Source organism: Blautia sp. ZXY-1-C6 (assembly GCF_056339875.1).
The window spans coordinates 1-57298 of record NZ_JBWJVQ010000175.1; the positions used below are offsets into that span (position 1 = coordinate 1).

Annotated in this window: 48 protein-coding genes and 4 pseudogenes; 45 read left to right on the forward strand and 7 right to left on the reverse strand. The window is 40.1% G+C overall.

The features are described from left to right. The 5 genes from AC075J_RS09295 to AC075J_RS09315 form a co-directional block, all read left to right on the forward strand. The coding region (locus tag AC075J_RS09295) for a metallophosphoesterase (protein ID WP_476390256.1) at positions 1-2194 on the forward strand (2194 nt) is incomplete at its 5' end. After that, a complete protein-coding gene (locus AC075J_RS09300; protein WP_055199586.1) occupies positions 2194-3321 on the forward strand; it encodes a YibE/F family protein in 1128 nt (375 codons plus the stop codon). The genes AC075J_RS09295 and AC075J_RS09300, both read left to right, overlap by 1 nt. Before the next feature lie 25 nt (positions 3322-3346). Further along, on the forward strand, positions 3347-4159 hold the full coding sequence (locus AC075J_RS09305) for an EAL domain-containing protein (RefSeq protein ID WP_055199587.1): 813 nt from the start codon (positions 3347-3349) through the stop codon (positions 4157-4159). A 276-nt stretch (positions 4160-4435) separates the two neighbouring features. After that, complete coding sequence (locus AC075J_RS09310) at positions 4436-4636, forward strand: glycoside hydrolase N-terminal domain-containing protein (RefSeq protein ID WP_476390257.1); 201 nt, start codon at positions 4436-4438, stop codon at positions 4634-4636. Then, positions 4614-6692, forward strand: coding sequence for a glycosyl hydrolase family 95 catalytic domain-containing protein (locus AC075J_RS09315; protein WP_476390258.1), 2079 nt, complete (start codon positions 4614-4616; stop codon positions 6690-6692). The genes AC075J_RS09310 and AC075J_RS09315 overlap by 23 nt, the downstream gene beginning before the upstream one ends. Before the next feature lie 78 nt (positions 6693-6770). Here AC075J_RS09315 and AC075J_RS09320 read toward each other — a convergent pair whose 3' ends face one another. Together AC075J_RS09320 and AC075J_RS09325 are read right to left on the reverse strand one after the other, a co-directional pair. Beyond that, complete coding sequence (locus AC075J_RS09320) at positions 6771-7949, reverse strand: response regulator transcription factor (RefSeq protein ID WP_025580036.1); 1179 nt, start codon at positions 7947-7949, stop codon at positions 6771-6773. A 36-nt stretch (positions 7950-7985) separates the two neighbouring features. Then, on the reverse strand, positions 7986-9770 hold the full coding sequence (locus tag AC075J_RS09325; protein ID WP_055150789.1) for a cache domain-containing sensor histidine kinase: 1785 nt from the start codon (positions 9768-9770) through the stop codon (positions 7986-7988). Between the two features lie 312 nt (positions 9771-10082). Between AC075J_RS09325 and AC075J_RS09330 the strand changes: the two genes are divergently transcribed. The 7 genes and pseudogenes from AC075J_RS09330 (at position 10083) to AC075J_RS09360 (ending at position 15864) form a co-directional block, all read left to right on the forward strand. Continuing rightward, entirely contained in the window at positions 10083-11429 is a 1347-nt protein-coding gene (locus tag AC075J_RS09330) for a carbohydrate ABC transporter substrate-binding protein (protein WP_055199588.1), read from the forward strand. Between the two features lie 158 nt (positions 11430-11587). Further along, complete coding sequence (locus tag AC075J_RS09335; RefSeq protein WP_055199589.1) at positions 11588-12469, forward strand: carbohydrate ABC transporter permease; 882 nt, start codon at positions 11588-11590, stop codon at positions 12467-12469. Between the two features lie 11 nt (positions 12470-12480). Next, positions 12481-13308: a carbohydrate ABC transporter permease gene (locus AC075J_RS09340; protein WP_022380663.1), complete on the forward strand. Its 828-nt coding sequence runs from the start codon at positions 12481-12483 to the stop codon at positions 13306-13308. An 18-nt stretch (positions 13309-13326) separates the two neighbouring features. Next, positions 13327-14751: an alpha-L-fucosidase gene (locus AC075J_RS09345; protein WP_008706707.1), complete on the forward strand. Its 1425-nt coding sequence runs from the start codon at positions 13327-13329 to the stop codon at positions 14749-14751. Positions 14752-14788: 37 nt separating this feature from the next. Continuing rightward, positions 14789-14887 (forward strand): annotated as a pseudogene (locus AC075J_RS09350) (LysR family transcriptional regulator); the annotation flags it as partial. Between the two features lie 558 nt (positions 14888-15445). Then, positions 15446-15553, forward strand: coding sequence for a maltose acetyltransferase domain-containing protein (locus AC075J_RS09355; RefSeq protein WP_020993554.1), 108 nt, complete (start codon positions 15446-15448; stop codon positions 15551-15553). A gap of 161 nt (positions 15554-15714) precedes the next feature. Then, positions 15715-15864 (forward strand): LbetaH domain-containing protein, encoded by a 150-nt coding sequence (locus AC075J_RS09360; protein ID WP_330380683.1) that lies wholly within the window; start codon positions 15715-15717, stop codon positions 15862-15864. Between the two features lie 145 nt (positions 15865-16009). Here the strand turns inward: AC075J_RS09360 and AC075J_RS09365 are convergent, their stop codons facing one another. Continuing rightward, positions 16010-17035: a LacI family DNA-binding transcriptional regulator gene (locus AC075J_RS09365; RefSeq protein WP_022380667.1), complete on the reverse strand. Its 1026-nt coding sequence runs from the start codon at positions 17033-17035 to the stop codon at positions 16010-16012. Between the two features lie 218 nt (positions 17036-17253). On the opposite strand from AC075J_RS09365, the gene AC075J_RS09370 reads away from it, so the two are divergent. The 5 genes and pseudogenes from AC075J_RS09370 to AC075J_RS09390 all read left to right on the forward strand — a co-directional run. Then, the gene (locus AC075J_RS09370) at positions 17254-18192 is read left to right on the forward strand and encodes an ABC transporter permease (RefSeq protein ID WP_008706704.1); all 939 of its coding nucleotides are present in this window, start codon (positions 17254-17256) and stop codon (positions 18190-18192) included. A gap of 12 nt (positions 18193-18204) precedes the next feature. Then, a complete protein-coding gene (locus AC075J_RS09375; RefSeq protein WP_022380668.1) occupies positions 18205-19098 on the forward strand; it encodes a carbohydrate ABC transporter permease in 894 nt (297 codons plus the stop codon). Between the two features lie 19 nt (positions 19099-19117). Next, the gene (locus AC075J_RS09380) at positions 19118-20797 is read left to right on the forward strand and encodes a type 2 periplasmic-binding domain-containing protein (RefSeq protein WP_022380669.1); all 1680 of its coding nucleotides are present in this window, start codon (positions 19118-19120) and stop codon (positions 20795-20797) included. A 31-nt stretch (positions 20798-20828) separates the two neighbouring features. Then, a pseudogene (locus AC075J_RS09385) lies at positions 20829-22314 on the forward strand (glycoside hydrolase family 32 protein). Positions 22315-22325: 11 nt separating this feature from the next. Beyond that, positions 22326-22580: pseudogene (locus AC075J_RS09390) on the forward strand (PfkB family carbohydrate kinase); the annotation flags it as partial. 100 nt (positions 22581-22680) lie between these two features. Here the strand turns inward: AC075J_RS09390 and AC075J_RS09395 are convergent. Continuing rightward, positions 22681-25197 (reverse strand): winged helix-turn-helix domain-containing protein, encoded by a 2517-nt coding sequence (locus AC075J_RS09395; protein ID WP_055060373.1) that lies wholly within the window; start codon positions 25195-25197, stop codon positions 22681-22683. A 414-nt stretch (positions 25198-25611) separates the two neighbouring features. Here AC075J_RS09395 and AC075J_RS09400 point away from each other — a divergent pair, with 414 nt between their 5' ends. The 9 genes from AC075J_RS09400 to AC075J_RS09440 all read left to right on the forward strand — a co-directional run bounded on the left by AC075J_RS09400 (position 25612) and on the right by AC075J_RS09440 (position 33453). Further along, positions 25612-25833, forward strand: coding sequence for a hypothetical protein (locus AC075J_RS09400; protein WP_025579122.1), 222 nt, complete (start codon positions 25612-25614; stop codon positions 25831-25833). Positions 25834-25861: 28 nt separating this feature from the next. Continuing rightward, positions 25862-26377, forward strand: a complete 516-nt coding sequence (locus AC075J_RS09405; RefSeq protein ID WP_055199592.1) for a CarD family transcriptional regulator — start codon at positions 25862-25864, stop codon at positions 26375-26377. Between the two features lie 223 nt (positions 26378-26600). Then, positions 26601-27968: an MATE family efflux transporter gene (locus AC075J_RS09410; RefSeq protein WP_055199593.1), complete on the forward strand. Its 1368-nt coding sequence runs from the start codon at positions 26601-26603 to the stop codon at positions 27966-27968. 12 nt (positions 27969-27980) lie between these two features. Beyond that, positions 27981-28568 (forward strand): cytidylate kinase-like family protein, encoded by a 588-nt coding sequence (locus tag AC075J_RS09415; protein ID WP_055199594.1) that lies wholly within the window; start codon positions 27981-27983, stop codon positions 28566-28568. Between the two features lie 310 nt (positions 28569-28878). Beyond that, a complete protein-coding gene (locus AC075J_RS09420; protein WP_055199595.1) occupies positions 28879-30579 on the forward strand; it encodes a glycogen synthase in 1701 nt (566 codons plus the stop codon). Positions 30580-30877: 298 nt separating this feature from the next. Next, positions 30878-31519, forward strand: a complete 642-nt coding sequence (locus AC075J_RS09425) for a class I SAM-dependent methyltransferase (RefSeq protein WP_055060378.1) — start codon at positions 30878-30880, stop codon at positions 31517-31519. Positions 31520-31531: 12 nt separating this feature from the next. Continuing rightward, positions 31532-32314, forward strand: a complete 783-nt coding sequence (locus AC075J_RS09430) for an alpha/beta fold hydrolase (RefSeq protein ID WP_025579132.1) — start codon at positions 31532-31534, stop codon at positions 32312-32314. Beyond that, positions 32311-33012: a class I SAM-dependent methyltransferase gene (locus AC075J_RS09435; protein ID WP_476390259.1), complete on the forward strand. Its 702-nt coding sequence runs from the start codon at positions 32311-32313 to the stop codon at positions 33010-33012. The genes AC075J_RS09430 and AC075J_RS09435 overlap by 4 nt, the downstream gene beginning before the upstream one ends. 117 nt (positions 33013-33129) lie before the next feature. Next, positions 33130-33453: a hypothetical protein gene (locus AC075J_RS09440; RefSeq protein ID WP_008706678.1), complete on the forward strand. Its 324-nt coding sequence runs from the start codon at positions 33130-33132 to the stop codon at positions 33451-33453. Positions 33454-33806: 353 nt separating this feature from the next. Here AC075J_RS09440 and AC075J_RS09445 read toward each other — a convergent pair whose 3' ends face one another. Further along, entirely contained in the window at positions 33807-35138 is a 1332-nt protein-coding gene (locus tag AC075J_RS09445; RefSeq protein WP_008706674.1) for an MATE family efflux transporter, read from the reverse strand. Further along, positions 35138-36148: a LacI family DNA-binding transcriptional regulator gene (locus AC075J_RS09450; protein ID WP_044951935.1), complete on the reverse strand. Its 1011-nt coding sequence runs from the start codon at positions 36146-36148 to the stop codon at positions 35138-35140. The genes AC075J_RS09445 and AC075J_RS09450 overlap by 1 nt, the downstream gene beginning before the upstream one ends. A gap of 284 nt (positions 36149-36432) precedes the next feature. Here AC075J_RS09450 and AC075J_RS09455 point away from each other — a divergent pair, with 284 nt between their 5' ends. The 12 genes and pseudogenes from AC075J_RS09455 (at position 36433) to AC075J_RS09510 (ending at position 45473) form a co-directional block, all read left to right on the forward strand. Continuing rightward, the gene (locus tag AC075J_RS09455; RefSeq protein ID WP_179961367.1) at positions 36433-36687 is read left to right on the forward strand and encodes a helix-turn-helix transcriptional regulator; all 255 of its coding nucleotides are present in this window, start codon (positions 36433-36435) and stop codon (positions 36685-36687) included. After that, positions 36677-37135 (forward strand): DUF6773 family protein, encoded by a 459-nt coding sequence (locus AC075J_RS09460; protein ID WP_020993551.1) that lies wholly within the window; start codon positions 36677-36679, stop codon positions 37133-37135. Before AC075J_RS09455 ends, AC075J_RS09460 begins: the two co-directional genes overlap by 11 nt. A 77-nt stretch (positions 37136-37212) precedes the next feature. Continuing rightward, positions 37213-38046, forward strand: a complete 834-nt coding sequence (locus AC075J_RS09465; RefSeq protein WP_476390260.1) for an alpha/beta fold hydrolase — start codon at positions 37213-37215, stop codon at positions 38044-38046. Then, positions 38043-38237, forward strand: coding sequence for a hypothetical protein (locus AC075J_RS09470; RefSeq protein ID WP_008706664.1), 195 nt, complete (start codon positions 38043-38045; stop codon positions 38235-38237). Before AC075J_RS09465 ends, AC075J_RS09470 begins: the two co-directional genes overlap by 4 nt. Positions 38238-38415: 178 nt before the next feature. Next, on the forward strand, positions 38416-38655 hold the full coding sequence (locus tag AC075J_RS09475; protein ID WP_044951932.1) for a DUF3791 domain-containing protein: 240 nt from the start codon (positions 38416-38418) through the stop codon (positions 38653-38655). Beyond that, on the forward strand, positions 38652-39122 hold the full coding sequence (locus AC075J_RS09480; protein ID WP_008706660.1) for a DUF3990 domain-containing protein: 471 nt from the start codon (positions 38652-38654) through the stop codon (positions 39120-39122). The genes AC075J_RS09475 and AC075J_RS09480 overlap by 4 nt, the downstream gene beginning before the upstream one ends. Further along, positions 39119-39361, forward strand: coding sequence for a DUF3791 domain-containing protein (locus tag AC075J_RS09485; protein ID WP_008706659.1), 243 nt, complete (start codon positions 39119-39121; stop codon positions 39359-39361). The genes AC075J_RS09480 and AC075J_RS09485 overlap by 4 nt, the downstream gene beginning before the upstream one ends. A gap of 68 nt (positions 39362-39429) precedes the next feature. Then, positions 39430-39726, forward strand: a complete 297-nt coding sequence (locus tag AC075J_RS09490; RefSeq protein WP_020993550.1) for a hypothetical protein — start codon at positions 39430-39432, stop codon at positions 39724-39726. A 98-nt stretch (positions 39727-39824) separates the two neighbouring features. Then, positions 39825-42417 (forward strand): annotated as a pseudogene (gene clpB, locus AC075J_RS09495) (ATP-dependent chaperone ClpB). Continuing rightward, positions 42418-42591, forward strand: coding sequence for a DUF4250 domain-containing protein (locus tag AC075J_RS09500; RefSeq protein WP_008706656.1), 174 nt, complete (start codon positions 42418-42420; stop codon positions 42589-42591). Positions 42592-43016: 425 nt separating this feature from the next. After that, a complete protein-coding gene (locus tag AC075J_RS09505) occupies positions 43017-44456 on the forward strand; it encodes a sodium:proton antiporter (protein WP_055052588.1) in 1440 nt (479 codons plus the stop codon). A gap of 15 nt (positions 44457-44471) precedes the next feature. Continuing rightward, on the forward strand, positions 44472-45473 hold the full coding sequence (locus AC075J_RS09510; RefSeq protein ID WP_055052587.1) for a cytidylate kinase-like family protein: 1002 nt from the start codon (positions 44472-44474) through the stop codon (positions 45471-45473). A 202-nt stretch (positions 45474-45675) separates the two neighbouring features. Here AC075J_RS09510 and AC075J_RS09515 read toward each other — a convergent pair whose 3' ends face one another. Next, positions 45676-47010, reverse strand: a complete 1335-nt coding sequence (locus tag AC075J_RS09515; protein WP_118341582.1) for a sodium-dependent transporter — start codon at positions 47008-47010, stop codon at positions 45676-45678. A 167-nt stretch (positions 47011-47177) separates the two neighbouring features. On the opposite strand from AC075J_RS09515, the gene AC075J_RS09520 reads away from it, so the two are divergent. The 7 genes from AC075J_RS09520 to AC075J_RS09550 form a co-directional block, all read left to right on the forward strand. Next, positions 47178-48062, forward strand: a complete 885-nt coding sequence (locus AC075J_RS09520; protein WP_022381258.1) for a LysR family transcriptional regulator — start codon at positions 47178-47180, stop codon at positions 48060-48062. Positions 48063-48295: 233 nt separating this feature from the next. Beyond that, the gene (locus AC075J_RS09525) at positions 48296-48763 is read left to right on the forward strand and encodes a MarR family winged helix-turn-helix transcriptional regulator (protein WP_055052585.1); all 468 of its coding nucleotides are present in this window, start codon (positions 48296-48298) and stop codon (positions 48761-48763) included. A 141-nt stretch (positions 48764-48904) separates the two neighbouring features. Continuing rightward, complete coding sequence (locus tag AC075J_RS09530) at positions 48905-51067, forward strand: ABC transporter ATP-binding protein (protein WP_062807959.1); 2163 nt, start codon at positions 48905-48907, stop codon at positions 51065-51067. After that, positions 51064-52902, forward strand: coding sequence for an ABC transporter ATP-binding protein (locus AC075J_RS09535; protein WP_119251429.1), 1839 nt, complete (start codon positions 51064-51066; stop codon positions 52900-52902). The genes AC075J_RS09530 and AC075J_RS09535 overlap by 4 nt, the downstream gene beginning before the upstream one ends. Positions 52903-53202: 300 nt before the next feature. Then, a complete protein-coding gene (locus AC075J_RS09540; protein WP_476390261.1) occupies positions 53203-55260 on the forward strand; it encodes a HelD family protein in 2058 nt (685 codons plus the stop codon). A 436-nt stretch (positions 55261-55696) separates the two neighbouring features. Next, complete coding sequence (locus AC075J_RS09545) at positions 55697-56845, forward strand: hypothetical protein (protein ID WP_476390262.1); 1149 nt, start codon at positions 55697-55699, stop codon at positions 56843-56845. 164 nt (positions 56846-57009) lie between these two features. Beyond that, on the forward strand, positions 57010-57298 hold a 289-nt coding region (locus AC075J_RS09550; protein WP_476390263.1), incomplete at its 3' end, for a class I SAM-dependent DNA methyltransferase.

Sequence of the window (57298 nt, forward strand, 5' to 3'; positions counted from 1 at the left end):
TGAATCTGTCTTTGCAGGAACAGAAGTCGATACTTCAGCAGCAGGTGAAACAGTGGAAGCAGCACAGGCTGAAGAGACAGAATCAAATGCAGCAACAGAAGTAAATATAGCAGAGAAAACTGCAATAGCTGAAGAGGATATAGCATCAGAAGAAAGTATAGCAGCATTTAATGCGGAAGAAGGAGAAAACGTAGCAGCATTTAGTACTTCTGAGAATGACGCAGAGGAATTCGCAGCAGAAGCAAACACAGATGAGAACCTTCCTGATTTTGATACAGAAAGTGATGAAAGTCGTGCAATTGCTGCAATGGTAGCGGATATCCTTGGAGCACAGGCTGATACAGCTGCGCCGAAACTGATCATCGGTGAAGGCAGAAATATGAAAAATGCAAAAGTGTATGTTGCAGAGCAGACAGATGCAACTACAAATACAAAGACAAATGAGGCATATGTTTCCAATAAAGTAACTGCCACAGGTCTGAGTGCAAATACTGTGTACTATTACAGCTATGAAAAAGAGGATGGAACCTACACAGAACCTGCAGAATATGTTACAAAATCAACAAATAATTACAGCTTTATTTTCGTAGGTGATCCGCAGATCGGATCTTCCAATGAACTGAAAGGCTCTGATACAGCAGAATTTTATCAGGCACAGTCCGATGCGGTCAGAAATGATTCCTTTAACTGGAACACCACATTAAATGAAGCTATGGATAAAACAGGCGGAAATGCAAGCTTCGTGGTATCAGCAGGTGACCAGATCCAGACAACAAAGAAGAAATCTCCGGGAAAAAGTGAAATGACCAGCGAGATTGAGTATACCGGATATTTAAGCCCAGATGTGCTGAAATCCCTTCCTGTTGCAACAACTGTTGGAAACCATGACGCAGATAATGCAAACTACACATATCATTTTAATACACCAAACAGCAGCGACCTGGGTTCTAACGGAGTTGTTGGTGGAGATTATTATTTCACATATGGAAACACTCTGTTTATGATGCTCAATACACAGGATACCAATGCTGCTGAACATAAACAGTTTATGGAACAGGCGATTGCTGCAAATCCAAACTGTACCTGGAGAGTCGTAACTTTACATCAGGATATTTATGGTTCTGCAGAGCATTCCAATGAACCGGAGATTACAAACCTCAGATATACACTGGTACCCTATTTTGAAGCAAATGATGTAGATGTTGTTCTTACAGGACACGATCATGCATATTCCCGTACCCATATTCTTGAGGGCGGACATAAAACTGTAGAATATACGGATGATGAGTTTGATGCAGAACTGGATAAGGATATGGATGCGGGAGAAAATCCGGCTACAAGATATGAAGCACCGGCAAATATTTCCGCAGATTCCAAGGAACCGGCTGATGTGGCTTATCTGAATTATCTGAATGCAGTCATGGATAAGGATGCGGTAGAGGATACAGAAAAGGGTGAGACAGTTGTAAATCCGGATGGTATTCTCTATATGACAGCAAACTCTTCATCAGGAAGCAAGTATTATGATCTTGTACCAAGAATGCAGAGCTATATTGCAAACAGATGGCAGGAAGACGTTCCGACTTATTCTGTTATTGATGTAACAGATAATACATTTACAATCAATACTTATCGTACAGATAATGACCAGAAAATTGATGAAACCTTTACGATTAAAAAAGGTGTGACAGAAGATATTAAATCTGCATCTGTAGGGAATGTGAAGAATCAGATTTATACAGGAAAACAGATCCAGCCGGCTATTAAAGTAACTCTGAATGGAAAGACCTTAAAGGCAGGAAAAGACTACACAGTTACCTATACAGATAACAAAAATACAGGTCTGGCAAAAGCAACCATCAATGGAATCGGAAAGTATACAGGAACACAGACAGTAACATTTAAGATTGTGCCAAAGAAAGCAGTGTTAAAAACTGTGAAAGCCGGAAAATCCGGAACAGCCACTGTTACGATCGGAAAAGCAGGTGGAAAAGTTTCCGGCTATGCAATTCAGGTTTCCACAGATTCTTCATTCAAAAAGGTAACTACTTACCGTACAGCAAAAACTACATATACTCTTAAAAATCTGTCCAAAGGAAAAACTTACTATGTAAGAGTAAAAGCATTTACCAAAGTTTCAGACAAGAACGTGTATGGTGCAGCAAGCAAAACAATTAAGGTGAAAGCAAAATAATGTTAAACAAAAATTTCCTTCGGAGAGGGTGCCTGGTGATCGCAGGCATCCTTTTCCTCATTTTTCTGATGCAATATAATAAGATCGAAAAAACAGAACTTCTTTCTACAGAGGGCAGAACCTTTGAGAAAGCAGTAGTAACAGAGGTTATTTCAGATAACCTTACAGAAAACGGAAACAGAGTAGGTAATCAGACCGTCAGGCTGCGACTCTGTTCCGGCAAATTTAAGAACGAAAAAGTGGAAGCAATCAGTTCTTCCAGCTATCTGTTTGGTGCAACCTGTAAAAAGGGTATGAAAGTCATTGCACTGGTCAGTGAATCACAGGGTGAAGTCATTGCATCTGTATATAGTGCTGACCGTGAATTTTCCTTATATTTTATGATTGCAGTGTTTCTTCTGGCAATTATCCTGATCGGTGGAAAAAAAGGTGCGGCATCTGTAATGGGGCTGGGCTTTACCATTGTATGTGTGCTGTTTCTGTTTCTTCCGATGATATACAGAGGTGTTTCGCCAATCTTTTCAGCGGTAGTTGTTGCCGTTATAACCACTGTAGTAACAATTTATCTGATTTCCGGAATTTCTGTTAAATCATTAACTGCAATTTCAGGAACTGTAACCGGTGTTGTAATGGCTGTTATATTTGCAGGAATATTTGGAAAAGTAACTCAGATCACAGGTTATAATGTAAGTGATATTGAAGAGTTGATTTACCTGGAAGAGAAAACAGCTATAAAAATAAATGAACTTCTGTTTGCAGGGATCCTGATCGCATCACTGGGAGCAGTAATGGATGTAGGAATGTCTATTGCCTCTACTTTACAGGAAATATACAGCAGACGCCCGGATCTTGGAATGTGGGACTTGTTTAAAAGCGGCATGAATGTTGGAAAAGATATGATGGGAACTATGTCAAACACGCTGATCCTTGCTTTTGCAGGTGGCTCTCTCAACACACTGGTATTTATTTTTGCATATAACTATTCTTATCATCAGATCATCAATATGTATTCTATTGGGATTGAACTGATGCAGGGGATTTCCGCAAGTATGGGAGTAATCCTGACGGTTCCCTTTACCTCACTGGCAGGAGCCTTCTTTATTTCAGGAAAAGTATTGAAAAAGTGATTCTCGCAGGAGGGATCATAAAACGATGAAAGTAAACAAAGCAAATGAATTCTATAAGATATTAGAGAGAAAAGCCATATATCCGGTGTTTCAGCCAATCGTCAATTTACAGACAGGCAGGGTGTCCGGCTATGAGGCACTCAGCCGTATAGACAGGAGCAGCACAACACTTACAATCTCAGATTTGTTTGTGATAGCTGAACAGGTGGGATGCGTATGGAAATTAGAGAAACTATGCAGAAACAAAGCCTTGAAGGCAGCAGTTGAAAAACCGGAAAATGTAAAATTATTTCTTAATGTTGATGGAAATATTATTCAGGATAAAGCGTTTATACAGGGATTTACAAACCGTAGGGCTATGAAGGCAGGGGTTCCTGCTTCTGATATTGTATTCGAAATAACAGAGAGATCAGACATAGAAAACTATCAGATATTGCAGCAGATCATGAAACATTATGCAGATCAGGGATATGAGATAGCATTGGATGATGTGGGAGCTGGACATTTAGGCCTAAATCGTGTAGTGAATACCACACCTGACTATCTGAAAGCGGATATAGAACTGGTAAGGGATATTCACAAGTATAAGAAAAAAGAGATCATGATGAAACTCCTGTTAGATTACTGTAATGCAACAGGAGCAATTCTGATCGCAGAAGGGATAGAAACAGTACAGGAGCTGGAATGTCTGCACAGCCTGGGAGTGCATTACGGCCAGGGATTTTTCCTCGGAAAACCAGAACGTGCATTTGGAAATATCAGTGCTGAATCGGAAGAAATATTAGAGCGATTAAATGGGAGAAAGAATATTTTATTTTTGGATATATCAGGCAAATAAGTCATTCATTTTTCTACATTTTTCAACAATAAATCCGAAATTACACCAGTTGATTAATCCCTGAGAGTTGTGTATAATTATAAAAATAAAGTTTTCTAGTACATCGTTTCGTAAATAACTATACCAATCGCGTAGGATGCGGATTCGAGTGTGCTGGTATAAAAACGCAGGCGTAGCGGGCTACGCTGAGGCTTTTAGACCTGTGCAATCGGATTCGCAGACAAGTGAGTGGTATAGTTATTTCGAAAACGATGTACTAGAATTGAGGAGTGGGTTATGGATCGCTTAGCACTTATTTTTGATAAACCAGCAGAAGCCTGGAATGAAGCGCTGCCCCTTGGAAATGGAACCATGGGAGCAATGTCCTATGGAAGATTTCAAAATGAAAGAATAGAATTGAATCTGGATTCGCTTTGGTCTGGAAATGGAAGAAACAAGGAAAATCCCAACAAAAATGTCGACTGGGATTCTTTTTAGAAAACACATTTTTGCAGGGGATTACCAGGGAGCAGAGAATTATTGCAAAGAAAATGTGTTAGGAGACTGGACAGAAAGCTATCTGCCTGCAGGAACGCTTTCCATTAATGTGAAAGAACCCATTCAAAATGGAAACAGCTTTTATAGAAGAGAACTGTGCCTGACGAATGCAACTGAAAAAATAGAATTCTGCCAGGATGATTTGATTTATCAAAGAGAATTTTTTGTGAGTATGTCAGAACCAGTGATGGCAATTCATTATCATACTTCTCCAAATTGCAATCTTGAAATGTCAATAACACTGGAAAGTGAAATAAAGCACAAATCTGCTTTTTTTGCAGAAAATGGAATTATATTAGAAGGGCAGGCACCCATTTATGTTGCACCACCTTATTATTCCTGCGAAGTTCCTGTCGTTTATGAAGAGGGGCAGGGAATCCGTTTTGCAATTGGATTATATGTACAAACGAACGGTGGAAATGTATATCAGCAAGCGGATAAGCTTTTTATAAATACTCCAAATGATGTGTATATTTACGTGTCCGGAGTAACTGATTTTAAACAAAAAGAACTCTTTTTTTCAAAAAGAAACTGTATGATGGAAAACATCCAGCACATTCAATATGAAAAGCAAAAAAAGGCGCATATGGATGTATACGCAAATTATTTTGATAGGATGCATCTTGACATTAATTATACACCCGATAATGAACTTGCATTAAAAATGTTTCATTATGCCCGCTATCTGATGATCTGTTCATCTGTACCCGGTTCACAATGTACAAATCTTCAGGGAATCTGGAATCACCATATGCGTGCTCCCTGGAGCAGTAATTATACTGTAAATATTAATACGGAAATGAATTACTGGATAGCAGAAAAAGCAAATTTAAGTGACTGTCATATGCCTTTGCTTGAACTTATAGAACGTACCTCAAAAAAAGGTGAAAAAACAGCTCAGGATGTTTATCATCTGGCTGGCTGGGTAAGCCACCATAATCTGGATATTTGGGGACACTCAAGCCCGGTTGGACAATTTGGACAGGACGAAAATCCCTGTACATATTCCATGTGGCCGATGAGTTCTGGATGGTTATGCTGTCATTTATGGGAACATTACTGCTATACATTGGATGAAGCTTTTTTAAAAAAGAAGGCATTTCCGATTATACAAGGGGCCGTAGAATTTTACCTGGGCTATCTGGTACCTTATAAGGGATATTATGTAACTGCTCCCTCTACTTCACCTGAAAATACATTCCTTGCACCAGATATGACGACACATAGTGTTACGTTTGCGTCAACAATGGATATCAGCATATTGAGAGAACTGTTTGGATTATATTTAAAAGCATGTGAAATTCTGGGAGTAGAAGATTTTACAAATGCAGTCAAAAATGTACTTCAGAAACTTCCTGCCTATAAAATTGGGAAAGAAGGGCAGCTTCAGGAATGGTTTTATGATTACCCGGAAGCAGATATCAATCACAGACATATTTCTCACCTGTTTGGATTATATCCTGGGAACCAGATTCATAAAGAGAATGAACCTCTTATAGAAGCCTGCAGAACTTCTTTGGAAAGGCGTGGGGATAAGGGAACCGGCTGGTGTATGGCGTGGAAAGCCTGCCTGTGGGCAAAACTTGGAGATGGAAATCATGCCCTGACTTTATTAAAAAATCAGCTTCGCTTAACAAGAGAAGAAGCATGCAGTCTGGTAGGTGGCGGGATATATCCGAATATGCTTTGTGCCCATCCTCCGTTTCAGATTGATGGTAATTTTGGATTTGCTGCTGCTGTGCTGGAAATGCTAGTTCAGTATGAAGAGCAGAAAATTGTTTTTCTTCCGGCATTACCAGATGAATGGAAAGATGGGATGGCAGAAGGCGTGAAAGCGCCTGGTAATATCACACTTAATTTCAAGTGGAAAGAAAAACGGGTTACGGAAATAAATCTGAAATCTCCAATTGATGCGAAACTGGTAATCTTATATAATGGTATGGAAGAAGAAATCGTCCTGAATGCTGGAAGCAGTTATCAGAAGACGCTGATATAAAGAATATATTATGATATATGAAAGGCAGGATATCTTGTGATTATAAGACATCCTGCTGTTTTATATCAGATTACCTGCTTATAGATGAAATCGTTTCCCATATTCAGAAGGTGAAATTCCCATACACTTTTTGAATAATCGACTAAAATAAAGTTGATCGTCAATTCCTACCATAACGGAGATCTCCTTCAGGGAAAAGGTATTCTCCTTTATCAGTGTAGCAGCTTTTCTTATCCGCAGATTGTTTAAGTAACTGGTAATACTTGTTCCTACTTCGGACTTGAAAACACGGCATAAATAGCTAGTGCTGAGATTGACATTTGCCGAAATGGAGGATAATGTGAGACGGTGCATGTAATTATTTTCTATGTATGTAAGGGTTTTGGCAACATCATTTTTATAATGCCCCTCACTATGAAGAAAGTCCTGATATGTGGTCCTGGCCTCTTCATAATTTTTCAGATTTTCTTTATATGGCATATCTGGTGCAAAGGCTTGGTACATGGTAAAACGGTTATACAGCTTTTTTATCAGCTGTTCCACTTTTACTTGACTGCACATTAATTCTTTTTGGGAAAATACTACGAGCGCATTATGGGCACTGAGAACAAGAATGTATGGCTGTAGCACTCCCTGAACAGCATCCAGTATCATATCTCGCAGCAGATTAGCTGATATAGAAAATGCATCATTTGATAAAAATTTTTCAAACGTTACATAGCATACAGCACAGGAATGTTTCATAAATCCAAATTTTTCTGCTCCATATCTTTCAATGAACGAATCGAGAGACTCTTCTCCCTGAAAAAAGGAGAGAAGATGATCGGTTATGGGTTCAGTGATGTCTGTTTTCAGAATGGAATCTTTTCGGTCAGCTGTATTTTGCATTTTTTTTGTGGTTTTGTTCAGACAGGCAAGGAGTGTATCTGGTTGAATTTTGATTTTTAACAGATAGTCCGCAGCACCTAAAAGCAATGCACTTCTTACTGAATCGAAGTCTTCGTAGTTGCTTAGTACCAGTATTTCTCCGGGATATTCTTTTTCCTTCAGAAAACGAATTAGTTCCAGTCCGTCCATTTCAGGCATTTTCAGGTCAGTGATAATGATATCCGGATGATGTTTTTCAATCAGTGGAACAGCCTCAAGACCATTTGATGCTGTTCCACAAATGAAAAAACCATGCTCTTCCCAGGGAAGAATGGAGCGAAGCGCAATTTTTACGATTGGTTCATCGTCAATAATTAATATACTGTACATAAAAGTCCTTTCTGTGGGCAAAAGTGGTTGTGATTTTTAGCTGTTATAATCTTTTGACAGTTCTTGTACATATAGTAAGGGAAGAGTCAGCGTACATGTGGTTCCTTCTCCAGGGTGACTATTGACCTTAAGTCCATATTCCTTTCCAAAATTCAGCTGTATTCGGTCATTTACATTGGTAATTCCAATCTTTTTCCGGTTTGTATGAGGTTCCAGCGCTGCAGGTGTCACTTCAAATCCTTTTCCATTGTCACAGAGTTCTATGATAAGATGATTGTTTTCTTCCCAACAGGTGATTAGAATTTCCATAACGGAGCCGTCATCAGAAGAACCATGCATAACAGAATTTTCTGCAAGGGGCTGCAGGATTAGTTTAGGAACAAGGCAGGAGAGCAGTTCTTCCTCTTCTACGTCAAAAGAGTACTCAAAGCTTCCGGCATACCGGATTCTTAAAATCGCGAAGTAGTTTTCCAGGTTCTCAAGCTCTTCCTGAATGGTTATATACTCGTTTTTATTAGTCAGTGTATTTTGCAAAAGACTGCTGAGGGCCTGGATTCCATCACTTACAATCTGGTCTTTATGCATGGCGGCTACAAAGCGCAGACTGTTTAAAGTGTTGAAAAGAAAATGAGGATTTAACTGATATTGAAGCATCTGTAGCTCCAATTCTCTTTTTTTCTTTTCCTGGCTTTTCTGTTGTTTCATCAGGCTCTCAATGGTATCTGCCATATGATTCATGCTTCCGGAAAGATCGGAAAGTTCGTCTTTGTGGTCATCCTGGATCCGTACGGAAAGATTTCCCTTTGATAATTCCCTGCAAAAATCCAGCATGCTTCTGATGGGGGAGGTAATTCCAGGATACACCATAGCTACAATTCCAATGCAGAGTAGAACAAGGAAGAATGCCACAGCCAGGATTTTCCAAAACATAGTGTTAACTTCAGAATTAATATAATGATATGGCATGGTATATACAAACAGCTGGTTCAGGTTTTTATTGAAAATATAAGTAACCAGCTGTTCTTCGCCATCTTTGTAAATGCTGAAAAAATCTGTTCTGTTTGGAAGTCTTGCTTGAATATTTTTCAGCAGCTTTTTTTCGGTTTTTTGCCCCAGTTGAATACTACGATCCCAGGAAGAAAGGATTGTTCCATCCATATTCAGATACATAATATTGGAAGAGTCAGCCAGACCTACTGGTTCCAGTACTGTTTTGGAAAAAATTTTTTCATCAATGGAAATCAGGGTATAACCAATTACACGACTCTGACTGTATTGTTCATAAATTCTTCTTCCAAGAATCAGGATGTCCCGGTTACGGTAAGTATGTGCGTATGCCCATACATCCTGATTTTCTTCTTCAAGACGACTCAGGATCCTGCTTACATCATCCGAATATAACCCATCATATCCCAAATCATAAAAAATATTCCCATCTGTATCATATACTGTAATGTTTTTTGCCTGTGCAGGATAGATGATTTTACTTCGAATCATATGTTGGATTTCATTGATGGCTTGATTCTTTTCCGTATCTGTCATACCCTTTTTCAGAAGACCGTCCTTGATTTCCTGACTGATGCAGATGGAGCCGCAGAGATACTGATACTTTTCAATCTCACTTACCATATTCAGATTGATCATGGATAAAGTCTGTGAGATGGAAGTGGAAAGTTTTTCCCGAAGCGCTTCTGAAAAAATATGAAACGAATAGAAGCTGATTCCTGTTAATGGTACAATAGAGATCAGGAAAAGCGCTATGATCAGCCTGGTTCTAATACTGAATTTTCGAAATCCCTGATATCGTTGTCTTTTTTCCATGCCGCTGTCCCTCATTTCTAAAAAATAATTCGTACATGGTCCGGTAAAGATGGAAAAAATCGTTCTGATTTTCATGACTGTATCGGATTGTGACAGATTTATTATACAGGAAAAAAACAAGATAATCCATTTAAAATACAAATAGAAAAAGATTGTACATATATGTCGCAAGAAAATCCATATTATATAAAAATAACAGAAAAATGTTCCATATAAAGAATTGTTTTGTGAATTTACCACAAGAAGATTTTCCATTATACTAATATCATCAGGCAAACATAATAAAAGCCAACAAGAAGGAGGAAACAACCTATGAAGAAAAGATTTGCAGCTTCTGCTATGATCCTTGCTATGAGCGCAGCAACAGTACTTTCCCCGCTTACTGCATTTGCAGAGGCAGAAGAACAGGAATTGAACATTGCCATTTTCCAGGGGGGATATGGGGATGCTTACTGGAATCAGATGGTGGAGCTTTTTGAAGAAAGCCATGAGGGCGTGAAAGTAAACATGACTATCAGCCCTACAATTGGAGATATCATCCGTCCACAGATTGTAGCTGGAAATGCACCTGATTTTATCTGTCTTAACGATGGTGGTGAGGATGGTGTAATCCTTTCCCTGATCAAAGATCATGCACTTCTCAACCTGGATGATGTTTTTGACGGAGAAAATTATGCTGGAACCGGTACCCTTCGCGATGATATTACAGATGGGATCCTTTCCAGTACAAAGTGTGCACCATACGGAGATGATGAGATCTATCTGGCACCATTCAACAGTGGTCCGCAGGGTCTGATTTACAACAAAACATTCTTTGATGAGAATAATCTGGAAGTGCCGAAGACCTGGGATGAGTTCTTTGCACTTGGTGATAAGGTAAAAGATATTGACGGACGTGCACTTTTCACATATCAGGGAATTTATCCGGGATACATGGAAGAAATGCTCTGGCCGGCAATTGCAAATGAGTGCGGCGAAGAAGCACTTACTAAGATTGCCAATTACGAAGAAGGTTCCTTTAATAATGAGGGTGTGTTAAAGGCTTTAAGTCATATTAAAGAGATTGCAGATAAAGGCTATCTGTTAGAGGGCACTGTTGGTATGAACCATACAGAGTCTCAGACAGAGATGATGCTTGGAAAAGCTGCATTTATCACAAACGGAACCTGGATGGAAAATGAGATGCAGGATGCGCCAAGAGAAGATGGATTTGAATTTGCAATGGCTACGATCCCGACCGAGAACGCAGACGATGTGCACTATGTATTTGACAGCTGCGAGCAGTTTTCCATTCCGGCAGCTGCCAAGAATCCAGAACTTGCAAAAGAATTTCTTCGTTTCCTGTATAGTGATGAATCTGTATCTGCTTTTGCAGAAGCTTCCGGTGCCCTCTATGCTACCAAGAGTGCCCGTGAAGTAGCAAAAGATAAGCTGTCTACTGCAATCTACAACATGTACGGAATCTACGAAGAGGCAAATGCCTCCTCCCTGATTATGAGCTTCGCAGCAGTTCCGGCTGACTGCAAGGTTAACCCGAAAGATGAGATATTTAATCCGATTACATCTGTTATGAATGATGAAATGACAGTGGAAGAGTGGGCACAGAATGTGGAAGATGCTTTTGCACAGGTTCGTGCTGATATGGAAGCTGCCAACTAAACTTCATATACCAGCCGGATAAAAACGGTAAAGCATGGAAAGGCTGCTACACAGTGTATGCTATGCAGCAGCCTTTTGTAACCCTGAACAGATATATCGCCAATCGGTGATGTCATCCACATTTATTAAATACTTTAAATTTAAAGAGGTGAACAAGCGTGGTAAAGAAGCCCAGATTATTTATAGCCCTGTGTACGCTTCCTGCATTGATTTTAACCATTGTTTTTATGATTGTGCCTATGGTAAATGCCATTTATCTGTCTTTTACCAGTTCCACTGCACTTAGCGTAGGCTTTAACAGCAAATTTGTATTTTTGGATAATTACAAGTATATGTTCCAGGATAAGGATTTTCTTCAGGCACTGTTTAATACTCTTAAGCTGATGCTGGTAATCCCGGCTGTGACCATATTTCTAAGTCTTGTATTTGCATTTATCCTTACTCAGGGACAGCTCAAGGAAAAGTCATTTTACCGGACCGTATTCTTTTTCCCAAGTATTGTTTCCATGACTGTAGTTGGTATTGTGTGGTCTTTTGTGTTTAATCCCACAAGAGGAATTCTGAATCATATGCTGGATCTGTTCCATTTCTCCACTTGGAAACACGCATGGCTTGGAGAGGGAAAAACGGCTCTCTGGTGTATCGGTGCAGCCCTGGTGTGGCAGGCTATTGGTTATTATATGGTTATGCATGTGGCTTCCATTGACGGGATTTCCCAGGAGGTTTATGAAGCTGCTTCCATTGACGGTGCAACAGGAGTGCAGAAGTTCTTTAGGATTACCATTCCGCTGCTTCGCAGATCCATTGGAACGACCTATATACTTTCCCTGTCTGGTACTATCAATTTAAGTTTTACTCTGTCCAACGTTATGACAGGCGGTGGACCAAACGGTGCTTCCAGTGTGCTTTTACAGTATATGTATACGCAGGGTATGCGAAACGCTAATTTTGGATATGCCATGGCAATCGCCATGTTTACCCTGATTCTTGCAATTGTGCTTGCAATGATTTCTAAAAAAGTATCATCTGAAAAAGAATAGGAGGGAGACTGATGAAAACTGTAAGAACCTGGTGTATCAGAATCCTGATGATTCTGTTTACCGTTATCTTTTTGTACCCGCTTTTCTGGAACCTGATGTCTGCGTTTAAGACAAATGCAGAATATTTGACAGATCCCTATGCATTGCCCACAGCTTTGAATTTGGATAATTTTGTGGCAGCATGGCAGAAAGCAAATATCGCCGCTTATTTTGGAAATTCCATATTTGTGACTGTGTTTTCCACTGTATTGCTATTGCTTCTGGTTATTCCCATTTCTTATGTACTGGCAAGATACCGTTTTGCGGGCAGCAAACTGATCTCTGCCATTTATATGGCATGTATTTTTCTGCAGGCTACCTACATTATGATTCCTTTGTTTCTGGAATTACAGGCTGTGAATGGATTAAATAACCTGCCGGTACTATGCCTTGTTTATGCAGTTATGCAGTTTCCTTTTTGTATCTTTACTTTACAGGGCTTTATGTCTGCAGTACCCAGAGATTACGAGGAATCTGCAAGAATTGACGGTGCTACTAATATCCAACTGCTATCAAGAGTTATGGTGCCTCTTGCAAAACCCGGAATTGCGACCATTACGATGTTAAGTGCCATGGGCTTCTGGAATGAATATCCATTGGCACTTGTTCTTCTCACGGAAGATGCAAAGAAAACTCTTCCCATCGGAATGGCAAACTTGTTTGAAGTGCAGAAATATGCCACGGACTGGGGTGCACTGTTTGCAGGACTTGTAATTATTATGATTCCAACAATCATTATTTATCTGATTGGACAAAGATATCTGCTTCAGGGAATTGGTGCAGGCGGGTTAAAAGGGTAAAATGAAAGGGGAAATAAAATGCCAACTGATCAGGAATTAATAAAAATAGTTCCCTCCAGCCGCCAGCTTGCCTATCAGGCAACAGAGTTTTATGCGTTCTTTCATTTTGGAATGAATACATATACCAATCGTGAGTGGGGAGATGGAACAGAAACACCACAAATTTTTAATCCTACAGAGTTTGTTGCAGACCAGTGGGTGTCTGCAGCACAAAATGCAGGTATGAAAGGGGTAATCCTTACCTGTAAACACCATGATGGTTTCTGCCTGTGGCCGACCAGATATACCAGCCATAGCGTTGTCTCCAGTCCATGGAAAAATGGAAGGGGAGATGTGGTCTGGGAAGTGTCTGAAGCATGCCGTCGTTATGGGATGAAATTTGGAATTTATCTTTCACCATGGGATCGCAACAAGCCTTGTTACGGAAGCGGAAAAGAATATGATGATTACTATCTGGCACAGCTGACTGAGCTTCTCACCGGTTATGGAGATATTTTTAGTGTCTGGCTAGATGGTGCCTGCGGAGAAGGACCAAATGGAAAAAAACAGATATATGACTGGAAACGCTATTATGAATGTGTCAGAAAATATCAGCCAGACGCATGTATCTGTGTGTGTGGGCCGGATATCAGGTGGTGCGGAAATGAAGCTGGCGATGTAAGAAAATCTGAGTGGAGTGTTGTTCCTGCACGTACAGCACTTGCAGAGAGTGTACAGGAAAGAAGCCAGCAGACCGATGATAAGGAATTTAGAATGCGCCGGATCACCAGCGACATGGAAGATCTTGGAAGCAGAAGAGCGCTTGAAGGTGAAACGAATCTGATCTGGTATCCGGCAGAAGTAAATACTTCTATAAGACCTGGATGGTTTTATCATCCAGAAGAAGATGATCAGGTGAAAAGTCTGGAGGAGCTGATCTATATCTATATTGGGGCTGTTGGAGGAAATGCAACCTTTTTGTTAAATATTCCACCTATGCCAAACGGGCTTCTTCATGAAAATGATGTTAAACGTCTGGAAGAATTTGGAAGTTGGAAAAAGAAATCTTTTACTCATAATTTAATGAGTACAGCACATATTTTTTCAGAAAATGAAGATCCGACGCATCCGGTTTCTGATTTGACAGATGATACTTCAGAAACCTGGTTTCAGCCTGAAAGCAGCGAACTGCCAGTAGAAATAACCATTTGTCTGGACGGTTCATACAACTTAGGGTATCTGGTATTAAAAGAGGCTGTCTGCTATAGTCAGAGAGTGGAAAAATTTGAGATATTTGTTAAAGAGGGGGAAATATGGAACAGTATTTACACAGGAACAGTAATTGGTTATAAGAAGATCATTTCTGTTAAGGGGCAAAAAGCCCAGAAAGTGAAAATTGTTTTACATGATTTCCGTGTACTTCCGCTGCTCTCATTTGTTGGAATTTATCCTGAAAGTCTTTAATAGGGAAAGCATTCTTTCTCATAATATCTTAAGGTAGAAGCAAGAAGATATTATTAGAAAACCATTGAACCTGCTTGAAAGAGAGAACATTCAAAGCAAAATTGCCAATTGGTTTGGAATAGATTTTTCCAAACTGTAGATTGTTTTTATAAGTAATCTTGGAACTAATGCAGGAGTCATGGTGCAAATGGACAATGTTCGCAGAAAGCACTTGTCTTTTAGAAAGACTCGTATTAAAATGCTTGTCAGTGATCAGGTTGCAGAAACTTGCGATGCCTGCGACCGGACGGAGGACCTAAGGGTCCTCCATTTTTCTATATACGCAGATTTTTATAGCGATAGAAAAAGCATTAAAACCGATAAAACTATTTTTGAACTATGAAGAATAGATTAGAAATCTCATTGCGCGAAAAGGGATGATTATTGTTGACCGTGAGTTCACTGCGTCTAAATTAAAAGATATCAGTTATTTTGCCCTGATAGATGGGTACAAAAATCTGTTTTACAATCCCATGAGTTAGAAACGATTTTTGACCATAACACAGTTAAAATTAATCAAAAAATCAATCGCAAATTTTTACGATTGCATTGACAGTGATTCTCCTTATCTATATATTATTGCAGTAGGAACAACTTATCAAGTACTCGGAAATAACTAACTTGGTAATAAAATTTTTACTGGAGGTTATCAGAAATGACAGAAAGAGAAAAAATGGTAAGTGGAGAGTTATATGATCCAACGGATAAAGAATTGGAACAATTTTTAATTTCACCTGCTTGGATGTATGTGAAGTACATATAGGAGATAATGTGATGATTGGTCCAAATGTCACATTGGCAACTCCCATGCACCCATTTTTACTTGAAGAACGTAATAGCAGAAAAAGAGAAGATGGAAGCTTTTATAATCTTGAATAGGAGAAACCAATTACTATAAAAGATAATTGCTGGCTGGCATCCAATGTGGTTGTTTGTGGCGGTGTTACCATAGGAGAGGGATGTGTAATAGGAGCAGGAAGTGTTGTGACAAGGGATATTCCTCCATATAGTCTGGCTGCTGGAAATCCATGCCGGGTTATTCGCAAAATAACTGAAAAAGATCATATGAAATAAGATAATACAATCAATAAAGGGGATGCCGGTTAATACCACTTTTCGGCATCCCCTTTTTGCCCAAATAATTAAGTATTCCAATATCCGATATGGCAGAAATATTTCTGGGACAGATTGTATTCCGGAGAAAAATGAAAGGTTAGTTTTAACTGGTTGTATTACGGCGAATCAATATTGGAGTAATCTGTTTATGGACAGGCTTTTCCAGTGGTTTAGGGGAACGTTTTTTTTGTTCTTCCATCTGTTGAACCAGAAGCTCCATGGCAGTTTGTGCAATAATATCAATCTGCTGACCAACGGTTGTGATTGGGAGAATTGCCTCACTGGCAATGGGAGAATTATCAAATCCTATGATTTCATAGAAAGAGGGTAATTCTCGGTATTTCTGGAAAATCAGGTTAAGAAACATGTTTGCATAAGTATCGTTGGAAAGGAAAATACCTTTTTTTTGATTGGGATATTTCTCTTCTATTCTTGTAAAAATGCGTCTTATTTCATTTAAAATTTCCTGATAAGAATTACCGCTTACACTTAGATCAATATCATAAGGAACCTGATATTCTTCACAGGTTTCCTTAAATGCGCGAATACGGTCGTAAGCAGGAACTGTTTTCTCAACATTGACATTGATGTGGATCAGTATATCACATTTATCACGGATCAGCAGAGTGGTAGCCTGAAGCGCACCCATATAGTTGTCAGTGGTAACACTGCTGATATATTCCGCTTCACGTTCAATGGCAACGATGGGAATCTGATAGGAGGATAATTGTTTTGATGACAGCGTATGACTTAAAACAATGAGACCTTCAATCTGATAGGATAGGAGCTCTTCAATATATTGCTGTTCTTCTTCAGCCCCATGTTCACTGCTAAAGACGAGAAATTTGTAGTGATAATCACTGTAGCTGGACAGCAGTTGTGTCAGCATTTCAGAATAATAATGCAGATAAAGATTCGGAATAATGATTCCGATAAATTCACTTTTTCCATTCGCCAGAACTTTTGCAAGTTTATTTTTTTTATAGCCAAGGATATCAAGGGCCTGAGAAATTTTTTCCTGATTTTCAAGTGTAAGGGAATCAGGATGATTGAAATATCTTGATATTGTAGTTTTTGAAAAATGGGTATATGCTGCAATATCTGCAAATGTCACCTGTTTTTTTGACATGAAACTTATTCTCCTTATAAATAAATGCAAATATTTTTTTTAGTATAGCAATTATTATACAAAAAGGCAATATTAAAATAACCGATTACGTAACCGGTTATTTTAATGAAGAAAAGTGTTGACAGAGAGTGTGTGATGTAGTAACATCAGATTATAAAGTAACCGGTTACTTAACCGGTTTCATGAACAATGTATGAAAGGAATGGAGGAAAAAGTGCATGAAAACAGTGCAGAACCAAGCAAAGCCCGTAAGCAAGCAGACGTGGAGAAATAAGGTTACGTATGTGAAGAAAAACTGGCAGTTATATCTTTTTTTCTTAATGCCGGGACTTTTACTGACAATCATTTTTAAGTATCTTCCGATGGGAGGGCTTTTGATTGCGTTTGAAGATTATAATGTAATCAAGGGAGTACTTGGAAGTCCATGGGTTGGACTTGAATATTTCAGACGTTTTTTATCATCACCGGATTTTATGAACTATCTGATGAATACATTAAAGCTGAGTATCTATGGATTATTATGGGGATTTCCGGTTCCGATTATTCTGGCATTACTTATGAATCGTATTCAAAAAACAGGGATCAAGAAAAAAGTACAGCTTCTGATCTATATGCCGAATTTTATATCTGTAATAGTACTTTGTGGTATGGTTCGTATGCTGTTATCACCGGTAGGACCTTTGAACAGGCTGCTTGGGATTAGCACAAACTGGATGACAATGCCATCTGCTTTCCGTACTATTTATATAGCAAGTGGAATCTGGCAGACTGCAGGCTGGGCATCTATTATGTATACTGCAGCATTATCTAATGCGAGCAAAGAGTTGGAAGAAGCGGCAGTTATGGATGGAGCAAACCTTTTGCAGCAGATCTGGTACGTGGAGCTTCCGGCGATTAAGAACATTATTGTAATTCAGTTTATCCTGCAGGCAGGAAATATTATGAGCATTGGATTTGAGAAGGCATATGCATTGCAGACAGATATGAACCTGCCGGCATCAGAAATTTTATCTACATATGTATATCGCATCGGTCTTTTGAACGGTGATTATGGTTATTCTACGGCAGTAGGTCTGTTTAATTCAGTTGTAAATGTAATTCTGTTGATTTTTGTAAACTGGGTTGTAAAGAAGCTGAATGATGGAGAGGGATTATAGGAGGAAGAGAAGATGGAGAAAAAGAAGAGAAAATATTCAAGGACAGATCGTCTGATCCTTGGAATTGGATTCACGATTCTTGGACTGTTTGTACTTTCTATTGCGATTCCAATTATATATGTAGTGCTTGCATCTTTTATGGATCCTACTGTTTTGAATAATCAGGGACTGAGCTCTGATATTAAGGACTGGACTTTGGATGCTTATAGAAGAGTACTGGAGAATGAGATGATCTGGCGCGGATTTTTGAATTCTTTTCTGTATTCATTTGTATTTACAGTGATCTCAGTTTTTGTAACATTACTGGCAGCCTTTCCTCTGTCTAAAAAAGAATTTGTGGGAAGAAAATTTTTTAATCTGATTTTTCTGATCACAATGTTTTTTGGGGGAGGAATGATTCCAACATTTATTTTGATCAATCAGCTGCATATGGTAAATACAGTATGGGCGGTTTTGATTCCGGGAGCATTTAACGTTTGGAATATGATTCTTGCAAGAACTTATTATCAGTCAATTCCGGCAGAATTAAGAGAAGCATCTGCAATTGACGGTGCTAATGAAATTCAGCATTTTTTCAAAATTATGATGCCGGTATGTAAACCGATCATTGCAGTACTGGCACTGTGGTCATTTGTCGGAATGTGGAATAGCTACTTTGATGCGATGATTTATCTGAACGATGCAAATCTTCAGCCACTGCAGCTGGTACTGCGTTCAATCCTGGTGCAGAATACTCCACAGCCGGGAATGATTGCAGATATCCAAAGCACAGCAGAGATGGCAAAGGTAGCAGAACAGTTGAAATATGCAACAATTGTAGTATCAAGTTTACCACTTTTAGTGATGTATCCATTTTTCCAGAAATATTTTGATAAAGGAATTATGGTTGGATCGGTAAAAGGCTAAAGAAAGGAATGATACAGATATGAAGAAAAACAGAGTAAGAAGTTTGCTTGCACTTGGACTTTCTTTAACAATGATGGTAAGTATAATGGGGTGTGGAAAACAGCAGAGGCTTGATGCTGAGATTAATCCGGATACACCGGTATCGGATGTACAGTTTCCATTGAAAGAAACAGAGGAGCTTTCTTTTATTACCAGTGCACCGGCCACTTCAACACAGGATCCAAATAAAAGAGTGATTTTCCAGAGAATGGAAGAACAGACCAATGTTCATATTGACTGGACCTGCTTTGTATCAGATCAGTTTTCAGATAAAAAGAATCTGGCGTTGGCTCAGTTTGGAAATCTGCCGGATGGGCTGTTTAATGCAGGCATGAGTGATTATGATCTGTTGCGTTATGCAAAGCAGGGAATAATTATTCCGCTGGAAAATCTGATTGACAAATATATGCCAAACCTTCAGGCTGTGTTTGAAAAATACCCGGAATACAGAACCATGTGTACAGCACCGGATGGACATATTTACTCTTTTCCGTGGATTGAACAGCTTGGTTCCGGAAAAGAAGCAATTCAGGCCATTGGAGATATTCCTTATATTAATAAGAAATGGCTTGATTATCTTGGTCTTGAGATTCCAACCACAACAGACGAACTGGAGCAGGTACTGATTCAATTTCGAGATCATGCAGATGATCTGAAACAAGAGTTTTCCATTGAAGGTGATGTAATACCAATGTCATTTATTATCAATAACGGAGATCAGGATCCTTCAATCTTAATAAATGGATTCGGAGATGGTTATGGGGACACAGGAGATCATTTTGCTGTAACAGATGAAGGTAAGGTGATTTATACAACGGTTCAGGAAGGATACAAAGAAGGTATCAAATGGCTGCATAAACTTGTGACAGAGAATCTGATCGATCCGGAAGCATTTACACAGGAATGGTCTACTTATGTTGCAAAAGGAAAGAATCACCGTTATGGACTTTGCTTCACATGGGATATTGCTAATATAGACAACAATACGGATTATGTGATGCTTCCGGCACTGACCGGACCGGATGGAATGAGAAATATCACCAGACAGAACAACAGTGAGACCAGCGGTTTTGACAGAGGAAGATGTGTGCTTACTACCAGCTGCCGTAACACGGCACTTGCTGCCGCATGGATCGATCAGATGTATGCACCCCTTCAGTCTCCACAAAATAACTGGGGAACCTATGGAGAGAAGGATTCCTTTAATATTTTTGAGCTGTCTGTAAACAAAGATGGCGAAAAAATGTTAAAGCATATGGACTTAGGAGATCAGTCACCGGTGGAAGTACGTGAAGCGCAATCTGTAAATGGTCCTCTCGCTATATTAAATGAATATTATGACGTATATGTAACACAGCCGGAAGATGCAAAATGGCGTCTGGATAATATGCATGAGACATATTTACAGGATATGAACAGCAAATATGTTTATCCTAATGTATTTATGAGTATTGATGATACAAACAAAGTGTCACAGTATGATACAGATATTAAGAAATATGCAGAACAGAAGAAAGCAGATTGGATCCTGAACGGAGGAATTGATGAAGAATGGGATTCTTATCTGAAAAAAATGGAGAAGTACGGGCTTTCCGATTACCTTTCAATCAAGCAAAAATATTTTGACCAGTATCAGGATTCATTAAGCAGTGAAAAATAAGAGAAGATATCATTTTGACAGGAGGAACTATATGAGCGAAATGTTGGAAAAGGCAAGAAAATATGAATTTATACAGGGACAGCAGATCAAAGAGGAAGAAAGACCAGCCTTTCATATAACTCCTTATGTTGGCTGGATGAATGATCCAAATGGATTTTCCTATTATAAAGGAGAGTATCATTTGTTCTACCAGTATAATCCGTATAGCACACATTGGGACAGTATGCACTGGGGACATGTAGTGAGTAAGGATTTATTGCATTGGAACTATGTTCCGACTGCATTGGCACCGGATGAAGATTATGATAAATTCGGCTGTTTTTCAGGAAGTGCCATAGAATTAGAGGATGGCAGACAGTTGCTTATGTATACTTCTGTAAATCAGGAGAAACTGGAAGACGGAACTGTAAGGGATATTCAGACACAGGCAGTGGCAGTTGGAGATGGTAAGGATTATGAAAAGTATGATAAGAATCCGGTTCTGACAGCCAAAGATCTTCCAAAGGGGGCTAGTAAAGTAGACTTTCGTGATCCCAAAATCTGGAAAGGGAACGATGGAAACTTTTATTGTGTTATAGGAAGTCGTCCGGCTGATGGAAGCGGACAGATTCCTTCTTTACAGAAGTAAAAATGGCTTTGAATGGGAATTTGTAAGCATTCTGGCAAAGAATCAAAATCGTTATGGAAAAATGTGGGAATGCCCGGATTTCTTTGAATTGGACGGCAAATATGTGCTTCTGACAAGTCCACAGGATATGCTTCCGGAAGGATTAGAATTTCATAATGGAAATGGAACGTTATGTATTATTGGGGAGTTGGATCCTGAGACACATACTTTAAAGGAACAGTTTTGTCAAGGTGTTGATTACGGAATTGACTATTACGCAATGCAGACACTGCTTGCACCGGATGGACGAAGAATTATGATCGCCTGGATGCAGAACTGGGATACGCTTGCATATCGATGCAATGACTCTGGATGGTTCGCACAAATGAGTCTTCCAAGAGAACTGTCTGTTAAAAACGGAAGATTGTATCAGGTTCCGATCAGAGAACTTAATGCCATGCGTGCAAACAAAGTCGAGTATAACAATGTTGTGATAAAAGATACCAGGCTCACACTGGATCAGATTGAAGGACGAACGGTAGATCTGGAACTTGTGATACGACCGGCAGATAAAGACAATCTTTATAAAAAATTTGAACTCTGTTTTGCAGAGAATGAGAAATATCATTCTACATTATGCTTCCGTCCGGATGAATCTGTTTTAAAAATCGATAGAAAATTCTCAGGAAGCGAACGGGCGCTGGTTCATCAGAGCAGTTGTCTGGTAAACGGTGACAGCAATGAACTAAAATTGCGTGTGATTTTGGATAAGTTTAGTGTGGAAGTATTTATTAATGACGGCGAGCAGGTTATGTCTGCGGTTATTCTTACAAAGCAGGAAGCAAAGGGGATTTCTTTCTTTGCTGATGGTGCAGTTAAGCTTGATATAGTGAAATATGATTTATTATAATAAAGCGTTATAAATTGGGACATAATACAGCATTTATTGGTAAGGTTGGTAATGATTTTTTTGGAGATCAGTTGAGAGAAGCCATAAAAGAAGCAGGAATTGATGACATTGGATTATGTACAGATGAAAAAATTCATACTACGCTTGCTATGGTACATACATATCCGGATGGAGATAGGGATTTTTTCTTCTATCGTAATCCGGGAGCAGACATGATGCTGAATAAAACTGAGATTTCCGAGGATATTCTCAAGGAAACAGAAATGCAAATAAGTAAAAAACTTTAAATTTGTAATTCTTGCCAAATAGCAAGGAAATCGCAAGACTTTGGTCATGTGAATTTCCTTGCTTTTTTTTCTCAAAGTGTCAGGTAAGGCTCTTGTTTATGGAAGAAATCAGCTCTGCCAGTTGTTTCCTTTTGGTGCGTGTATCACCGTTGATCATCAACTTGGAATAAATCTGGTTGACATATTGTTTCACAGTGCCTTCAGAGAGAAATAACCTCTCTGCGATTTCGCGGTTGCTCAGACGGTCGGTGATCAAAGCTGCGATTTCTGCTTCTCTGCTGTTCAGCATATTTAGGATCTCAGGCCTGTAATTACGGCTGGACAGGCGGAGGCAGTGTTGTTCATAAACAGAACCAAGGGAAAGGATCCGGTCTGTGAAAGGCTCTGGTGTTATGGAATTAATACTGCCCAGCACGTCCTTGATATAGGTATAATTTTCTACAAACGGAATCAGAAAGCCATCCGGCATGGCGTGTCCTAAGGCTTTCTGCAGCAGCTGTCGTGCATCATGATGTTTGCCCAGCATTGCGTAAGCTGCAGCGGTCTGGATCTGAACGTGGAGAGACACAAGTTCATAGTGCATTTTCTCACAGACAGGCAGAAGCGTTTCGCTTCTGCCTATAACTTTTGCGTACATTTTCTGTGAAAGAAAGACCTGATTCTCGATCATTTCCATCATAGGTCTGCAGGGAGAAAGAAAGCTGACAGTGGATAACATATGGTCTTTAAATAATGCAGGAATCTTTTCCGGCATTCTAATTAATGCATAGTAGTAAGCATAAGTACTGTCAAAAATATTCAGCCACATCATATTGTGGAGAGACAGAAACTCCTTACGCTTTACTTCAGGGTTCTTCACAAAGGTGACGCCCTCCTGAAAAAGGGAAAGCCTTGCAGCAAGGAAATCACAGCAGAGCGAAATATTGTGCTGTCCGTTTGATGCAATGGTGGAATAAGTCTGCTCCAGCAGAATCTGTGCATCTGAAAAATTCCCCTGCATAAATGCTGCCTCTGCATTCATGAGCAATTCCGCACCCTGTCCATGTCCCTGGGTAATCCTGTAATAGTGGGGCATACATTCATTCATAGCTGTCAGTTCTGCATCCAGGGTTCCGGATCTGCGGTGAAACATCATCAGAACAGAAGGAGAACCGAAGGTCCAGCTTCCTGTATTGCGGATACTGATGGCAGGTCTGGTCATTTTGGAACTGGCCTGACGGTGCAGAACGCTCATGCCGGTGATATCGTTATACATCAGAAAACTCATAATAAGATCACATTCTCCGGAGAGATTCTTTCTCTCATCTTCGGACAAAGTGTTATCTTCAGCTATGGTATCTGTCAGAAGCTGCTTCAGTTCCAGCATTTTGGGAATTTGATGCCAGGTAAACATACGGCGCATTAATACGAGAAGGGCCAGAGGTCTGTTCTTCAGGATTTCTGTTGGACAGGCATCAAGAAATGCGAGAACCTTTTCCGGCGAAAGAGAAGCCAGGAGGATTCCTGCATCCTTTTGGATAACAGCAAGTGCTGCATCATAGTTAAGAGCCTTGTTATAGGTAGCAAGTGCCTGCAGGAACTGTCCCCGGGATTCATACCATTGTCCGTAACGATTCCGGAAATCTGTCTGTTTTTCATGGGAAAGCATGGCAAAGGCACGCTGTGTACATTCCTTCATCATATGGTGAAAACGGAAGCTGACTCCATCAGGCAAAGGAGTGATAAAAGCATTCTGTCTGGTCATAAGGGAAAGAATCTGTCCGGCTTCCGGATTTCCTGTAATAAAAAGAGCCATCTCGACGGTAAATTCATCTGCAAGTCCCATAACAGTGAGAAATTCCTGCTGCTTATGTGAAAGCGGTGCAATCATAGCAGAGGAAAACATATCATAGATATTAGAAGTATGGTCAGGGAAGTGTCCGCTTTCAAAAAAGGTACAGAGATTCAGATAGACTGCAGAAAACCATCCCTCACTGGAATAGAGAAGCGTGTTCAGCTGATCTTCGTTCAGGCTGGCACCGCAGCGATGGGTATAGACAGAAAGCTCCCGGCGATTCAGACACAGATCCCTGGTATGGATCTGATATAACTTTTTGCCAAGACGGAGAATCTCTTTTCCGGACAGAAAAGCATTTCTGCCGGATACGATCAGGTGGATATTTTCAGGCAGTCTGTTGGCAAGCATACAAAAAAAATCTGCAACATGAGGTTCGCCCAGCAGATGAAAATCATCAATAAAAATGTAGTAAGAGATCTGACCGCTCAGGGAATAACAAAGCTCATCAGCAAGCATCCCGGCACTGGCAGCATCTGAGGGGCAGCTATAATTATCCAGAAAATCAAGCCCTGCGAAGGCAAATGCCTTCTGAACGCTCTGCCAGAAAACAGACAGATTATCAGAATAAATACTGATCCGGATCACACAGGAATTTCCGTTTTTGCTCTGTTTGTCCAGATACCAGTTGATAGCAGTTGTTTTTCCATATCCCATGGGAGCGGTCACAGCAGTGAATGCAGATTGTGAAATCGGCTTCAGATTCTCCTGCAGACGCTCAGAGATGTAAATTGTATTCAGATTATATTTCTTTTTAGACATCTGTAAAACCCCTCACTTGATACGATATGTCTCATTTTAACATATAAAGTATCAAAATGAAACTTTTTCCCAGGTGGTTTTTCAGGCAATATCTGCAGTCACTTTTGCTATACGGGGGCACTTTTTGGTGCCGAAAAGTGCATTATCAAATGAGAGGAAATCAGTTATAATTACAGGTAACAGAAACCTATAGCAGAGCAAAGATATGCAGGGTGTAGATCGGAAGTTAAAATTACTATAGGTAAATACATAGTAATAATGCCCAAAAACAGAAGATACATTTTTAGTAAAAAACGCTTTTGAAATCAAAGTAAAATGGCTTTATAATAAAAATAAGGGCGAGTAGCATAATGAGTCGGAAAACAACAGTTGTGCTGCTTGTTTTTATAAAATGAATCTCAGGAGGAATTGCATATGCATGAGTATGAAATCTTTATTGAGGATATAAATCCGTGTGGAGGAGAACAGTACAGTAAAAAAACTTTGATCGAGGCAGAAGCAGCCAGCCCGGAAGCTTATGTAAAAGAAAATGGAAGATTTCCGATTCTGGAATCCACACGCAATGAGAGTGGAGATGTTGTAATAGTAACAGGAGACAATCAGGGTTCTTTTGTACGTTATACTTTTACGGAATAAGAATGCCAGTCAGCAAGGAGTGGATTTTGTGAAATATGAAATTGGAGACTTTGTCAGCAAACCAGTTACAGGTATCTGTAAAATAGAAAATATTTTATATTTGAATCCGCAGGATGAAAAAAACGATAAGTTATATTATCTGATGAAACCAGTAGAAGATGAAAAGGAAAAAATATATGTTCCTGTTTCAAGCTCAGATTCAAGACTGAGATTATGTCTGACAAAAGAAGAAGCCTGGAATCTGATCAAACGAATTCCGGATATCCCGACAGCATGGACAAACAATGAAAAAATGAGGGAACAAAATTATAAAGAAGCAGTAAGAGCAAATAACCCTGAGGCATTAGTTGCTATTATAAAAATGATTTATCAGCGGAAGCAGAAAAGACTTGCACAGGGGAAAAAGTGTACTGCTACAGATGCAAGGTATTTCCAGATAGCAGAAAATCTGTTATATATGGAACTGGGAGTTGCACTTGAAAAGCCAAAACAGGAAATCTGTAAAACGATTATTGATTACATCAATCAAAATAAAATAGATTGATATGCATTATAAAAAATATTTTGTTTGACTTTTAAAAAAACAGGAAATATAATGATAATGAACGAGTAGCAGATGAGCGTAAATCCAGTTTCATGCTACTCATTTTTCTTTTGTTAAATAGAATATTTGCTATGAAAAAAGTGTGTAGCCTGTCAGCGTAAGTCCAGCTTATGTGACAGGGTGCGCACTTTTTTTGTGCAGAAAAGAGAGGAGTTAAAGTAAAATGGCAGAAAGCAACAAAATGAAGGATATGCCGGTGAATAAGCTGATGATCCAGATGGGAATCCCTATGATCTTATCCATGGCATTGCAGGCGGTCTATAACATTGTAGACAGTGCGTTTGTAGGAAATATGAGAGTAGGCAGTGAAGCTGCATTAAATGCCCTCACTCTGGTATTTCCGGTTCAGATGCTTATGGTAGCGGCAGGAATCGGAACAGGTGTAGGAACCAATGCACTTCTTGCAAGGACACTTGGACAGGGAAACAGGGAAAAGGCTGCAAAGGTAGCAGGAAACAGTCTGTTCCTGGGTGTGATCATTTACGTGGTCTGCTTACTGTTTGGTATTTTTGGAGTGAAAGCATATATTTCATCACAGACAGTTGATGCAGAAGTACTTGAAATGGGAGTCAGTTATCTGCGGATATGCTGTGTGATTTCTTTTGGTATTATTTTCTTTTCTTTATTTGAAAAGCTATTACAGGCAACAGGTCGTTCTCTTTATTCTACAATCGGACAGGTGGTTGGTGCCGTTGTAAATATCATTCTCGATCCGATCATGATCTACGGTATTGGACCTTGCCCTGAAATGGGAGTGAAAGGTGCAGCTTACGCAACTGTAATTGGTCAGGTTGCTTCTGCTGTATTGCTGCTTATTTTTCATATGAAACTGAACAGGGAATTCGGGCATGGACCGAAATACATGAAACCGAATGCTGGTGTTATAAAAGAAATCTATGCAATCGGACTTCCGGCAATTATTGCGCAGGCTCTGATGTCTATTATGGTTTATGTGATGAATCTGATCCTGAAGTTCAATCCATCAGCACAGACAGCCTATGGATTGTTCTATAAAGTCCAGCAGTTTGTTCTCTTCCTTGCTTTTGGTCTGCGAGATGCGATCACTCCGATCATTGCATTTGCTTATGGAATGAGAAGTAAAAAGAGAATTCAGGATGCTATCAAATATGGACTTATTTATACTATTGCATTAATGATTCTGGGAATTGCAATTACGGAGATTTTCCCCGGAGCGTTTGCGATGCTGTTTAATGCAGGACAGTCAAGAGAATATTTTATTGCCACGATGAGAGTGATTTCAGTGAGTTTCTTGTTTGCCGGAATTAATGTTGCTTATCAGGGAATTTACCAGGCATTGGATGGTGGCCTGGAATCACTGGTGATTTCACTTTTGAGACAGCTGATTATTATCCTGCCATTGGCGGGAATCTTTTCTCTGTTTGTCAGAAATGGTCAGATGGGAGTTTCGTTGATCTGGTGGGCATTTCCAATTACTGAAATAATTTCATGTTTTGTGGGATATGTATTTTTAAAGAAAATCAGAAAAAATAGGGTTGATGTTTTAAACTAGGAGGAATCAGAGATGGCAAAAAGAATTATTACGATCAGCAGGGAATTTGGAAGCGGTGGACGTTTTATCGGAGAAGAAGTGGCAAAGAAACTCGGAATTGCCTATTATGATAAAAATATCATTGGTCAGATTGCAGAAAAGTCCGGCTTATCACCGGAATATATTCAGGAAAATGCGGAATTATCTCCGAAAAAAGGTTTGTTCGCATATGCATTTTCCGGTCGTGATATCACAGGAAAATCTGTGGAGGACATGGTGTATGAGGCACAGACAAATATTATTTTAGGATTGGCTGAGAAGGAGCCTTGTGTGATCATTGGAAGAAATGCAGACTATATACTGAAAGACCGGGATGATGTGCTGAATGTATTTATTCATGGGGACATGCCGGAAAAAATAAAGCGTATCACTGGTTTATACAATGTAGAAGAGAAGGAAGCTGTGAAAATGATGGCAGACACAGATAAAAGGCGAAGAACAAATTATAACTTTTACACAGATCAGAACTGGGGAAAAGCCAGCAATTACACACTGTGCCTGAACAGCTCACAGCTTGGATATGACAGATGTGAGATGATAATTATGGAATGCGTGAAATAAAAACAGATTATGTTTTTTATTCAAATTGACTGAGTGGAAGATCCCTTTTTCCATGTAGTGTATCTGTAAAATAAAAGAGGCAGATATAATGAAAAGGAATAAACCAGCTTGTATCATTCAGGTAAGAGTTAAGTGATGGAAGCATTTCAGATAATAATAGTTACTTTGCGCATTTTGTGTTATAATTGAGATTAACAGGAAATGATAAATATCTGCAAAATGAATGTTTATCAGGAACTTACCGGAGGACATTTTAGTTAAGACGTAATAGATTTCGGACTTTGTAAAATGCAAAAGGGAGATCAATGATATGAGAAAAAAAACAGTTCAAACAAGCAGTACCAAAGGTAATGCAAAGAGTAATACAAAGAGCAATGCAAGAAACAGCGTAAAAAGCAGTGTAAAAAGCAGTGCAAAAAACAGCCCTCAAAAAGCTGTTAAGACTGTTGCTCCAACAGTAGAGAATGTTTCTGTTAAGCAAGCCGTAATTATTCAGGAGCCATCTGTTGAACAGAATGAACAGAACATTCCAACGAGACAGCCTGATCTGGGACCGCGAAGAAGTGTAGCCTTCATTGGATCAGAATGTTATCCATTTGTTAAGACCGGCGGATTGGGAGATGTAATGTCTGCCCTGCCAAAGAGTCTGGCAAAATTAAACATTGATGTTAAGGTCATTATTCCAAGATACAAATGTATTCCTCAGAAATTTCAGGAAAAGATGGAATACAGGGGTTCCTTTGATATGAATCTCTGCTCTGATGGAAAGCAGTATTATGTGGGAATTATGGAATATCAGGAGGATGGGGTTGTCTATGATTTTATAGATAATGATGAGTTCTTCTCCTGGGGAAATCCATATACGAATCTCATAGATGACATTCCGAAATTCTGTTATTTTGCAAAAGCTGCCCTTGCTGCCCTTAATTATCTGAACTGGACTCCTGATGTAGTACATTGTCATGACTGGCAGGCAGCTTTAGTACCACTTTATCTGAGAACCTGTTTTCAGGATACAGATGTAGGACGTGCAATTTCAGTACTCACAATACATAATCTGAAGTTCCAGGGTATTTATGACAGAAAAAAGATTCAATACTGGTCAGGACTTCCTGATTATGTATTTAATAAGGACTGCATGATCCAGAACTGGCTGGATGCCAATATGTTAAAGGGTGGCATCGCTTACAGCAATAAAGTTACAACTGTAAGTAACACCTATGCCTGGGAGATTCAGACAGAGGAATATGGAGAGGGACTTGCAGAGCATTTAAGATATCACAACAATAAGATTTTGGGAATTGTGAATGGTATTGATACGGATATCTGGAATCCTGCAACTGATAAGTTGTTAGCTGCTGATTATGATGAGAAGTCAGCGATAAAGAATAAAAAGATTAATAAAAAAGCTCTTCAGGAATCTCTGGGGCTGGATGTAGATGAGCATAAGATGGTAATCGGACTTATTTCACGTCTCACCAATCAGAAAGGTCTTGATCTTGTAAATGACGTAATCCCGGGAATTATGGATGAACATACGCAGGTGGTTGTTCTTGGTACTGGTGATTCTCAGTATGAAAATACATTCCGTTATTATGAAAACAAATATAAAGGCAATTTCTGTGCATATATTGCTTACAATGAAAATGTGGCTCACAATATTTATGCAGGATGTGATGCACTTCTGGTTCCATCAAGATTTGAACCATGTGGACTTACACAGCTTATAGCCATGAGATATGGTGCAGTTCCGATTGTAAGAGAGACCGGAGGACTCAAAGATACGGTTCAGCCTTATAATATGTTTGAAAATACAGGAAACGGTTTTACATTTGACAGATATGAAAGCGGGCTGCTTTACGATGCGATCAACAGAGCAAAGACGCTCTATTTCGAGAATAGAAAATCCTGGGATGATATGGTGATCCGTGATATGAATAAAGATGTTTCCTGGGAAAAGAGTGCAAAACAGTACAAAGATATGTATGTAGGATTAACACCAAGAGATTAGTGTGCCGACAATATGCTCAGGCGTATATTTCGAAAACGATGTACTGGTCTTTCCAAATGGTTACGCAGTGCGTAACAAATTGAGACAAATCTGGTTGATAAACCAGATAAAAGTGGTATACTGAACACAGAAGAAAAGAAACCGTGTGGAATTACAGTTTTGTTTCACACGGTTTTTTAGAAAATTAAGGTTAGATAAAACTAACATATATGATAGCGATTTACTGGACAATGTAAAGAGGACGGATTTCTATGAAAATATTGATTTATGGTGTCTGGTGTGATTGGAGGAAAACAACATGAAAAACGAAGAATACAAAAAACTGTCAATTGCTGAATTTACAAAAGCAGCAGGAAGATATGAAAGTAACCATGCGGGTATTTACGAAATGTGTAAGAAGGACTATCCGGATATTTTGGAAGAATTAGAGAAAGAGCCATTTAGAGATTTATTGGACGCTGGATGTGGACCGGCTCCGATGATTTCTTTATTAGCAGAAAAATATCCAGACCGACATTATACAGGTCTGGATTTGACTCCGGCCATGATTGAACAGGCAAAAAAGAAAAACATTTCAAATGCAACGTTTGTTGTAGGAGACTGTGAGAACTTTCCTTTTGAAAATGATTCATTTGATGCAATTATTTGTTCTATGAGTTTTCATCATTATCCGGATCCACAGGCATTTTTTGACAGTGTAAAAAGATGTCTTCGCCCAAATGGAAGATTAATCCTGCGGGATGTGACCAGTGACAATAAAGTATTGGTATGGCTGATGAATACATTGGAAATGCCTCTGGCAAATATATGCGGACATGGAGATGTTCGAGTTCCAACAAGAGATGTGGTCATGAAATGCTGCAGAAAAGTAGGATTAAAAGTAGAAAAATTTGAAATCCGCAAAGGTATGAGGATGCATTGTGTTGTCAGAAAAGCCTGAAGGAGACTAGCTATGAAATTTTATGAAAGTGGAGACAATCGTAAACCTGTGATATTTTTATTTCCCGGTACCTGTTGCCTGTATAGTAGCTTTGATCATGTACTGGATGGGTTACATTCTTATTTTTATACGGTAGCAGTTTCTTATGATGGATTTGATCCAAACGAGAAAACAGAATTTTATTCGATGGAAGATGAATGTGAAAAAATTGAGCAGGAAATCAGAACAAAGTATGGTGGGAGAATTAAAGCAGCGTATGGATGTTCCCTTGGAGGAAGTTTTGTATCCCTTCTGATTCAGCGGAAAAGAATCCATATAGATCATGGCATCATTGGGAGCAGTGATATGGATGAAGCAGGTTCGTTTATGGCAAAGCTCCAGTCATCTATCATTGTGCCAATTATGTATAAAATGGTACACACGGGTAAATTACCTAAGTTTATGCAAAAGAAAATAAATGAAGCAGATGAATCAAGAAAGAAACTGATTGATGGATTTGTAAATATGTTTGGTATTGACAAGGGAGGAAGTCCATGGATTACGAAACAGAGTGTTTATAATCAGTTCTATTCTGATCTGGTTACGAAAGTCCAGCATGGAATTGATGTACCGGGAACAACAATTCACGTGTTTTATGCAACAAAGATGGGTGAAAAATACGAAAAGAGATATTGTACTTATTTCAAAAATCCGGATATCCGAAGACATAACATGCAGCATGAAGAACTGTTTTGCTGCCATAGTGCAGAATGGGTGAAAGAAGTAAAAAAAGCAGTAGAAGGCGACAGACAATGAAAGAAAAAGTGAATGTGACAGGTGTGCCGGAAACGATGGTACAGACCTTGTATGCAAGAGCAAAAGAAACAAAAAAGAAAAATGCTAAAATAAATGACGAAATTGCAGTAGAACTTGTGAAAAAGCTTGATTATGACTTTTCCAAAGCGGATAAAGATAACGCTATGACTTATGGTGTGATTGCGAGAACAATTGTATTAGACCGGATGGTTAAGCAATATTTGGAGAAAAATGCAAATACAGTTGTTATAAATATTGCATGTGGACTGGATACCAGATGTTATCGAATGAAAGGGAAATATCTGCATTGGTACAATATAGATTTGCCGGAGACTATGAAGATAAGGCGGCAATTTCTTCCAGAAACAGGTCCGATATATCAGATTGTAAAGTCTGCAATGGATAATTCCTATATAGATGATATCGATTATCACGGTGAGAATGTTCTGGCAATAATCGAAGGGCTTACAATGTATTTGTGTGAAAAAGATATCAGAAAAATGTTTTCTATTATTGAAAAATCGTTCAAAAAGGTAACCGTAATGGTCGAAACCATGTCACCTTTTGTTGTAAAACATGTGAAAGAAAAATCCATAGAGGGAAGCAATGCAAAATTCACATGGGGAGTTGAAGCCCGGAACAGAACTGCAAAGAATTGTGCCGGGATTTTCTGTTCAACAGGAAGTCAGTCTGGTTGAAGGAATGAAAAAGCTTATACCGATTTATCATGTGATAGGAAAGATTCAAATCGTTCGGAATATCTCAAACAAAATAATAGTTTTGGAGAAACGTGGCCGATATTAAGGAGATGATAAATGAAGAAAAGACATTTTGATGTGGAAACAGATGGATTTTATGGTTCATACTGGAAATGCAAAACAGGATCAGACTGTGCAATGATTGCCATGATCGGGGATGATCCAGAGGATTATCTGGCGCATACATCCGTGAAATGGCTACATAAACTCGGTGTGAATGTGATGACAATGTCACCTGGAAAAAAAGATTATGGACATCATAATTATCCATTGGAACGTATAGAGAAAGCAATCAATTGGTTAAAAGCACATGGTGATCAGAAGATAGGAATTGTCGGGGCATCTACTACAGGAACACTGGCATTGACTGCTGCTTCTTAGTGAAACTGGCATTTCAGGCAGCAAGAAAACATCCGAAAGAATGTCGCAGAGCACGTCTGGATATTGACTGGCGGGTAAGAAATGCTGTTGCAAAATGGAAGAGAGTAGATAGATAAAAAATAGACAGAAGGTGGAAGTGTGGTATTTAAAACAACAGGAAATAAATCAAATCCAGTCATCTTGTTTTTCCATACAATGGGAGTAATTGGGGAAAGCAGTATGTCGGACGGGATATAGATAATCAGTTAAATCTCCACACAAAGCAATCAAGGATATGATTTAAAGGGGATGTCGGTTAATTCCACATTTCGGCATCCCCAGTAGTGATTGAAAGGATCCCAGCAAGAAGTAAATCAGCATAAACTAATTATCCATTTACGCCTTTTAAAGACAATTAACGATACAGCAAGCCTGAATAATTCCTCCGTGGTAAGCAATGTATACACACCAACAATTCCCCAATTGAATACATATGCTGCAAGCAGACACAGTGGAATTCCGATACACCATGTGCCAACAATATCAATGATCATAATGATTTTGGTGTTACCGCCACTTCTTATAATGCCTCCGCCAAGTATCATATTTTCCACTTTGACCGGAGCATACAAGGCAAATACGATAAGCAGTGTTTTTCCAAGATCTTTTACGCTGTCATCAACACGATATAATCCGGTATATACTCCGGCCAAAAGAATGAGTAAAGCCGATACCGTTACCGCACCAAATAAGCCTGCATACATAATCTTCTTTGATTCTGTGTAAGCCTCATCATATTCTTTCCTGCCAAGTCTTTTGCCGACTATCACACCGGCAGCCGCAGACAATCCACTAAGTGCCCCTACCATAAGCCCTTGTATCGGACCGGTAAGTGTATAGGCTGCAAGGCTTGATGTGCCAAGATGTCCATAAACAGCAGACTCCACATTTTGCCCGAGACTCCATAAAAATTCACTAATTAGAATCGGCATAATCATTATCAGATAATCTCTGATCGTGATTTTTTTAAAATGTAGAGACAATACCGGTTTATCTCCATCTTTTCTGATACATAAGACAAATCCGATAACAATAAATATCAGGTTAAACAACTGCGAAATAAGTGTGGCAATGGCAGCACCCTTTATTCCCATACATGAAAATCCAAATTTTCCAAATATCAGCAGATAGTTCAGTCCTGTGTTTACAATAACTGCTCCAAAGCTTGCCAGAAATGGTATCGTGGCATATTCCTTACAGCGCAGCCAGGAGGATAAAATATTGCTGACAGCCATTGGAATATAAGAAAATGCTACGATTCTAAAATAAACCGCACCAGTATTTATAATACTCATATCTTTCGTATATAATCCAAGAATCTGCGATGAAAAAACTCCGGCTGCAAGCAGGAACAATGCTGATATCATAATTCCGCAGATGAGGCTCACATCAAAACTGCACCATGCCTCTTCTGTTTCCTGTGCACCAATAAACTGTGCAATTAATATCCCGGCAACCGTGCTTACTGCACCAATCACCACTGAAAAAATCAATGAAAAATTACCGCATAATCCAACTGCCGATATATTTGTCTCGCCTAACTGTCCGATCATGATCTGGTCAACAATTGAAAATGATGCCTGCAGCATGCTTTGCAATGTGACAGGAATTGCTATTTTACACAATGATTTCATAAACTTTGACATTATAATTTCCTCGTACTTTCTCTTTGTATTAAATCAACCGGTAACACGATTTCTGTCTTATATTCTGCTCCATCGCGCATTGCCTCCAAACATTCAATTGCCGCTTTCGCCCTTAAGTTTGCTTCCTGATGAATCGTTGTGAGGGAAGGATTGCTTTCCCTGCTTGCCATGTTATCATCAAAGCCGATAATCTGGATATCCTCTGGAATCCGAATGTTTTTTCCTTGTAAAAACTTCATAAACTCAAGTGCATAAAAATCGGACACTGCAAAAACAGCGGTAACATTGCTTTTTAACAGCTGCATATAGTTATCCTCATAAAAGCGCATTCTTTCCTTTTCTGTCTTTGGTATTTCCCATCTATAGGTTTCTCCGTGTTCAAAGGCTTTACGAAACCCCTCGATGCGCTCTTTATCCATGCAGATGAAATTATCTGCTAAGCATAATGCTTTTTTATGTCCCAGTTCTTTTAAATATTTCCCGGCCTGATAGCCGCCGTCATAATGATTGATGACCAGATTTACTACCTTTGAGCATTTTTCAAAATAGCCATCATACACTACAAACGAAATCCGCATCTGATTTCTGAGGCTTTCATAGTCAGCTTCACAAAATCCAATCAGAATCAGTCCATCCATATTCCACATGGATGCAAATACCGGAATCTCTCTGATATCAGATGTCGTTTTTATCATTAGAAAATAACCTTTTTCATTAACCTCATGGGAAAGAGCATTCAGTGATGACATCACAAATCCATCCTCTAAAACCCTGCCTTCATACTTTTCATGGTCATTCACCACCACTCCGATGATTCTTGAATTATTTCTCGCAAGCAAAATGCCAGCCATATTCGGGATATATCCCGACCTTTCAAGTTCCTGCTGGACGCGTTTTACCGTCTCATCTGAAATTTTTTCTGTTTTGCCGTGGATCACATTTGAGACAGTAGCAGTACTAAGACCTAACGCATCTGCAACATCTACGATTCTAATCCTGTTCTGTGTCATTTCCATTCCTTCTTCTGCGATATTATGATTATATGGTACATTATAAATGTGGAATTTACAAAGGTTAAGCGCATAACCCATTACAAAATTTGTACTCGATTTTTGTGGTATTTTACTATTACATAACACATTTTCAGCAATTTGGATACATCTGAAAGAGTACTTATGGACATAAAAATGACAGGGGATTTTCTTATCGTGAAGTAAAAATTCAATTATGGGTTAATCATTAAGGGCATTCTTGTCTTAATATACAAGACAAAAAGTAAAATATAATTGACATTATGGAAAAGAAATATTACTTTATAAATGGAGGTGAACATAAAGTGGCAAAAAATATTGCGATAAAAGTGGCAAGGGCTGAAAAAGATATGACGCAAAAGGTCTTAGCAGAAGCTGTTGGTGTTTCAAGGCAAACTATAAATGCTATCGAAAAGGGAGAATATAATCCCACAATAAAACTGTGTCGTAAAATTTGTCGCGTATTAGATAAAAGTTTAGATGATTTATTCTGGGAGGATGAAGAGGATGAAAATTAGGAAAATGAAAAGTAATTTAGATGAACGTCAGGAACTAAAACTTCTTAAAATCGAACATAATGGATGTTGGATTGCTTTTTGGGGATTGCTGATTGTAATGGCAATACAAATGATAGTGGGGAATGACAGTATCAAGAATCTTGCCGGAGAATGGGCTGTATTTATGAGTCTTGCCTTTTATCTTTGGGTTGCATGTATCCGAAATGGAATCTGGGACAGGAGATTGAAACCGAATTTCAAGACGAATGTCATAGTCAGTAGTATTGCGGCAGTGTTGACAGGAATTATATGGTTTAGTGTTTCCTATCGGAATTACCATAAACTTATTGGTTCAATTGCAACCGGAATTATTATGTTTGTGCAGGTGGAAATCTTATGTTTATTAGCATTAATGATATCTTCTAAAATATATAAAAGAAGAGTACAGAAACTTGAGGAAGATGAGTGATATATGAAGTAGAAGATATTAATGATATCTGGAAATGATAAATCATTGGGAAATGGTTTATGGAAAGGGGGCGAAAAATGACAGAAAACAGTTACAAGACGCCCTGTGGCTGCATCCATTATTTTGTAAATATAATAGATAAACAGAGAATTACGTTAGTGTTCTTACCGGGTCTTACGGCAGACCATAGGCTTTTTGAGAAGCAGACAGAATATTTTGAGAATAAACAGAATGTGTTTGTATGGGATGCACCATCACATGCATTATCCAGACCATTTACGAATAATTACAGCCTGTCTGATATGGCAGAATGGCTTTATGAAATTTTAGCAAAAGAAGAAATTTATAATCCAATCATTATCGGTCAGTCTATGGGTGGATATCTGGCCCAAATGTATATGGAATTATATCCGGATAAGATAACGGGGTTTATCTCCATTGATTCTGCACCGCTTCAAAAGTCTTATATGACTGCAATGGAAATATGGCTTCTTGAAAGAGTAGAGCCATTATACAGAATATATCCATGGAAAGCTCTTCTTAGGGCTGGTTCAAGAGGGTGCTCTGAGACGGACTATGGTCAGAATCTTATGCGAAAGATGATGATGGCCTATAACTCAGAGCATAAAGAATATGCAAAGCTCGCTGGCTTCGGGTACAGAACGCTTGCTAAGGCAATTAAAGCAGATTTGCCATATCATATCAGTTGTCCGGCATTACTTATCTGTGGAGAAAAGGATAAAGCGGGATCTGCAAAAAGTTATAATAAGAAATGGCATCAGAGGGAAGGTTTATCGCTTAAATGGATAAAGAATGCCGGTCATAATTCCAATACTGACCAGCCGGATGAAGTAAACAGACTTATAGAAAAATTTATCAGCGAGATAGATAGGAAAGGAGTGCCCGGATGAAATTAAATATACAGTGGAAAAAAGTATTATATGGAATTGCATTGATAGTTATTAGTATAATATTGGCTGCTCTGCATTTTATTGTGGCTGGAAAAGGTATCGGATATTTTACTTCTAGCATTATTGCAGTTATATCGGTATCTACTTGGGATTCAAGCGTGAGTTTTCCAAACTTATCGGATTCTTGGTAGTTGCCTTAGTAGCCGTTGGTCTTGTATTCAATACGTCCGGCGTAAAAGACGTATTGTTACAGTTATTCAATAAGATTATTGGAGCGTAAATTTAGTATTGTTATTGTGCGGACATTTGCATATAATAAAGATAAAAGCGTTCAAATGGAGAACAGTGATTCCGAAGGAGGGCTTGTAGATTATGACAGATGAAAAAATCAAAAATTCCAGTGAGCTGGAGTTTGCTGTTTTTTGCATTGAAAATGTAGCGGCAAAGCTGGGTGTGAATGCAGAGCGTGTTTATCAGGCATTTACCGAACAGAGTAATATTTTGAACGGCTATATTGTGCCGGAATATGAAATGTTGCATACCCAGAGCAGGGAATATATTGTTGATGACCTCCTTGACGTGATGAAAGAAAGGGGTGTAGAAGTATGATTCTCTATCATGGTTCTTTTTTAGAGATTGCTAAGCCAGATTTAGCTCATTCCCGCCCCAATGTGGATTTCGGGCGTGGCTTTTATGCCACGCCGCTATATGAACAGGCTGCAAAGTGGTGCGGCAAGTTCAAACGTCGTGGGAAAGACGGTATTATTTCCCGGTATGAATACGATGAAAGCCGGGAATCTGAACTGAAAATGCTGAAATTCGATTCTTATTCCGAAGAATGGCTGGATTTTATTTTGAACTGCCGCAGCGGGAAAGATTCGACCGATTACGACCTGGTTGTGGGTGGTGTTGCCAATGATAAGGTGTTCAATACTGTGGAGCTGTTCTTTGACGGGCTGATTGATAAGACGGAAGCTATCAACCGCCTGCGTTATGAAAAGCCGAATCTGCAAATAAGTTTCCGCACAGAAAAAGCATTGTCTTTATTGCATTTTGAAGGGAGTGAAACATTATGACAGCGAATCCGATTTTGCTTCAGAAAAAATATAGCCGTGTTATTGAATGCTTTGCTAAACAGCAGGGGCTCTCGCTGGATGCGGCATTGGATTTCTTTTATCATTCCCAGGTTTATCAGCTGATTCGTGACGGTGTTTCTGATATGCACTGCATGAGCGATGCATATTTGGCAGAGGAACTGGAACAAGAATATGCCGGGAAAGTGCCTGTAAATGTGGTAGTAAAGGATATGATTTAAAGCAGTCTTTCATTTAGGATCGACTGCTTTTTTCATATTCAAAATTAAAAAGAAAGGACTGAATTACGATGGAAGAGAAACTTCCTTTTGCTGGCGACATTGTAAGGACAACTTCTGTCAGACGATTAAACAAGCTGTACTTTGCTTATATGAATTTATCGCCAGAAGTTCAGCAGGCTTATAAAGAGTTGATTCTCTATTGTGGCGGTGTTGAGGATTTATTGCAGAAATCAGAAATATGGATAAAGAATTCTGGTCATAATTCCAATACGGACCAGCCGAATGAAGTAAACAGACTGATAGAAAAATTTATCAGCGAGGTAGATAGGAGAGGAGTTGAAAAAAAATTAGCACTCACCTATTGACAGTGCTAACAACGTGTGTTATATTACATGCAGAACAAAGAAAACAACATATTTCTCCTTCGGGAGAGATATTTCTCATACAAGAGGAGGGTTAGCCTATGAATATCAGTAAATTTACACAGAAATCCGTACAGGCTGTCCAGGATCTGGAGAAGGTTGCTTATCAGTTTGGCAACCAGGAGATTGAAGAGGAGCATCTTTTATATGCTCTGCTGGAACAGGAAGATAGCCTGATCCTTAAACTGATCGAGAAGATGGAGATAGATAAGGATTATTTCAGAAATTCTCTGAATCAGGCACTGGATGCTAAGGTTAAGGTATCCGGCGGTGAGCTCCGTTTCGGACAGTACCTGAACAAGGCTCTGGTCAGTGCAGAGGATGAAGCCAAGGCAATGGGAGATGAATATGTCTCTGTAGAGCATCTCTTCCTTGCTTTGTTGAGATATCCAAGTCCAAGCATGAAGAAACTGTTTCAGGAATTTGGCATTACTAAGGAGCGTTTCCTGCAGGCACTTTCTACAGTACGAGGCAATCAGCGTGTAGTCAGTGACAATCCGGAAGCTACTTATGATACTTTGAATAAATATGGTGAGGATTTAGTTGAAAAGGCACGTAACCAGAAGCTGGATCCTGTGATCGGACGTGATGAAGAAATCCGTAATATCATCAGAATCCTTTCCCGTAAGACCAAGAACAATCCGGTGCTTATCGGTGAGCCTGGTGTAGGTAAAACAGCAGCAATCGAGGGTCTTGCACAGCGAATCGTGGCGGAGGATGTGCCGGAAGGTCTGAAGGATAAGAAGATTTTTGCCTTGGACATGGGTGCTCTGGTAGCAGGTGCCAAATACAGAGGTGAGTTTGAGGAACGTCTGAAAGCAGTCCTTGAAGAAGTAAAGAAGAGTGAAGGAAACATCATTCTTTTCATTGATGAGTTACATCTGATCGTTGGTGCAGGTAAGACTGACGGAGCCATGGATGCAAGCAATATGCTGAAGCCTATGCTTGCCAGAGGTGAGCTTCACTGTATCGGTGCCACAACTCTGGATGAGTATCGTCAGTATATTGAGAAAGATGCCGCTCTGGAACGTCGTTTCCAGCCTGTTATGGTAGATGAACCTACAGTGGAGGATACCATTTCCATCCTTCGTGGTCTGAAGGAGAGATATGAGGTCTTCCATGGTGTTAAGATCACAGACAGTGCGCTGGTTGCAGCAGCTACACTTTCACATAGATATATCACAGACCGTTTTCTTCCTGATAAGGCCATTGACCTGGTGGATGAGGCCTGTGCCCTGATCAAGACAGAGCTGGATTCCATGCCTTCAGAGCTGGATGAACAGCGCCGTAAGATCATGCAGCTGGAGATTGAGGAATCTGCACTGAAGAAAGAGACAGATAACCTGAGTAAGGAACGTCTGGAAGCACTTCAGAAGGAACTGGCAGAGCTTCGAGATACCTTTAATACACAGAAAGCACAGTGGGACAATGAGAAGCATTCTGTAGAGAAATTACAGAAGCTTCGTGAGCAGATTGAGGATGTGAATAAGCAGATCCAGAAAGCAAAACAGAACTATGATCTGGAGAAGGCTGCACAGTTACAGTACGGCGAACTTCCGAAATTACAGCAGCAGCTGGAAATCGAAGAGAAGAGTGTCAAAGAAAGTGACAGAAGTCTGGTTCATGAGGCAGTTACTGATGATGAGATCGCAAGGATCATTTCCAGATGGACCGGTATTCCTGTAACAAGACTGACAGAAGGCGAGAGAGCCAAACTCCTCACTCTGGAAGATCAGCTTCACAAGAGAGTTGTAGGCCAGGATGAAGGTGTGAAGAGGGTTACAGATGCAATCCTTCGTTCCAAAGCCGGCATCAAGGATCCGACCGAAACCTATCGGTTCCTTCCTGTTCCTTGGTCCTACAGGTGTAGGTAAGACAGAGCTTGCCAAAACTCTGGCAGAGAATCTGTTTGATGATGAACAGAATATGGTCAGAATTGATATGAGTGAATACATGGAGAAGTATTCTGTATCCAGACTGATCGGAGCGCCTCCGGGATATGTAGGATATGAGGAGGGCGGCCAGCTTACTGAGGCAGTCCGCCGTAAACCATACAGTGTTGTACTTTTCGATGAGATTGAGAAAGCACATCCGGATGTGTTTAACGTACTGCTGCAGGTACTGGATGATGGCCGTATCACAGATTCTCAAGGACGTACAGTTGACTTTAAGAATACAATTCTTATCATGACTTCCAACATCGGTTCTCCGTATCTGTTGGATGGTATTGATGAGAATGGTGAGATCAAACCTGAGGCTCAGAGTCAGGTTATGGATGACCTGAGAGGCCATTTCCGTCCGGAATTCCTGAACCGTCTGGATGAAATAATTATGTTTAAGCCCTTGACAAAATCCAATATTGGTAAGATAGTAGACTTGATGGTCGGCGAGCTTGACAAACGTCTTGCAGACCAGGAGCTTTCCCTGGAACTGACAGATACAGCCAAGGATCAGGTTATCGAGAATGGCTATGACCCGGTATATGGTGCACGTCCGTTGAAGCGCTATCTGCAGAAATATGTAGAGACTCTTGCGGCGAGAAAGATTTTGTCCGGAGATGTTCACGCAGGTGATACTCTGGTGCTGGATGTTCAGAATGGGGAATTCATTGTTACGGTAAAGGACGGAAACTAAATGATACCCAAAGATCCAATGATTCTGCTGAGTTATGTGAATACTCAGCTCAGGGATTACTATGATTCCCTGGAAGCACTCTGCACATGCAGAGGATTGAAGAAAGACGAACTGGTGGCGAAGATGCATTCCATCGATTATGAGTATGATGAGGCAACCAATCAGTTCATATAAGAAATATGCGAAATGCTCTCTGACAGCGGGAATTGCTGTTGGGGAGCATTTTTCGTATTGCATATAAGAAAGCTCCCTGCTTTAATTGCCCAAAAGTGATAAACTGCGGAGCAGTTATTGGGTCATGTGTTTCAAAATCAGTACAATTTTAAAAAATAGATAAGGCAGCACAAAAAATGTCAGTAATAAAGATTAAATCGTTAAAATATAAACGAAAATAATCAGGAAATATGTAAAAAATGTATAAAAAAACAGGAAATAAAGTATAAATATTCACTATCCACACAATTGATTTTTGTATGCTGTATGATATAATTGCATCTGTAAAAAACAAGCGCATATTAAATAGGAAGAAACACGTATATGAAAAAAATCTCCTGAATGATAATCGCGCTGTACGAAAATACAATATGGAGGTGGCAGTTTTGAAAAAGTTGGTGACCGTACTGGGTGCTTTTTTTGCAGTTCTTCTGGCTTGTCCATTGAGTGTATTTGCGGCAGAAGGCAGTAAAGCACCATCTACAGTACCTGTATGGCTTTGCATTCCCTTTGCAGGGCTTTTGTTATGTATTGCAGTGATGCCTCTGGTGAAAGCGGAGTGGTGGGAGTCTCATCAGCCACTGGTTGTTGCCTTATGGATCATTCTGATGGTGGTTCCATTTGCTTTCGTTTATGGAGCCGGAAAGACTGCAGAGACAGTTCTGGACTGTATTGTGAATGATTATCTTACATTCATCATTCTGTTATTCGGCCTGTTCTGCGTATCAGGTAATATTACCATGGAGGGTGATTTCGCAGGTTCCCCCCGTGTTAATGTAGGTCTGCTTGCACTGGGAACTCTTCTGGCAAGCTGTATCGGTACCACCGGTGCCAGTATGCTGATGGTACGTCCGGTAATTAAAATGAATTCATGGAGAAAGAGAAAAGGACATATTATGATTTTCTTTATCTTCATGATTTCCAATATGGGTGGATGTCTTACCCCGATTGGAGATCCGCCGCTGTTAATGGGATTTATGCGAGGTGTTCCATTCTTCTGGAGCCTGCATCTGTTCCCTGTACTGATCTTTAATATGGTCATTCTGCTGTTTGTATTTTATCAGATTGATAAACGTTCCTACAGAAAAGATATTGCAAATGGCCGTAAACCGGATATCCGTAAACCGGGTACTCAGTTTCGTCTGGATGGACTGCACAATATCATTTTCCTTGTGATGATCGTTGGCGCGGTAATTTTAAGCGGTGTACTTCCGGGAATGTCCGCATTCCAGGATGCTGCAGGCAATGTAAGAGGCATTCATCTCTTTGGAGAAGTAACCCTGACATTCCCGGCTCTGATCGAAATCGTGATCATTCTGCTTGCTGCTTTTCTTTCCTTTAAGACAACAGATAAGCAGATCCGTATCAGGAACCATTTTACCTGGGGTGCGATCCAGGAGGTTGCGGTTTTATTCATCGGTATTTTTATCACCATGCAGCCTGCATTGATGCTTCTGAAAGCTGTAGGACCGAATCTGGGAGTTACTGAACCGGCAGAGATGTTCTGGGCAACAGGTGCACTTTCCAGTTTCCTGGATAACACACCTACTTATCTGGTATTCCTTACAACAGCCGGAACGCTGGCATTTACAAATGGAATCACAACCACACTGGGAACAGTACCTACCAAGATTCTGTCTGCCATTTCCTGTGGTGCGGTATTCATGGGTGCCAACACTTATATCGGAAATGCCCCGAACTTTATGGTAAAGGCAATCTCTGATGAGAACGGTGTGAAGATGCCGTCATTCTTCGGATATATGCTCTGGTCTGTGGCATTTCTGATTCCGGTGTTTGTTATTGATATGTTTGTATTCTTTTTATAAGGAGGGAGGATCATTATGCAGGATAATCAGGAAAAATGTAAAGAACTTGCAATACGCATTTATAACCTGGACGAAGAAGTTTATAAATGTGTGGGTTCCTCTCTGGGACGTACATTTACAGGACAAAAAGAAACAACTCTCCGTCATCTGGCAGCACTGATGTATACCAAGCCGGACGGACATCTGCTCAGAAGTGAACTGGCGCTGATCAGTAACATGGCCCGTACCATCAGGGATAAGAGCGAGAGAAGACGTCTTATGATAGAGTATGACAGTATTCTGAAAGAGATTGAAAGTCTTCCGGATACATTTGGACAGACAGATATTGTAGATAAAGAACGTATCAGTCTGAATAATCTGATCGCAAGACGCCAGAATGAGATTTCCGAAAATGATCATCTGATCATCTGTATCAGCCGTACACAGGGAAGTGGCGGTAATGATATCGGATTTGAACTGGCGGATCAGCTTCAGATCAACTATTATGATGCAGAAATTTTTGATCAGGTTATGAAGCGTCTGCAGGCAGACAAAAATGCAGTCAGTGATACTGGTAATTTTGAAGGGTTTGATAAATACAGAAAGAAAAAACACACAGATCTGAAAACCTGGTTCAGGGAATTCAATCGTTATCATGGACTTCCGAAGCAGGACGCAGTATTTTTCAATATGAGTGATCTGATCTGTGAACTGGCAAAGAGTGAAGACTGCGTGATCATGGGACGTTGCGCAGATGCGATTCTTAAGAATAATCATATTCCTCATATCAGTCTGTTTATCAGTGCTCCGTTCCAGGTTCGTGTGCAGCACGTTATGGATATCCGTAATATGAATCTGAAACAGGCAGTACGTTTTCTGAAGCAGATGGATAAGCAGCATAAGAAATATTATGAATTTTATACCGGTGAGAAATGGGGAAAACCGGAGAATTATGATTTGTGTATCAACAGTGCCAACTATGGACTGAAGGATACAATTGAGCTGATCCGGAGAATGCTGGATCAGAAGGTTCACTGATCAGAGGGAGATTTATCTGTCTGATTTAACCGAATCAAGTAAATAGCGGAGCGGATTGCGAATATCCGCCTGACAAAGAAAATAAGCTCTGTGGATAAAAGAAAAATCCACGGAGCTTATTTTTTTGCCAAGTCCAGGCAGATATTTGTAAGCAGCAAAGCAATCTGGGAATGCCCGGCGCTTGCTGTAAACGACTTTGATTTTAACGCCAGTTGAATGTACTCATACCATAAATATAGATAAAGGCAATTATAATCGGAAGTACAAATCGGAAGAGCGGTTTCATCCAGCTCTGTACCTTTAAGCCCTTACCGGTATTGCTCTCTTTGATAAAGTTATCCCATCCCCAGCCGAACTTATTACAGCAGAAGAGTGCAAGTATGAGAGAGCCAAGGGGTAAAATATTGTTGGAAACAATAAAATCCCAGAAATCAAGCCAGGTAGTTCCTTCGGCAAATGGCTGGAAGTGGAAAACGCTGAAACCAAGGGCTGTGGTAAGTGCCAGAAGAAAGACACCTGTGCCGCAGACCACGCTGCCTTTTGGACGAGACCAGCCGGTAAGCTCACGTATCATTGCCAGGATATTCTCGCACACACCCAGGACGGTTGACATGGCTGCAAATACCATGAACAGGAAGAATAAGGATCCCCAGATACGTCCTCCGGACATATTGTTAAAAACAGCCGCCATTGTATCAAACAGAAGGCTCGGACCTGCATTTACTTCCAGATTAAAGGTAAAGCATGCAGGGAAAATAATAACTCCTGCCAGAAAAGCAACTAATGTGTCCAGTGTGATCACATGAATAGCTTCCCCCATTAGAGAATGCTCTTTGCCAATATAGCTGCCAAAGATAGCCATACCGCCCATACCTGTAGACAAAGTAAAGAATGCCTGGTTCATTGCCCCTACGATCACCGAACCATCAATCTTTGAGAAATCCGGTTTCAGATAAAAGGTCATTCCCTCACCAGAGCCTTTCAGAAAAAGACTGTGTACAGCGAGAGCAAGCATCAGTACCAGCAGTGCAGACATCATATATTTTGTCACACGCTCCAGTCCTCCCTGAAGATTGAAGGAAAGGATGAAAAATGCAATGACTACAGTGACCAGTAAGAAGAATACATTCACAGAGGGAGAGGAGATCATGGCTGAAAATCCCAGTGAACCATTTTTACCTCTGAGAAACTGTACAAAATAATAAATGATCCAGCCGCAGACAACAGTGTAAAATGCCATCAGGGCAATGTTGCCAAGCAGACAGAACCAACCGAAAATCCCCCATTTCTGTCCTGGCTTTTCCAGCTTACGGTACATGAAAAGGGGACTTGTCTGAGCCGCTCTTCCGATGGAAAATTCCAACACAAGAGCCGGGATTCCCAGGATGACCAGACACAGAAGATAGATCAGCATAAAGCTGCCGCCGCCATTTTGCCCGCACATCCACGGGAATTTCCATACATTTCCGCAGCCAATGGCGCAGCCGGCGGAAAGCATAATGAAGCCAAGCCGGCTTCCAAGCTGTTCACGTTTCATAAGATAACGCTCCCTTCAGAAGTTCATATAAGGGATATTATAAGATAAAAAACAATATTTGTAAAATTGATTGTTTTGTTGTATATTATTGAAAATATTGTTTATAAAAAATAACGATTCAATGTTTCAATGGAAAAATACTGGAAAGTTATGGGAAGGAATGAACTATGGATACAAATGTGTTAAAAACTTTTATTGCAGTATGTGAATATTCCGGATTTTCGGCTGCTGCAAAGGAACTGGGATATACGCAGTCTACAGTTTCTTCACAGATCAAACAACTGGAAAAGGAACTTGATGTCAGGCTGTTTGACCGTTATTATCATAAAATCAATCTTACGGAAAAGGGAGTTTTAGTTTTGCAGCAGGCTCGAAACATTCTGAAGGCACAGGCGAAAATGCTTGATTCGCTGAATTCGGCTGAAAGCATTGAAGGCGAGATCCGGTTGTCTATGTCCAGTTCTGTCTGCAGCAGATATTTTAAAAATGATTTTCTGCGTTTTCATCATCAGTATCCGGAAATAAAAGTGGAGATAACAGAAAACGGTACAGAGCAGATGTTTGATAAATTGCGGAAGAACGAAACAGATCTGGTTTTTACTCTGGACAGGCATATTTATGATTCGGATTTTATTATTTGTGCGGAACAGGAAGAACAGGTACATTTTATTGTAGCGGCTGATAATCCTGTTGCAGGCTGTTCATGGAAATTAAGTGAAATCTCTCAGAATGAGTTTGTGTTAACAGAACAAGCCATGAGCTACAGAAAAATACTGAATGAAACTCTTGCATCCCAATCACTGGAAATCCGCCCGGTTCTTGAAATCGGAAATCCGCTTCAGATATGTGAACTGGTAAAAAACAGCAGCCTGCTTTCCTTTCTTCCGGATTTTATTTCGGAGAAATATGTGAAAGACGGACAGATTAAAAGACTGGATGTTGCCGGCTGCCCGGTAACTGTATGGACACAATTGCTGCTCCACAAAAATAAATGGCGGTCTCCGGCAATTAATGTGTTTATAGAATTTTATAAAGAAGTTATGCAGAGATAGAGCTTGAAGAGTATTGGAAATTTTATTCGACCTGAGATGAAAAAAATTAGCCAGGCAAAATAAAATTGAATATTTACAAATTGGAAATATCAAAGCTAAATCTAAAATAATTATAAACTGCACAAAAAACACTTGCATTTTTTGTCTAAAAGTATATTATATATGATTAGTCAGGCTAATTAAAGAATAATATCAGACCTGAAAGAGGACAGAGGCCGGAAAGGAGTGAAGTTATGTGGTGCCCGGAAGAGGAGAAGAAAGAAAAACGAGAAGAGAAAAGCATGCCTGCGCTCTTTATGGAGATCAACCGCCAATATGGTATGAGATGTATGCAGCGTATACGGGAAATCGGTATCCAACAGGGACAGATGCCGATCATTATGATCGTATACAGACATAACGGCTGCAGCCAGAAGGAGATTGCAGAGTGGATGGGTGTAACACCGCCCACTGTAAATGTAAGTATCCAGCGTCTGGAGAAAGCAGACATTGTCTGCAGGAAACGTGATGATAAAGATCAACGCATCATGCGTGTATATCTGACAGAAAACGGAAGAAAAATCGTGGAGGAGCTCCAGCAGGAAAGCAAAGCTGTGGAGAAAGTGATGTTCAGCAATTTCAGCGAAGCAGAGCTATGTCTTTTACGAAGGTTTTTTGGGCAGATTCTGGATAATATTTCGGAGATACCTGTCAACAGGTAGAAACTGAAAAATACATGATGGAGCAGATTGAGAAAACTGTATCAGCATGTTCAGATAAAAAATAATATTGTCTGTGAAAGAACTGACACGTGAGTTTAAACAGACATACATATTAAAAATAGGAAAAGAGGGAATCAAGCAATGATTAAACTGATGAAATATCTGAAGAAATCAGCGGGATACATTGTCCTGATCATAGCACTTCTGTTTCTGCAGGCGTACTGTGATCTTTCCCTGCCGGATTATACCTCCAAGATCATTAATGTAGGTATCCAGCAGAAAGGTATTGAAGACAGTGTGCCGGATAAGCTTCGGGATTCAACCCTGCAGAATCTTCAGATTTTTATGGATGAGGATCAGAAAAAGGAAGTTTCACAGAATTATACACAGGAAGATGATACCTGGTTATTAAACGATGATATTTCCAAAGAAACCAGAGAGAATTTAAATGAGGATTTCTCAAAGGCAATGATGATGGTAGCTGCCTTTTCCGAAGACAGTGAGCAGGGGCAGGCAATGGCTGCACAGATGGGCCTTCCGGAGGGAACAGACCCGTTGACAGCACTGGCACAGATGCCGGAAGAAGCAGTACAGCAGATTATGAGTCAGATGGATGAGAAGCTGAAAGATATGCCGGAGTCTATTGTGACACAGGCTGGTGTTTCCTTTGTTGCTTCAGAATATGAAGCACTGGGAAAAGATGTGGATGCCATTCAGATGCATTACATCCTGATGTCAGGTATCAGAATGCTTGCCATGGCACTGGTGATCATGCTGGCAGCAATCAGCGTCACATTTATTTCGGCCAGAGTGGCAGGCAGACTTGGTCATGACCTGAGAAACAGCATTTACCGCAAGGTTATGAGCTTTTCCAGCAGAGAATATCATAAATTCTCCACAGCATCCCTGATCACACGAAGCACCAATGATGTGCAGCAGGTACAGCAGGTTATGGCAATGATGTTCCGCATTGTTCTGTACGCGCCGATCCTTGGTATTGGTGGAGTGCTCAAGGTATTAAACACAGATTCTTCCATGACATGGATCCTTGGTGTGGCAGTTGGTCTGATCCTGATTGTGATCTTTGTGCTGTTCCAGGTGGCAATGCCAAAATTCACTATCTTACAGACTCTGATCGACAGACTGAATCTGGTATCCCGTGAGATTCTGACAGGTATTCCTGTTATCCGTGCATTCAGCCGTGAGAAGCATGAGGAAGATCGTTTTGAGAAAGCGAACCTGGATCTGACAAAAACAAACCTGTTTGTCAACAGATGTATGACTTTTATGATGCCCATTATGATGTTGATCATGAACGGAGTATCTGTACTTATTATTTACAGTGGTGCCCATGCAGTAGACAACGGAACCATGCAGGTTGGTAATGTTATGGCATTTATCCAGTATGCAATGCAGATCATTATGTCCTTCCTGATGATCACTGCAATGTCTATTATGCTCCCGAGAGCAAATGTTGCAGCGCTTCGTATTGATGAGGTTCTGAAAACAGAGGTTTCCATTCAGGATCCGGAAACTCCGGTACATCCGTCAGAAAGTGTGAAAGGCGAGATCGAATTTGAACATGTATCCTTTGCTTACCCGGAAGCAGGTGAGAATGTACTGACAGACATTTCCTTTAAAGCAAAGAAAGGTCAGACGATTGCAGTGATCGGAAGTACAGGAAGTGGTAAAAGTACCCTGATCAATCTGATCCCAAGATACTATGATGTGACAAAGGGTTCTGTTAAAGTGGATGGTGTGGATGTCCGTGACATGACTCAGAAAGAGCTTCGTGATAAGCTGGGATATGTGCCGCAGAAGGGTGTACTTTTCTCAGGTACCATTGATTCAAACATCCGCTATGGTAAGCCGGAAATCACTGATGCACAGGTAAAGGAAGCAGCAGAGGTTGCACAGGCTACAGAATTTATTGATACCAAACCGGAGAAATATGAATCCCCTGTATCACAGGGAGGTACCAATGTTTCGGGCGGACAGAAACAGCGTCTGTCCATTGCCAGAGCCATTGCAAAGGATCCGGAAATCTTTATCTTTGATGACAGCTTCTCTGCCCTTGACTTTAAGACTGACAGTCAGTTAAGAAAGGCATTGAAGGAGTACACCAAGGACGCAACTACCGTAATCGTTGCCCAGAGGATCAGTACTATCCTTGGTGCAGACCAGATCATTGTACTGGACGACGGACATATGGCAGGTATTGGAACTCATAAGGAACTGATGGCAAATTGTGAGGTATATCAGCAGATTGCAAGATCTCAGTTATCAGAGGAGGAACTGGCATGAGCGAACAGAGAAGAAGAGGTCCTATGGGAGGACATGGACGTATGATGTCCGGCGAAAAGGCGAAAGACTTCAAGGGTTCCATGGCTAAGCTTTTCCGTTATATGGGACGATATAAATTCCGTTTTATACTGATGTTTATCTTTGCAGTAGCGGGAACTGTGTTTAGTATTGTAGGGCCTAAGATTTTAGGTAAGGCGACCACAGAGCTGTTTAACGGCCTGGTTGCCAAGGTAAACGGAACCGGTGAAATTGACTTCGGAAAGATCGGGATGATCCTGTTATGGACACTTGGATTATATGTGTTAAGTGCATGCTTTTCCTTTGTACAGGGATTTGTAATGTCAGGAATCTCCAATGATGTTACCTATAATCTGAGAAAAGATATTTCAAAGAAAATCAACAGACTGCCTTTGAATTATTATGAGAGCAGAACAAACGGTGAGATCCTCTCCCGTATCACCAATGATGTGGACACTCTGCAGATGAGTCTGAACCAGAGTCTGACACAGCTGATCACATCAGTGACAACCCTGATCGGTGTATTTATTATGATGCTTTCCATCAATGTGTGGATGACTCTGGCAGCACTTCTGATCCTGCCCGTTTCCATGTTTATCATCCAGACTGTCATGAAGCATTCCCAGAAATACTTTCAGGATCAGCAGAGCTATCTGGGTAAAGTAAACGGTCAGATCGAAGAAAACTTCGGTGGTCATAATGTGGTCCGGGTTTTCAACAAAGAGAATGATGTAGTAGAAGAATTTGAGAAAGATAATCAGAAGCTTTATGAATCTGCATGGAAATCTCAGTTTTTCTCAGGAATGATGATGCCGATCATGCAGTTTGTAGGTAACCTTGGATATGTAATGGTAGCTCTCTTAGGCGGCGTGTTTGTAATCAAAAAAAGTATTGAAGTCGGTGATATCCAGTCCTTCTTCCAGTACATCCGTAACTTTACACAGCCAATCCAGCAGATCGCACAGGTCACCAACCTGTTACAGTCCTCTGCTGCAGCTTCCGAGCGTGTATTTGAATTCCTGGAGGAGCCGGAAGAGAGCCAGAATGAAAAGAATCCTGTAGATATTAATACTCTTACAGGAGATGTACAGTTTGAACACGTAAAATTCGGTTACAATCCGGATAAGATCATTATCAATGACTTCTCAGCAGATGTGAAGGATGGCCAGAAGATTGCCATTGTAGGTCCCACAGGTGCAGGAAAGACAACTATGGTGAAACTGCTTATGAGATTTTATGATCTCAATGGCGGAAGTATTAAGGTAGATGGTTATGACATCAAAGATTTTAACAGAAGCAGTCTGAGAGAGATGTTTGGAATGGTGCTTCAGGATACCTGGCTGTTCTCAGGAACCATTATGGAAAATATCCGTTACGGACGTCTGGATGCAACAGATGAAGAGGTGATCGCAGCAGCAAAGGCAGCCCATGTGCACAACTTTATCATGCAGCAGCCGGGAGGCTATGATATGGTCCTGGATGAAGAAACCAGCAATATTTCCCAGGGACAGAAACAGCTTCTCACTATTGCCAGGGCAATCCTTGCAAATAATAAGATTCTGATCCTGGATGAGGCAACCTCATCTGTAGATACTAGAACCGAAGTGCGTATCCAGAAAGCCATGGACAATCTGATGAAGGGCAGAACAAGCTTTGTGATCGCACACAGACTTTCTACCATCAAGGATGCAGATCTGATTCTGGTTATGAAAGACGGTGACATTATCGAGCAGGGAAATCATGAAGAACTTCTGGCTAAGAAAGGCTTCTATGCAGACCTGTATAACAGCCAGTTTGAGAATAAGGCAACTGCATAAAGTTATTATAAATCCCTCAGGGGTATTTGTGAAAGAGAATATATCTGGTGGATATAGGATCTCACAGATACCGGCTGAGGGATTTTGGCATTCTCATGCCAAAACACCTCGCGGGATAGTGGCGTGTGAACAGTAATATTTTAGTCTTTTCTGTCAGAGGGTAATATGTTATAATTAAAAACTAACTTACGAAAAATGATAAATTTTATCATAGAAACAGAAGAAAATGATAACAATAATAAGGAGTATTGTAGCTGTGAAGTTACTGAACAGTTGCAAATATCAGAGGATATCAATAATATGACAGATAAGAAAAACGGCAGAGAATATCTGGGCTATGTGCTGGAAAAATTAAAAGAACGTATCACAGAGATCAGTCTCTCTCTGGTGGAAGGCCAGAAAGAGATTGAGGGAATGCATGAGTATTACTGGGAAAATTATACAGAGATGGACCAGTATGGTTATGAGAATTATGATAATCAGCAGGCATTGTTCCGCCAGATTTCCGCAAATGAAGAGCAGCTGATTCTGAAACAGAGATTTCGCAGAATGGCAGATTCTCCATTCTTCGGAAGAGTGGATTTCATTTACGAAGGAGAGGACGAACCGGAGATCTTTTATATTGGAATTGGAAATTTTGCAGAGAAAGCAGGGCATATTCCATTAGTATATGACTGGCGTGCTCCGGTAAGCGGTTTGTTTTATGACTATGACAAAGGACAGGCTTCTTATGAGGCTCCCATGGGTGAAATCCATGGCGAGGTTGCTTCCAAATGGCAGTACAAGATCCGCAACGGAAAAATGATCTATGAATTTGAGAGCGATGTGAAGATCGATGATGAGATTCTGAAAGCGGAACTGGGAAGTAACGGTGAAGTACAGCTTAAGAACATTATTCGTACTATCCAGAAGGAGCAGAATGCTATTATCCGCAATACAAAAGACAGGATCATGGTAATCCAGGGAGCAGCAGGGAGCGGTAAGACTTCCGTGGCACTTCACAGGATTGCCTATCTTCTCTATCATGACAGACAGAATCTGAAGTCTTCCAATATTCTGATCCTGTCGCCAAATGGAGTGTTTTCCGATTATATCTCCCATATCCTTCCTGAACTGGGAGAAGAGAATATTAAGGAAATGAGCTTTGATCTTTTTGCCTATAAGCAGCTTAGGGATACAGTTTCTGACTGCGAAGACCGCTATGATGAAATTGAACGCAGAATCCGTTTTCCGCAGAAAGCTTCTCTTGCAGAAGAGAAACAGTCCATGGAATTTATAAATCTTATGGAACGCTATCTGGTGGAACTGGAAGACCGGCTGATGAATTTTAAAGATGTGGAATATAAGGGATTTGTAAAGACAGAATCAGAGATCATTGAATTATTTTATTTCAAATTCCAGGATTTTCCACTGCTCTCAAGGATGGATGCAGTTGCAGATTATTTCATTGACGAGGTGGAAACTCTGCGGGATCGTGATCTGGCGGATGATGAGAAAGACCTGATCCGTGAGAAATTCATGAAACTGTATGTGACCAGAGATCTTTATGTGATCTACAGTCAGTTCCTGAAAGAGAACGGATACAAAGGACTTCCGCGGGTTTCTTATGAGAAAAGAAAGCTGAAATATGAGGATGTTTATCCTGTTCTTTATCTGAAATATCGTTTGCAGAGCCAGCAGGGAAGAAGCAATATCAAGCATCTGGTGGTAGATGAGATGCAGGATTACTCAAGGCTTCAGTATGAAATCCTGCAGAGGATTTTCTCCTGCAAAATGACGATCTTGGGTGACCGGGCACAGACTATGGATGACAAACAGCAGGATGTACTGAAATTTCTGCCGAAGATTTTCGGGAGAGATATCCACAAGATCATTATGAATAAGAGTTACCGTAACACCATAGAGATTGCGTCTTATGCAAATCAGCTTGCGGGTATTGAAGACATGGAACTCTTTGAACGTCATGGTGCTCCGGTGGAGGAGAAAATATTTGCAGATGTGAGCCATGCTGCGGAAAAGATTGCAGAAACTCTGAAACTCGGCGAAGAAGAATATGAAACAGCAGCGGTTGTCCTGCGTACAGAGAAAGAAGCAGAACATATGTGGCTTCTTCTGAAGGAAATTCTGGGAGAAAAAGGATTTGATGTAAAAGAACGCCTGTCTTATCTGGACAGAAACAGCACAAGCTTTAAGAAAGGTCTTACAGTTACGACATTCTATCTGGCAAAAGGTCTGGAATTTGATCAGGTATTTGCAGTATTTCCGCAGAAAGACCAGACACCGCTTGTGCGTCAGGCGAGATATATCGCTGCAACAAGAGCCCTTCATGAACTGCATATGTATGAAGTGGAAAAATAAAAAAGTAATCGTTACTGTTCACTCCGTTCACAGTAACGTAGCCAAAATTCATTCCAGATTGCCTGCGGCAATGGAATTTTGGCTTGTATGTCTCGGGATTTTGGCATATTCATGCCAAAACACCTCGCGGGATAGTGGTGTGTGAACAGTAACAAGTAATCTCTCAGTTACAGAGAAAAAAAGATAAATGGTATGATGAAGCAGAAAAATGGCGTTATAACAGACTATGTAAATCGCAGAAGGCTGAGAAATCGACATTGACATCTATGTAATGAAACTGTAAAATATATAATGTCAGTGGCAAAATACCTTTTGTCCCTGACACCATATTTTATAAAGTACGGAACAGTTATAATAATGTCAGAGAGAGGTTTCCTCTCCTGACCTGATATTAAATATTACCTGAAGACTATATACCTATTCTAAGGAGGATATTATGAAAAATAAAAGAGTACTAATGTTATTGGCCTTAACAGTTGTATTATCTGTTTCCATGACTGCATGTAGCTTTGGAGGCGGCAGTGACGAGGATTCAAGTGTGGTACAGGTAACTCCTACACCGGAGCCAACCAAAGCAGCGAAAGCAACTCCTACCCCTGCACCGGCCAATGCCCAGAATACTACCTATACATCTAAGAACAAAGCAGTATCCATTAAACTTCCGGATGCGACATGGGCGAATAAATCAGATTCTGACGATATGTTAAGCTTCGAGTCACCGAAACAGGGCAAACTCCTGATCCTGCATGGTTCCGGTGAGGAGGATATGTCTGTTGCGATCATTCCAAGTTCACAGGATACAGCCTCTGCACTTGTAAAGGCAGATAATCTTGTAGAAGGTACAGATTTTGAGATCCAGGATTATAAATCAGAGGAAGTCAGTGGTGTAAATGTTTACAGCTATACAGTTCATTACCTCACTGACAAGAGTGACTATAAATATGTTGTAAATAAATATTTCACAGATAATACAACAGAATTTTACAGTGTTGCAGGTTCTGTAAAGGATGAGAAAGCACTGGCAGGAATCAAGACTTCTGTTGATTCATTCACTATTTCCGGTGATTCTGTACTGAAAGCAGCAGCAACAGGAAAAACTTCAGGAACTACAGCAGGTACAACTGCGGACGGCACTTCAGGAACTACAGGAACAGCGGCTGCAGGTACGGACACAACAGCATCCGGCAGTTCATCAGATGGAAGTTCTTCAGCAGGCACAGACGGTTCTTACAGTGATACTTCATCGGACGGTTCATCAGATTACAGTTCATCAGACTATACTTCTGATGGCAGCAGTGACGGATCTTATGATTATGACGATGGTTCCTCCAATGGATATTATGCAGACGGAACACCTGTGGGAACAGATGATCCGGACTATGATACAGATCAGACAAGAACTATTTACAGAAACTCCGATGGATATCCGCTTGTAATTTATCCGAACGGTGACGGTACATGGTGTGATGATGACGGAAATACCTATGATTTTGCTAATGGTGAGGACGTTTATGATGAGAACGGCGTTGACTATTACTATCATGGAGAACCGGCGTATGTCCGCTATATGCCTAAGAATCAGTAACAGAAAAGTTGAAAAGGACGGCTGCTGTAAAAAAAACAGTCGTCCTTTTTTGCGCTGACAGAGAACAACCTGTTATTTACATAAGAACGGATATTGTGATAGAATAGCAGAGAAAATATGTGTTGCTGTGAACAGTAAAACAGGTAGATAATGAGGGCTGATGAATGGAATCATATGGAAGATTTGCCGGTGTTTATGATGTTTTCATGGATAATGTAAACTATCGTGAATGGGCAGACTATATTATAGAAACACTGACTCAGGACGGGATCAGGGATGGTCTGGTTCTGGAGCTGGGATGTGGAACAGGTACTGTGACAGAGATGCTTGCAGATGCCGGATATGATATGATCGGTATCGATAATTCTGAGGAGATGCTTGCAGAGGCTATGGAGAAGCGGGTGTATTTGCAGTATGCAGTATCTGTATCTTTGCAAAATAAATGGCAGGATG

Excerpts from the sequence above, each read along its gene's own strand:
- AC075J_RS09460 (WP_020993551.1), top strand. The coding sequence starts at position 36,677 with ATGAAAATTAGGAAAATGAAAAGTAATTTAGATGAACGTCAGGAACTA.
- AC075J_RS09320 (WP_025580036.1), bottom strand. The coding sequence starts at position 7,949 with ATGTACAGTATATTAATTATTGACGATGAACCAATCGTAAAAATTGCG.
- AC075J_RS09305 (WP_055199587.1), top strand. The coding sequence starts at position 3,347 with ATGAAAGTAAACAAAGCAAATGAATTCTATAAGATATTAGAGAGAAAA.
- AC075J_RS09445 (WP_008706674.1), bottom strand. The coding sequence starts at position 35,138 with ATGTCAAAGTTTATGAAATCATTGTGTAAAATAGCAATTCCTGTCACA.
- AC075J_RS09420 (WP_055199595.1), top strand. The coding sequence starts at position 28,879 with ATGAGAAAAAAAACAGTTCAAACAAGCAGTACCAAAGGTAATGCAAAG.
- AC075J_RS09480 (WP_008706660.1), top strand. The coding sequence starts at position 38,652 with ATGATTCTCTATCATGGTTCTTTTTTAGAGATTGCTAAGCCAGATTTA.
- AC075J_RS09510 (WP_055052587.1), top strand. The coding sequence starts at position 44,472 with ATGCAGGATAATCAGGAAAAATGTAAAGAACTTGCAATACGCATTTAT.
- AC075J_RS09490 (WP_020993550.1), top strand. The coding sequence starts at position 39,430 with ATGGAAGAGAAACTTCCTTTTGCTGGCGACATTGTAAGGACAACTTCT.
- AC075J_RS09340 (WP_022380663.1), top strand. The coding sequence starts at position 12,481 with ATGAAAACTGTAAGAACCTGGTGTATCAGAATCCTGATGATTCTGTTT.
- AC075J_RS09530 (WP_062807959.1), top strand. The coding sequence starts at position 48,905 with ATGATTAAACTGATGAAATATCTGAAGAAATCAGCGGGATACATTGTC.
- AC075J_RS09415 (WP_055199594.1), top strand. The coding sequence starts at position 27,981 with ATGGCAAAAAGAATTATTACGATCAGCAGGGAATTTGGAAGCGGTGGA.
- AC075J_RS09525 (WP_055052585.1), top strand. The coding sequence starts at position 48,296 with ATGTGGTGCCCGGAAGAGGAGAAGAAAGAAAAACGAGAAGAGAAAAGC.
- AC075J_RS09435 (WP_476390259.1), top strand. The coding sequence starts at position 32,311 with ATGAAAGAAAAAGTGAATGTGACAGGTGTGCCGGAAACGATGGTACAG.
- AC075J_RS09310 (WP_476390257.1), top strand. The coding sequence starts at position 4,436 with ATGGATCGCTTAGCACTTATTTTTGATAAACCAGCAGAAGCCTGGAAT.
- AC075J_RS09370 (WP_008706704.1), top strand. The coding sequence starts at position 17,254 with ATGAAAACAGTGCAGAACCAAGCAAAGCCCGTAAGCAAGCAGACGTGG.
- AC075J_RS09345 (WP_008706707.1), top strand. The coding sequence starts at position 13,327 with ATGCCAACTGATCAGGAATTAATAAAAATAGTTCCCTCCAGCCGCCAG.
- AC075J_RS09520 (WP_022381258.1), top strand. The coding sequence starts at position 47,178 with ATGGATACAAATGTGTTAAAAACTTTTATTGCAGTATGTGAATATTCC.
- AC075J_RS09515 (WP_118341582.1), bottom strand. The coding sequence starts at position 47,010 with ATGAAACGTGAACAGCTTGGAAGCCGGCTTGGCTTCATTATGCTTTCC.
- AC075J_RS09380 (WP_022380669.1), top strand. The coding sequence starts at position 19,118 with ATGAAGAAAAACAGAGTAAGAAGTTTGCTTGCACTTGGACTTTCTTTA.
- AC075J_RS09470 (WP_008706664.1), top strand. The coding sequence starts at position 38,043 with ATGAAATTAAATATACAGTGGAAAAAAGTATTATATGGAATTGCATTG.
- AC075J_RS09440 (WP_008706678.1), top strand. The coding sequence starts at position 33,130 with ATGAAGAAAAGACATTTTGATGTGGAAACAGATGGATTTTATGGTTCA.
- AC075J_RS09400 (WP_025579122.1), top strand. The coding sequence starts at position 25,612 with ATGCATGAGTATGAAATCTTTATTGAGGATATAAATCCGTGTGGAGGA.
- AC075J_RS09325 (WP_055150789.1), bottom strand. The coding sequence starts at position 9,770 with ATGGAAAAAAGACAACGATATCAGGGATTTCGAAAATTCAGTATTAGA.
- AC075J_RS09315 (WP_476390258.1), top strand. The coding sequence starts at position 4,614 with ATGTCGACTGGGATTCTTTTTAGAAAACACATTTTTGCAGGGGATTAC.
- AC075J_RS09430 (WP_025579132.1), top strand. The coding sequence starts at position 31,532 with ATGAAATTTTATGAAAGTGGAGACAATCGTAAACCTGTGATATTTTTA.
- AC075J_RS09535 (WP_119251429.1), top strand. The coding sequence starts at position 51,064 with ATGAGCGAACAGAGAAGAAGAGGTCCTATGGGAGGACATGGACGTATG.
- AC075J_RS09540 (WP_476390261.1), top strand. The coding sequence starts at position 53,203 with ATGACAGATAAGAAAAACGGCAGAGAATATCTGGGCTATGTGCTGGAA.
- AC075J_RS09355 (WP_020993554.1), top strand. The coding sequence starts at position 15,446 with ATGACAGAAAGAGAAAAAATGGTAAGTGGAGAGTTATATGATCCAACG.
- AC075J_RS09375 (WP_022380668.1), top strand. The coding sequence starts at position 18,205 with ATGGAGAAAAAGAAGAGAAAATATTCAAGGACAGATCGTCTGATCCTT.
- AC075J_RS09425 (WP_055060378.1), top strand. The coding sequence starts at position 30,878 with ATGAAAAACGAAGAATACAAAAAACTGTCAATTGCTGAATTTACAAAA.
- AC075J_RS09465 (WP_476390260.1), top strand. The coding sequence starts at position 37,213 with ATGACAGAAAACAGTTACAAGACGCCCTGTGGCTGCATCCATTATTTT.
- AC075J_RS09500 (WP_008706656.1), top strand. The coding sequence starts at position 42,418 with ATGATACCCAAAGATCCAATGATTCTGCTGAGTTATGTGAATACTCAG.
- AC075J_RS09395 (WP_055060373.1), bottom strand. The coding sequence starts at position 25,197 with ATGTCTAAAAAGAAATATAATCTGAATACAATTTACATCTCTGAGCGT.
- AC075J_RS09330 (WP_055199588.1), top strand. The coding sequence starts at position 10,083 with ATGAAGAAAAGATTTGCAGCTTCTGCTATGATCCTTGCTATGAGCGCA.
- AC075J_RS09300 (WP_055199586.1), top strand. The coding sequence starts at position 2,194 with ATGTTAAACAAAAATTTCCTTCGGAGAGGGTGCCTGGTGATCGCAGGC.
- AC075J_RS09455 (WP_179961367.1), top strand. The coding sequence starts at position 36,433 with ATGGAAAAGAAATATTACTTTATAAATGGAGGTGAACATAAAGTGGCA.
- AC075J_RS09450 (WP_044951935.1), bottom strand. The coding sequence starts at position 36,148 with ATGACACAGAACAGGATTAGAATCGTAGATGTTGCAGATGCGTTAGGT.
- AC075J_RS09365 (WP_022380667.1), bottom strand. The coding sequence starts at position 17,035 with ATGTCAAAAAAACAGGTGACATTTGCAGATATTGCAGCATATACCCAT.
- AC075J_RS09485 (WP_008706659.1), top strand. The coding sequence starts at position 39,119 with ATGACAGCGAATCCGATTTTGCTTCAGAAAAAATATAGCCGTGTTATT.
- AC075J_RS09410 (WP_055199593.1), top strand. The coding sequence starts at position 26,601 with ATGGCAGAAAGCAACAAAATGAAGGATATGCCGGTGAATAAGCTGATG.
- AC075J_RS09545 (WP_476390262.1), top strand. The coding sequence starts at position 55,697 with ATGAAAAATAAAAGAGTACTAATGTTATTGGCCTTAACAGTTGTATTA.